The organism is Halodurantibacterium flavum (assembly GCF_042681825.1).
Lineage (GTDB): Bacteria > Pseudomonadota > Alphaproteobacteria > Rhodobacterales > Rhodobacteraceae > Halodurantibacterium > Halodurantibacterium flavum.
The window spans coordinates 169252-224041 of record NZ_JBHUGH010000006.1 but is presented as its reverse complement, the minus strand read 5'-3'; the positions used below and the strand labels follow the sequence as shown (position 1 = coordinate 224041).

Here is a 54790-nt window from a genome sequence, read left to right as displayed (position 1 = left end):
CACGCCTTCGGGATCGAGACGCTTTATGCGCATATGCGTCGCGTTCACGTGACAGTTGGTCAAAGGGTCTCGCGCGGCGAGCATATTGGTGATATGGGCAGCACTGGACGCTCTACCGGCACGCATCTCCACTATGAGGTGCATGTGGGCGGCAGCGTGGTAGATCCCATGAATTACATCAGGGCGGCGCGCAATGTTTTCTAAAAGCAGAATCCAGGAACCGGGGCCAAAGAAGGCCGAGGCCGAGGCCCCCGTCACACCCGAACCACAGCAGAGGCCGATGAACGACTATTCTTCCCCCGCCCCCAAGGCGAAACCGGCCGCATCGGTCCTTTCGTCCGACCTGACCATCGTCGGCAATCTCAAGACCACCGGCGACATTCAGGTCGAAGGCACGGTCGAGGGCGATATCCGCGCCCATCTGCTGACGGTTGGCGAGCAGGCCACGATCCGCGGCGAAATCGTCGCCGATGACGTGGTGGTCAATGGCCGCGTCGTGGGCCGCGTCCGCGGGCTCAAGGTGCGTCTGACCTCCAGCGCGCGGGTCGAGGGCGATATCATCCACAAGACCATCGCGATCGAATCCGGTGCCCATTTCGAAGGCTCGGTCCAGCGTCAGGAAGACCCGCTCAGCACCGGCGCGCAGCCGCGTCCGCAGCAGGCAGCGGCCCCGAAGCCCGCGCCGCAGCAGTCGCAGGCTGTTTCCGAGGCCGTGGCCGCCAAGGCCGGCGATCGCTGAACGCGCACCTTCTTGGCCGTCATCACGAAACCTGCCGCCCGCGGCAGGTTTTTTTGTGGGCAGGCAAAGCCTTCCGCCATCGCTGCACCCTCATCTTGGCCCCTCGTCTTGTCGCTGCGCCGCGCTAGCTTAGGCCGAGCACAAAGGGGGACAGATGCTCCAGACCGCAGAAGTGACACAGGGGAAGACCGCAGCCTCGGGGGCGGCCCTCGTCGGGCTTGCCACCGCCGTGCCCCCGCACCAACTGGACCAGGCCGATGTCATTGATCATGCGCGGCGCATCTTCGGCAGCCGCACCGGCCTTTTCGAGACGCTGGAGCCTGTCTATACCAATGCCCGGATCGAGCGGCGCTGGTCGGCCATGCCGCTTGCGTGGTTCGAAGGGCCGGCGGACATGCCAGAAAAGACCCGCCTTTACGAACGCCATGCCACCGATCTGGCCGAAGAGGCGGCGCTCGCCGGGCTGCGCGACGCGGGCCTTGCGCCAAAGGATGTCGACGTCCTGATCTTCGTCAGCTCCACCGGGATCTCAACCCCGTCGATCGAGGCGCGGCTGATGAACCGGCTGGCGTTCCGCCCCGATGTCGCCCGGCTTCCGATATTCGGCTATGGGTGCGCGGGCGGCGCGCTTGGCCTTTCGCGGGCGGCACAGATGTTAGCGGGGCGGCCGGGGGCGGTCTGCCTTTTGCTGGTGGTCGAGCTTTGCACGCTTGCCTTCCGCCATGACAGCCTGACCAAGAGCAACCTTGTCGCCACGGCACTTTTCGGCGACGGGGCTGCCGCTGCCGTCCTGCGTGGGACAGGTGCCGGGGAGAGCGGCGGCGGATCGATCGGACGGCTTGGCGCGGGGGGTGAGCATCTCTGGCCCGGGACGCTGAACGTGATGGGCTGGAAGGTCGACCCCGAGGGCTTTGATGTGATCTTTCACCGGGACATTCCGCAGATCGTCGCGGGCGACTACCGCGCCGCACTCGACGGGTTCATGACCCGCGCCGGCTTGACGCCTGCCGACATTGAGCGCCCTTGCTGCCATCCGGGTGGGGCCAAGGTGCTGGACGCGCTGGAGACCGTTTTTGACCTGCCACCGCAGGGGCTGGACGCTGAGCGTGAGGTTTTAAGCGACTATGGCAACATGTCGGCGCCGACGGTGCTTTTCGTGCTCGACAATCTGCGGCAGCGCGGGGCGCGGGGCGCGCATCTGGTCACGGCGCTCGGTCCAGGGTTCACCGCGGCGTTCCAGATGGTGGACCTTCAATGACCTTTGGCTGGGCCTATGCGCTGTTGGCGCTGATCGCGGTGCAGCGCCTTGCGGAACTTGTGCTTGCGCGGCGCAACACGGCGCGGCTGATGGCGCGGGGGGCTGTGGAACATGGGGCCGCGCATTACCCGCTTTTCATCCTGCTGCACGGAAGCTGGCTGATCGCCATGGCCCTGCTGACCGAGCCTTCGCCGCACCTCAATCCGTGGCTTGCCGCAGCGTTCGCGGTGCTGTTTCTCGCGCGGTTCTGGGTGATCGGTACGCTTGGGCCGTACTGGACGACACGCATCATCTCGCTACCGGACGCGCCCCTGGTTCGCCGGGGGCCGTTCCGCTGGCTGCGCCACCCGAACTACACCGTCGTTGCGTTGGAAATTCCTCTGGTTCCCGCGCTTCTGGGGCTCGACTGGTTGGGGTTGGTCTTTGGCGTCCTGAACATCGCGCTCTTGACCCATCGCATCCGGGTGGAAAACGCTGCCCTTGCGCCCCGTCAGAACCACAGCCAGGACAACGGTCAGAACAACGACAACTGATCGCCCGGCCGGGGCGGCACGCGGAACAGATCGGTGCGCAGCGGCGGCAGGCGCCGGTTCAGGCCATGGCGCGCCGCCGCAATGTCGAACCTCTGGCGCAGCAGCGCGGCCCAGTGCCCCTGCCCGGTCATGCGCTTGCCGAATTCCGGATCATAATCCCGCCCTCCATGGATTTCCCGAACCCGGTTGAGGATGCGCGCCGCGCGATCCGGGAAATGCTGTTCGACCCAGTCGCGAAAGAGGCCCGCCACCTCTCGCGGCAGGCGCAGCGGGATCGAGCTTGCCACCACAGCCCCCGCCCCGGCAGCGGCAGCGAGGATCGCCTCAAGCTCATGATCGGTGAGCGCGGGCACAATGGGCGAGACCATGGCGCGCACCTCGATCCCCGCATCCGCCAGCCTGCGAATGGTCTCCAGGCGCCGCGCGGGCGAAGGAACGCGCGGCTCCATCACACGCGCGACGGACGGGTCGAGCGTCGTCACCGATATTCCAACCCGCGCAAGTCCCTTCGCCGCCATCGGGGCAAGGATGTCGATGTCGCGCTCGATCAGGCTGCCCTTGGTCACGATGGCCACGGGATGGTCGTGATCGCGCAGCACCTCCAGCACGCGGCGCATTATCCGGTGCTGCTTTTCCAGCGGCTGGTAAGGGTCGGTATTCGTACCGATGGCAATGACCCTGGCCCTGTAGGACGGCGCTGCAAGCTCCTTGGCCAGCACCTCGGCGGCGGCGGGACGAGCGATCAGCTTTGTCTCGAAATCGAGCCCCGGCGAGAAGCCGAGATAGGCATGGCTGGGCCGCGCAAAACAGTAGATGCAGCCATGTTCACAGCCGCGATAGGGGTTGATCGACAGCTCGAACCCCACATCGGGCGAAGTGTTGCGCGTGATGATCCGCCGCGGACGCTCTTCGCTCACCTCGGTGCGCAGGGGCGGCAGATCCTGGTCGGGGGTCCAGCCATCGTCCACGGCCTCGACAGAATGACGCTCATACCGGCCGGCGTCGTTGCTGCGGGCGCCCCTGCCCTTGATCTGGTCCTGACGTGGAGGGATGCGGATGCTCATCCCTCGACAGTAGAACATTAAGGGAACATTGAAAAGACCTCAGGCGCGACCCGGCAACCCCGCCGGCAGGCACCAGCGCTCGATATATTCGGCGAATTCCTCATGAATTCCATTGGCCTCCGCGACCGACATTTCTTCGCGCCAGCGTTGGGGGATTCCCCTGCCCAATGTCGCGAACCGGCGTCCATGTCTGGCGAGAATCGGCTGCGTATCGACGAGGACCCCCAGATGAGCCGCGATCTTTTCCAGCGATACGTCAGGGTCTGCCACAAGTTCCTCGTAGTTGAGGATCAGGAGGTCCGGCACAGCCTGCCGCCATGCCGCGAAATTCTCCATCCGGTTACGCACCAGATCGAGCGCCTCACCCAGCGAGGCCAGCGGCTCCCTCTCTGGGTTAAGTTGTCCGCCGACGGTCTGCGCCGCATCCAGAAGCGACAGTGCGACATCCCGCGGGTCCCGCGCCACGATCTGGGCAGAGATGCGCCCCGCCCGGACCTCTTGCGGAACCGTTTCACCTGGCGACGCGTGGCTGTGAATGGCGATGGGCGCGGCACCCGCCGCAGCTTCCGCCAAGGCAGGATCAAGGCGCTTCGGGTCGAGCGCAGCTAACAGGTTAGCCTCTTTCCTGCGACCAACAGTGTCGAGACGCCGTTGTGGAATTCCCGCCGACTCCAGCACCGCAACCGCCATTTCGAACGCGAGGCGAGAGCCCGACATGGGCATCCCTGTGCAGATATGCAGAACTGAAGGCATTCTCTCTCCTTCCGGTGTGGCGCAAGTTTAACCGTCCCCCCGACCCAACAACAAGGCAAAGTTCGCCCCCAGTGCCGCAGCGCAGCAAAACTTCGCGGGGAACAACCACGGCAAGATGGCGTTAGTCGATAGCAGAGGGTCCGGCGGGGCCCATTTTCACATGCCCATTCGCAACCCACCAAAGGAGAGAGCCATGGCCGACCCGACCAAAGGCAGCGACCGCACCCTCACGAACCGGCAGGGCCACCCCATCACCAACAACCAGTCGCAGCGCACCGTCGGCCCCCGCGGGCCGGCCACGCTGGAGAATTATCAGTTCCTCGAAAAGATCACCCATTTCGACCGCGAGCGCATCCCCGAGCGGGTGGTCCATGCCCGCGGCTTCGTCTGCTATGGCGAGTTCGAGGCGACCGGCAAGATCGGCGAAGAACCGGCCTCGAAATACACCCGCGCCAAGCTCTTTCAGCAGGCCGGCAAGAAGACCCCGTTGGCAATCCGCTTTTCGACAGTGATCGGCGGGCGCGACAGTTCCGAGGTCGCCCGGGACCCGCGCGGCTTTGCCGTGAAGTTCTATACCGAGGACGGGAACTGGGACCTTGTCGGCAACAACCTCGCCGTCTTTTTCATCCGCGACGCGATCAAGTTCCCGGACGTGATCCATTCGCTCAAGCCCGATCCCGTGACCTTCCGGCAAGAGGCGAACCGCATCTTCGACTTCATGTCGCAGACGCCTGAATCGATGCACATGCTGACCCATCTTTTCAGCCCCCGTGGCATCCCGGCCAGCTATCGCCACATGGAAGGGTTCGGCGTGAACACCTACAAGATGGTGAACGCGCAGGGTGACAGCGTGCTGGTGAAATACCACTTCCACCCGCGCCAGGGCATCGCGAGCCTGACGCAGGCCGAGGCGGAAAAGGTGCAGGGCAAGGATTTCGGTTCGGCCTCAAAGGACCTCTTCACCGCGATCGAGCGCGGCGACTACCCGCAATGGGACATGTATGTGCAGATCATGGAGGATCACGACCACCCCGAGCTTGACTGGGATCCGCTGGATGACACCAAGATCTGGCCGGAAAAGGACTTTCCCCTTCGCCATGTCGGCACCATGACGCTGAACCGCAACGTCGAGGATTTCTTCAACGAGAACGAGCAGATCGCCATGGGCACCGGCGTTCTGGTGGACGGGCTCGATTTCTCGGACGACAAGATGCTGGTGGGGCGGACGTTCTCCTATTCCGACACGCAGCGATACCGGGTGGGGACCAATTATCTGCAACTGCCGGTGAACCAGGCCAAGGGCGCAAAGGTCGCGACCAACCTGTCGGGCGGGCAGATGTCCTATCAGCGCGATCTGGCGCCGGGGCAGAACCCGCATGTGAACTATGAGCCCTCGATCCACAATGGCCTCCACGAAGCCGCGCGCGAGGAACCGAACAACCCGCCGGAAATCAAGGGGCGCCTGACCCGCAGCGTACTGGAACGCCGGAACGATTATGTGCAGGCACGGGGCCGGTTCTGCACGATGATGGAATGGGAACGCGAAGATCTGATCGCCAACATGGGCGCGCTGCTGATGGAGTGCGAACGCGACGTGCAGGAACGCATGGTCTGGCACTTCCTGCTGGTGCATGACCACTATGGCAAGGGCGTTGGTGAGATCATCGGACTCTCGCCCGCCGACGTTCGCCATCTTCAGCCCCTGCCCGGCCAGGTCCTGACCGAGGAAGACCAGCGCCGCCTGCAGAACCTGGGCGAGAACGGCGACATCATCGACAGCGAGGTCTGGGGCCAGTGGACGAGTTCGGTAAAGAACTTCCGCGTCACGGCAGAGGATGTGCTGAACGGAATGACGAACTTCAATCCGCAGACGGCGCAGGCCGCCGAATAAGCTGACCCGACACGGAAACTCATGGCGCCGCCCACTATCGGGCGGCGCCAGCCGTTTCAGCCGACCCGTGCGCCGTGGACCCAGACGCCACGGACGACCGGCGTGCCCTCGATCCGGCGGACGCGGATCAGGTCCGCCCGCGCGCCTTCCTCGATCCGGCCCCGGTCGCGAAGCCCGACCGCACGGGCCGGCGCGGTGGTCACCGTCGCGATGCCCCGCGGCAGGTCGTCCCAAAGCTCGGCCAGCAGGAACGCCCCCGCCAGCAGCGCGCCCGGTACGTAGTCGGACGAAAGAATGTCCAGAAGGTCCATCTCGGCCAGAAGGCTGGCGGCGACATTGCCGGAATGGGATCCGCCCCGGATCAGGTTCGGCGCCCCCATCATCACCGCAATTCCATGGTCATGGCAGGCGCGCGCCGCCTCAACCGTGGTGGGAAATTCGGCCAGACGCGCACCATGGGCGGCGGAAACCGCGACATGCTCGTCGGTGGTGTCATCATGGCTCGCCAGCGTCGCGCCGTAGCGGTGCGCGTTCGCAACCGCGGCTTCCTCGTGCCGTTCGCCGAACCGGTCGTGCAGCGATTGCAGGTTGGCCACATGGGCCTGGAACTGGTCCTCGGTCATGCCGTGCTTGACGACGCAATAGTCGCGCAGCTTGCTGATATCGCGGAACTGCCGCTGGCCAGGTGTATGGTCCATCAGGCTCACGATGCCGATGCGGTCGCTTTCGCCGAACTCCGCCATCTCCTCGATCAGCGTTTCGGAACAGACCTCGGCACGCAGATGCAGGAAATGGCTGATCCGCAGCGCACCCCGCGCCCGCATCTGCAGGATTTCGTTGGCCATCGAACGGGCGTATTTGCCGTAATTCGATTCCTTGTTCGACACGACCGACCCCACCCGCAGCGCGTCGAATACCGTGGTGATGCCGACGCTCGCAAGCTCTCCGTCATGGGCGACGATGGCATTGGCGTGGGGCCAGTCGACCCGGGGGCGCGGCTGGATATGGCGTTCCAGATTGTCGGTGTGCAGCTCGATCAGACCGGGGGCCAGCACGTCGCCCTCGCAATCAACCGCGCCCGGCGTCACGGCCCCGCCCTGTCCGATGGCGGCGATGCGCCCGTCACGGATAACGACCGACCCCAGGAAACTCTCGCCCGGAAGGACGAGTTGGGCATTGGCAAGGATGGTTTCGGTCATGTCAGGCTCCTGTTACGGTCGGGCGGATATGGCAGGGATCTGTCACAGCGATGTGACGGACCGGGATTATGGCAAGCGGCAGCCGCGCCGCTGGGGGCTGCGGCGGGCACGTGATCGAGTACAGGGCGCAGAGATGACGGAATATGACCGCTACGCAATCTATTACCTTCCCGATCCTGGGCCGCTGGCGGATTTCGGCGCGTCCTGGCTGGGATGGGATGTGCAGCTTGGCCGCCCCGTGGACCATCCTGTGGGCCATCCCGATCTGGGCGCACTGCCGATAGCCCACCTGACCGCCACGCCGCGCAAATACGGCCTGCACGGCACGATCAAGCCGCCCTTCCGGCTGGCGGAGGGGACGGATGCGGCCGGTCTGGCGCAGGCGATGGAGCGGCTCTGTACCGGGCTTGCGCGGGTGGAACTGCCGGGGCTCGCGCTGAACCGGCTGGGCGGTTTCCTTGCCCTGCGCCCGACCGGGGACCAGACGCGACTTGCCGCGATGGCCGCGCAGGTGGTGATGGAGCTTGACGCCTTCCGCGCGCCCCCGACCGAGGCCGAGATTGCGCGCCGTCAGGCCAACGGCCTCAGCCCCCGTCAGGCCGAGCTTCTGGAGCGCTGGGGATACCCCTACGTGATGGACCAGTTCCATTTCCACATCACGCTGACCGGGCGGCTGGGCGATGAGGCAGCCGGGGTGGAAGAGGCGTTGCGCCCCGTCATCACCCCGCTTTTGCCCACACCCTTCCGCGTCGATACCCTCTGCCTTTGCGGCGAGCGTGAGGGACGGTTCCATCTGATCCACCGCTACACCCTTTCGGGCTGAAGCGCGGCAAGAAAGGCCGCCACGGCGTCCTCCAGCCGGCCGTCGTTTTCCACCACGCGGATCGGCAGGCCATAGGGAATGTCATAGCTCGCCCGGGCCAGCCGCCGGGCGATGTCGTCGCGGCTTTCGCGCCCCCGGGCAGCCAGACGGTCCGCGAGAACCGGAACCGAGGCCGTGACGTGGATCACCGAAAGGCCCGGAAAGACCTCCCATGCGGCGCCGAGCATGGCACGCGACCCGTTGAAGAGCACATTGCGCCCTTCGCCGATGGCCTGTTCGATGCTTGCAGGGATGCCGTAGCTCAGGCCATGCGCCTCCCAGTCGAGCGCGAACTGGCCCCGTGCCTTGCGGCGGGCGAATTCCTCGGGCGAGACACCTTCGAACGGTTCGCCGCCGGCGCTTTCGGGTCGGGTGATGACACGGCGGACGATGTGCAGGTCGGGACGCGCCGCATGGACCGCCGCAAGGATCGTGTCCTTTCCGGCGCCCGAGGGGCCGACGACCGCGAAAAGGCGCCCCGCCATCAAGCCGCCCGCGCCGGGGTGAACCCGGTCACATCGACCAGCCGGTCGCAGACCCGTTCCCGCGCGCCCTCGTCATGGAAAATCCCGAGGATCGCGGCGCCCCTGCCCTTGGCCTCTTCGATCAGCCGCAAGACGGTTTCCCGGTTCGCCGCATCGAGGCTCGCCGTCGGTTCATCGAGCAACAGCGCCGGGTAATCATGGGCAAAGCCGCGCGCGATGTTCACGCGCTGCTGTTCCCCGCCCGAAAATGTCGTGGGTGACAGCGGCCAGAGCCGTTGCGGGATGTTCAGCCGGGAGAGGAGCCTCGCCGCCCGGTCCCGCGCCTGTCCGGCATCGACCCCCAGCGCCAGCAGCGGTTCCGCCACGACATCGAGCGTCGGCACCCGGGGCACGACCCGCAGGAACTGGCTGACGTAACCCAGCGTATCGCGGCGGAGCGCGATGATCTCGCGCGGCTCGGCCCGGGCCACGTCCAGATCGCCCACCATGATGCGGCCCTCACCGGCAAGATAATTGCCATAGATTATCCGCATCAGCGTCGATTTCCCCGCCCCCGAGGCACCGATCAGCCCCACACATTCGCCGGGCCGCACCTGCAACACCGCCCCGGCCATGACCGGAATGACCGCACCGCCCTGATTGTGGAGCGTAAAGCTCTTGCCCACGTTTTCGACCGTAATCATCTCTCACACCTGCAGAACGGAACTGACCAGAAGCTGCGTATAGCCGTGCTGCGGATCGTCGAGCACCTGATCCGTCAGCCCCGCCTCGACCACATGGCCCGATTTCATCACCATCAGCCGGTCGGCGAGCAACCGCACCACCGCCAGATCATGGGTCACGATGATCGCCGAAAGGCCCATCTCGCGCACCAGCCCCCGCAAAAGATCCAGAAGCCGCGCCTGAACGCTCACATCCAGGCCGCCGGTGGGTTCGTCCATGAACACGAGCCGCGGCCCGGTCACGAGGTTCCGCGCGATCTGAAGCCGCTGCTGCATCCCTCCGGAAAAGGCCGAGGGACGGTCGTCGATCCGGTCGGCCGCGATCTCGACCCGGCCCAGCCAGTCGGTGGCGGTGTCGCGGATGCGGCCATAGTGGCGGTTGCCGACCGCCATCAGCCGCTCGCCCACATTACCGCCCGCGCTGACCCCCATCCGCAGCCCGTCGCGGGGGTTCTGGTGGACAAAGGCCCAGTCCGTCCGGCCCAGCATCCGGCGTTCCGGTTCCGTCATGCGCAGCACGTCGCGGGGACCGGTGGCGGTGTCATAGATCACCTGCCCGGCATCGGGCGCGACATGGCCCGCAAGACAGGACAAGAGCGTCGATTTGCCCGACCCGCTTTCGCCCACGATGCCCATCACCTCGCCGGGGTAAAGGTCAAAGGCCACGTCGGCGCAGCCGATGCGCGGGCCATAGCGTTTGGTCAGGCCCGTGACCTGCAACAGCGGGGTCATGCCGCGTCCTCCGTTTCTGGGTCCGCTACCGACCCCGTTTCTCGCGCTCCTGCCGCGCCGCTATGGCCTGCGCTGCGGCGGGTGCCGCAGTAATCGGTGTCGGAACAGACGAACATCCGCCCGCCGGCGTCATCCATGATGACCTCATCCAGATAGCTGTCGGTCGCTCCGCACAACGCGCAGGGATGATCGGCCTTGGACGCGACAAAGGGGTGATCCTCGAAGTCGAGGCTGACAACCTCGGTATACGGCGGCAGCGCGTAGATGCGCTGTTCCCGCCCCGCGCCAAACAGCTGCAGCGCCGCGTTGCCGCCCAGCTTGGGGTTGTCGAACTTGGGGATCGGCGACGGGTCCATGACATAGCGCCCCTCGACCTTGACCGGATAGTCGTAGGATGTCGCGATCTCGCCGTGCTTCGCGATGTCCTCGTACAGCTTGACATGCATCAGGCCGTAATCCTCCAGCGCGTGCATCCGGCGCGTCTCGACCTCTCGCGGTTCAAGGAAACGCAACGGTTCCGGGATCGGCACCTGATAGACGAGAATCTGGTCCTCGGTCAGGGCGGCCTCGGGGATGCGGTGGCGGGTCTGGATGATCGTCGCTTCGGCCGTGGCCTCGGTCACCGCGACGCCCGCCGTGCGCTGAAAGAACTTGCGGATCGAAACGGCGTTCGTGGTGTCGTCCGCGCCCTGGTCGATGACCTTCAGCCGGTCCTCCGGCATCAGGCAGGCCGCCGTCACCTGCACCCCGCCCGTGCCCCAGCCATAGGGCATCGGCATTTCGCGGCTGGCAAAGGGCACCTGATAGCCGGGGATCGCCACCGCCTTCATCAGCGCGCGGCGGATCATCCGCTTGGTCTGTTCGTCCAGATAGGCAAAGTTGTAGTCGTCCATCCCCATCCCCATCACAGCAGACCGCGCGCGGTCAGGTCGCGTTCCAGCGCCTCGGCCCCGGTGAAATGATGCGCCTCCATCCCGAAGGCGCGGGCGCCGGCCACGTTCTTTTCGCTGTCATCGATGAAGAGACAGTCGCCCGCATCCAGTCCCGCCCGGTCACACAAGAGCGCGAAGATCGCCGGGTCGGGTTTCAGAAGCCCGACCTCACCCGACACGATGGTGACGCCGAACACCTCGGCGATACGCGGATGAACCGCCATGCCGGTGGGCCATGTCTCGGCAGACCAGTTGGTGATCGCGTGGATCGGGTGGCGGACCGACAGCCGGTCCAGCAGGTCCCAGGTGCCCGTAACCGGGCTGGCGATCGTCAGGTGAAACCGGTCCTTGTAGGCGGCAAGCAGATCCCGATCCTGCCCCTCGAACGCATCCAGCGTCCCCGCGATGCTCCGGCCACGGTCGTTTTCCAGGTTCCAGCCATAGAAATCGACCCGCGCCATGAAACCATCCACCGCCTCGCGCGTCCCGAGCGTTTCCAGAAACGCCTGATGCGGGTCCCATTGCACCAGAACATTGCCGATGTCGAAAACGATGGCCTTCATTCCGCAGCCTCCTTTGCCGCACCCTGATCCGCCACTGCCTGTGCCGTGGCCATTTGCGCGGCAGCTTGTGCCGCATCCGCCCGCAGCCTGCGGATCAGTTCCAGTTCGGACTGGAAATCGACGTAATGCGGCAGCTTGATATGTTCGAGAAACCCGGTCGCCTGCACGTTGTCGGCATGGCTCAGCACGAATTCCTCATCCTGCGCGGGGGCACCGATGTAATCCTCGCCCAGTTCCTTCCAGCGCAGCGCCCGGTCGACCAGCGACATGGAAATCGCCTTGCGTTCCGACTGGCCAAAGACCAGCCCATAGCCCCGCGTGAACTGCGGCGGCTCGGTCTTCGAGCCCTTGAACTGGTTGACGGTCTCGCATTCCGTGACCTCGATCTCGCCCACCTCGATGGAAAACCCAAGTTCCGGGATCTCGACCTCGACCGCCACCGTGCCGATCCGCAGTTCCCCCACAAAGGCATGGGTGCGCCCGTATCCCCGCTGCGTGGAATAGGCGAGGCCGAGCACAAAGCCCTCATCCCCCCGCGTCAGGGCCTGCAGGCGCAGCGCCCGGGCCGCGGGCAATTCCAGCGGCTCGCGCGTCAGGTCCGGGGGCGTCTCGTCCGAAGGCTCCTCTCGCTCGATCAGCCCGTCGCGGTTGAGGAAGCTGGTGATATGCGGCACCGGCCCCGCCGAGGGCGCGGCCTGCGGTGCCTCCGGCACCTCTCCGTCCGCCATCAGTCTGAAATCGAGCAGACGGTGGGTGTAGTCAAAGGTCGGCCCCAGAACCTGCCCGCCCGGCGCATCCTTGAACGTGGCCGAGATGCGGCGCAGGCAAGCCATCGCGCCCGTGTCGATGGGCCGCGAGGCACCCAGCCGAGGCAGCGTCGTGCGATAGGCGCGGATCAGGAACACCGCCTCGATCAGATCGCCCCGCGCCTGCTTGATCGCCAGCGCCGCAAGGTCGGGATCGTAAAGCGAGCCCTCGGCCATCACCCGGTTCACCGCCAGCGCCAGCTGTTCGCGGATCTGCGGCACGCCGAGTTCGGAAACCGAAGGGTCGCCGCGCCGCTCCTCGGCCAGAAAGGCATGGGCATTGTCGATGGCGCGTTCGCCACCCTTTACCGCGACATACATCAGGACACCCTTGTCGTGCGGGGCAGCGCCGCCAGCCGGTCGCCGCAGGTAAACAGAAAGTCGAGGCCCAGCGGGAACAGCGCCGCGTTGCGCTGAAAGAAGGCGACCTCGGGCAGGTTCAGCGCGGCCGTGTCGCGGATGCCGGGCCCGGTCAGGCGCGCGCCCCGATCCAGCAGGTCCGGCATCTCGACAATCAGCGTGGCGGAACGGTCGGGATATTCCGGCGTGCCGAGGGCGAATGCCGCAAGGTCAAGCGCCGCCCAGTCCCCCAGCGCAAAGACCGCCTCGCCGGGCCTGACCAGCGGCGCCCCGGTGTGAAAGGTGATCCAGTCGCGCACCGCCCCGCAGTCATGCCGGCCGGCAAGATGCAGCGGCGTGGTGGCGTCGGCCAGCACCAGAACGGCCACGCCCGCAGCGACGGACATCGGCGCGGGAGGCAGCGCGCCACCCACCGCATGGATCGTGCCGGGGCGCGCCATGGCATCGAGACAGGCGCGGAACCCTTTGGCCGACTGGCGCGCGAGATCGGCAAAGCCACCTTCGAGGGCTGCCGTCTGCATTGCGGTCTCCGGTTGGGTCTGCATCAGTCCTCTCCCCTTACCATGGTAAAGAATTCGACCTTCGTCGCCGCGGCGCGCGCGGCCCGGGCATGGGCGCGGGCGGCGGCCCCTTCGGCCAGCGGGGCGATGATCCGGGCGCGAACGCCTGCGGCATCAGGCCCCTGCATCAACGCATCGACCAGCGCCGCGCGGCGGGCGTGATCCTTGTCGCGCCCCTGTACCATCGCATGACCGACCGTCCCGCCCGGCAGTCGCACCGAACAGCGCGTGACCGTCATCTCACCCAGATTGAACGGCGCGCCGGTTCCACCCTGACGGCCACGCACCATCACCGCGCCGATTTCCGGGGCGCGCAGCAGGTCATGAGGCGGAAGATCGGGCAGCAGTTCGGCCAGCCGTGCGGGATCGGCCTTGGACAGGACGCTCATCCAGTTGCGTCGGTCATCGGGCGGGGACTCTGGCGGTTGGCTGGTGCGGGCAGTCATCGGGCACTCCGTGGAAACAGACATCTTGCGAAGTTGTCTAAGTCTCTATACAACTAGACAACTACAGGTCGGATGCGAGTCGGGCAAGATGCCGGAACGTGAATTTTCGATGACGCGGACAGTTGACCGGCGCAGGTGTGGCAGATGACGCGCACGCCGCTCTGGTCCGCTATCGCCGCAACACTGCGGTCCGAGATTTCGGGCGGGCTCTATCCCCCCGGCGCGCGCCTGCCGACCGAGGGCGCGCTTGCGGCCCGGTTCGGGGTCAACCGCCACACGGTGCGTCATGCCCTTGCTGCCCTTGCCGAGGACGGGCTGGTCCATTCGCGGCGCGGCGCGGGGGTCTTTGTCGCGACCCGGCCGCTCGATTACCCGCTGGGGCGCCGCGTCCGGTTTCATCAAAGCCTGCGTGCCGCCGGTCAGACACCGCAACGCGAACTGCTCCGGCTTGAAACCCGGCCCGCCGACGATGCCGAACGGCAGGCCCTGCAACTTGCGCCGGGCGCCTCGGTCCATGTGTATGAGGGCGTCTCGCTCGCCGATGGACAGCCGATGGCGCATTTCGTCAGCGTCTTTCCCGCGGATCTGCTGCCCGGCCTGCCCGGGTTGCTGCGCGACACGGGCTCGGTGACCGAGGCGCTGCGGGCCGCTGGCGTGTCCGACTATACCCGCGCCGAAACCCGCCTGACCGCCATCGCGGCCGACCCGGTGCAGGCCCTGCATCTACGCCTGCGCGAAGGGGCGCCCTTGCTGCGCAGCCGCGCGGTGAACGTGGATGCCACAGGTCGGCCGGTGGAATTCGGCCAGACCTTCTTTGCCGGCGACCGGATCACGCTGGTCGTCACGCCCGACGGCTGACCCCCTGCCCCGCCTGCCCCTCGTATTTCGACAGGAACGTCTCGACCGAGAGGCCGCGGAAATCCTCCAGCGCGGCGCGCAGGCGGGCATGGTCCCAGTCCCACCAGGCGAGCGCCAGAAGCCGCGCCGCGATCCGTTCCGGAAACCGGTCGCGCAGCGGCTGTGCCGGCACCCCCGCCACGATCAGATAGGGCGCGACATCCCTGGTCACGACCGCGCCGGCGGCCACGATCGCACCATGACCCACCGTCACCTCGGGGCGGATGATCGCGCCATGGCCGATCCAGGTGTCATGCCCGACCCGCGCCCGGCGGCTGCGGCGATGTTCAAAGAACGCCTCGTCCCGCGTCCCGTCGTCCCAGTAATCGTCCGAGCGATAGAGAAAGTGATGCAGGCTGGCGCGTTGCATCGGATGGTCGGTCGGGCCGATGCGGGCAAAGCTTGCGATATTCGCGAACTTGCCGATCGAGGCATTGGCGATATCGGCATAGCGGTCGCAATAGCTGTAATCGTCCAGCCGGGAATTGGCGATGCGGCTGCCCCGGCCGATTTCGACATAGCGGCCAAGGCGGGCATTGGTGATCTCGCAATCCGGATGGATCAGCGGCGTGTCTTCGGAAAGTTTAGGCATGATGATGGTCGCTGGCCGGGTCAGTGCCCGCTGCCGTCCCCCGTGATGAGCCTGCGGCGCAGCCAGCCGGAGACGGTGTCCATCACCATGACCATCAGGATGATGAGCACGATGTAATAGCTGACCTGTTCCCAGTCTTTCTGCGTGTTGATCGCCTGCGTGATGAAAAGCCCGATGCCCCCGCCCACGATGGCGCCGATGATGGTCGCGCTGCGGGTGTTCGACTCGAAGAAATAGAGCATCTGGCTCAGCAGCACGGGCATCACCTGCGGGATCACCCCGAAGCGGTAGCGTTGCATCGCATTGGCCCCGGTGGACCGGATGCCCTCGACCTGCTTCTTGTCGGTGTTTTCCAGCGCCTCCGAGAACATCTTGCCGAAGGACCCGGTATCGGTGACGAGCATGGCGAGCGCCCCGGTCATCGGCCCCGGGCCAAAGGCGCGCGCAAGGATGATGGTCCAGATCAGCCCGTCCACCCCCCGCACGAAGTCAAAGAGCCGACGGATGCCGAACCGCGCCGGGGCCGACGGCGAAAAGTTCCGCGCCGCAAGGAAGGCCAGTGGCAGCGCCACAAGGGCCGCGCCGAACGTCCCGAAAAAGGCCATCAGCACCGTTTCGCCGAGCGCCCAATAGACATCGCCATGCCGCCAGACGCGGTTATACCAGAAATCATGCGCCATCGCGGCGATGTTCGACCGCTGCGGCACCACACGCTCGTCGGAAACGGCAAGCGAGGCGATCTCGGACAGGCTGCGGCCATAGAAGGGGCTGTCGATGCTGAACCAGAACATCTCCCACCCGAAGAAATAGCGGAAGAGCTCGATCTTGGTGCGCGTCACGATCAGCCGCGCGCCGTCGAGGAAGACGACAAGCCGCTGGTCCGACTGGTTCACCTGCGCGGGATTGAGGTCGGGCAGGATGGCGCGGACGCCCTCGCGCGTGGGCTCGGCCTCGATCACGCCGCCATCCGGCAGGGTGATGCGCACGATCCCGTCGGCGATGATGGCGCTCTGGCCCCGGCCAAGGTCTATTCCGGCGCCCTGCCCTTGCAGTTCCACCCAGTCGGGGGCGGTGCCGGCGGGATAGGCGCCCTTGACCTCACCCTCGATGGCGACGCTGATATTGCCGCTGCGGGCGTCCTGCACCACATGAACCTTGTGCGAATAGCTGTCGGCCACAAGGATACGCGCATTGTCGAGCCGCGCCCGCTGCGCCAGCCCGGCGACGTCGAAGGCAAAGAAGATATAGGTCAGGTAAAGCAGCACCAGCGCCGGCAGGCCGAAGCTGAAGAACCGCTTGCGCCGGAACAGGCGGTCTGCCGACTGGCGCAGGTCCGGGGCGGCGATGGCGGTCTCGGTCAGGGCCATGTCAGTGCTCCGCGCTGGCGAGTTTGTTGCGGTAGTGGCTGGAGATCTGGTCGACCACGACGATGGTGACGAACAACAGCAGGAAGATCGCCGCCGCCTGGTCGAACCGTCCCGGCCCCCAGGTCATCGCGTTGCGCAGGTCATAGCCGATCCCGCCCGCGCCCACGAAACCGAGGATCGCCGAGGCGCGGATGTTGATCTCGAACCGCATCATCGCATAGCTCAGGAAGTTGGGCGCGACCTGCGGCATCACCCCGAACCACATCCGCTGCGCCCAGTTCGCCCCGACCGAGGCGAGCCCCTCGACCGGCTTGAGGTCGGCGTTTTCCGCCACCTCGGAGAAAAGCTTGCCCAGGGCGCCGGCCGTATGCAGCGCGATGGCGACCATCGCGGGAACCGGCCCGCCGCCCAGAATGAAGATCAGGACCAGCGCGATCACGATTTCGGGGATGGCGCGCAGGATGTCCATCAGCCGACGGAAGACCGGCGTCGCCCGCGGCCAGAGCGCAAGACCCCGCGTCGCCAGCAGCGCGAAAAGCGTGCCAAGCAACGCGCCGAAAATGGTCGAGGCCGCGGCGATGTTGATCGTCTCGATCAGCGAGGGGAAATAGGTGACGAAATGCGCAGGCAGGCGGTCGGCCTTGGCCCAGGCCTCGGCGATCAGGCCGGCGGGAAACTCGAAGACGCGGCTGAGCCCGTTCAGGAACCCGCCCGCGTTGCGCGCCTCCAGCGTGTCGAAGGCGGTGATCATCATCAGCACGAAGACCAGCAGCAATAGCCCGCTGTAGATCCGTCGCCGCTGCGTCAGCGCCATGTAGTCGGCGCGGATGTCGCGCCCGTTCATCGCCAGTTCGGCCATGCACAGTTCCCCGTGTTTCGCCCGTCAGATGCCGGAAGGTCAGGTGGCAACGAAACAGGGCCGCAGGGTTTCCCCCACGGCCCGCTACTCGTTACCGGGTCACTCGCTTGCGGCGCGACGCGCCTCGACGATGGAGATGTAGGCGTCGTGCTGGATCGGCATCACGCCCAGGGCCTCGCCGGCCAGAACGCCATAGGCGCAGTCCGGATCCATGTAGGGCAGCGACGCGGTCAGGCCGGTCACCATCGCCTTGACGTAGGACGGCAGGTCCTTGCGCAGGACGATCGGACCTTCCGGGATAGGCTTGGATTTCCAGATTTCGACGATGTCGTTCATGTCGACGATGCCGGCATCCGACGCGCGGCGCAGCGCGCCCGAATTGTAGCCGTCGAGCCAGTCACCAAGACCGTCGGCCCAGGTCACGCCCGCGTCGATATCGCCGTTCGCGACCGCGACGATGGTCTGTTCATGACCACCAGTGAACACGATGTCGCTGAAATATTCGCCGGGGGTCATCGAAAAACCCTCTTCAGGGATCTCGACCAGCGGGATCAGGTAGCCCGAGGTGGAGTTCGGATCGCCGAAGCCGAAGGTGCGGCCCTGCATGTCGGCAAGGCTTTCGATGCCGCTGTCGCTGCGGGCAAAGCCGATCGAGTGATAGCCGTAGGACCCGTCGAGGTTCACCTTGACCAGCACCGGTTCGACCGCATCGGGGTTTTCGAGATAGATCGCCGCATAGGCCGAGGCACCCAGCCACGCCATGTCGAGCGTCCCGCCCAGCAGGCCCTGGATCACGCCGTTATAGTCCGCGGCCGTGAAAAGACGGGTCGGGACGCCCAGCAGTTCCTCGGTCTTGGCGCGGAAACACTCGTTCGAGTTCATCCGGTCCTGCGCGTTCTCGCCGCCCAGAAGGCCGATACGGAACTCGGTGATTTCCTGCTCTTGCGCCTGGGCCGCACCGGCCAGAAGCGCGGTCGTCGCCAGAAGGGCAGCGAACTTTTTCATGTGGGTATACTCCGGGTGTTGCAAAGAAAAACCCGCGCCGGATGACGCGGGCGGGAAAGGATTCAGGTAGTCAGCATCGCCTCGCGGTAAGCTGCGGTTTCCAGCGTCTCGAGGCTGGTCGAGGTGGAGGCCTCGCTGAAGCTTTCGTCAGCGCCATAGATGTCGCGCGCGACGCCGGTGGTCAGTTGCTCGGGCGTGCCGTCGAACACGATCCGCCCCGCGCGCATCCCGATCACCCGGTCGCAATAGCGGCGCGCCGTGTCGAGCGTGTGGAGGTTCGCGATGACCATGCGCCCGTCTTCCTCGTGGATGCGCCGCAGGGTATCCATCACGATTTGCGCATTCATCGGGTCGAGGCTGGCAATGGGTTCGTCCGCCAGGATGATCTTTGGGTCCTGCATCAGGGCGCGGGCGATGGCCACGCGCTGCTGCTGGCCGCCCGACAGCGCCTCGGCCCGTTTCGGCGCCTGTTCGGCGATGCCGAGCCGTTCGAGGATGTCGATCGCCTTGTGGATATCCGCCTGTGGAAAGAGGTTGAACATCGAGGCAAGCGTCGAGCGGCGGTTCAGCGTCCCGTGCAGAACGTTCGACACAACGTCCATCCGCGGCACCAGGTTGAACTGCTGAAAGATCATCGCGCACTGGCTTTGCCACGCCCGCTTTTCCGTCCCGTTGAGCGCGAGGATATTGCGCCCCTCGACCCGGATTTCGCCCGAGGTCGCATCTGTCAGGCGGTTCATCATCCGCAGGAAGGTCGACTTGCCCGCGCCCGAGCGACCGATGATCCCCACCATCGCAGGCCGGTCCACCACGAAACTCGCATGGTCTACGGCAATGTTCTGGCCAAAGATCTTGGTCACGTCATGGACAACGAGCATCTGGCACCCCCAAGGCTGTTCGCGGCCCCTCCTACGGGTGCTGGACAACGCATTGGTTACGGTTCGGTGAAAGTTCTGTAACGGACGGGAACCCGAACGGAATTGCCGCGTTTGATGGCCTTCGCGTTCGGGCGCGATGGCATCTGCCGGGCGGCTTGCCTAAGATGGCGGCAGGATTAGATGCAATCGGCCGGGGCCAGCCCGGGGCTGCGATGGCCGACGGAGGACGCGTTGAACGAAGACATATTCATGCCCGGCCCCGGGACCGCCCGCGATTTCCGGCGGGCCCTGGGGCGGTTCGCGACCGGCATCACCATCGTCACCACGCAATCTTCGCAAGGCCCGGTCGGGCTGACGGCGAACAGCTTTACCAGCGTCTCGCTCGACCCGCCCCTTGTGCTCTGGTGCCCGGCCCGGACATCCCGGCGTCACGACGCCTTTGTCGGGGCCGAGCATTTCGCGATCCATGTCCTTGCCGACGACCAGCACGAGCTGATGCGCAGCTTCGTCGCGCCTGATGCCGGCTTTGACCTGCCCGGCATCGCCTATAGCGATGAGGGAACGCCGCTCTTGCCCGGCTGTCTGGCCCGGTTCGAGTGTCTGCGCGCCGCAACCCACGACGGCGGCGACCACACGATCATACTTGGCCGGGTTCTGCGGGTCGCGCTGCGCAAGGGCGCGCCGCTCATCTTTTCGGGCGGTCAATACGGGGCGTTCCAGCCCATTCCGGGCTAGGCCCGCTCAGCCCCGGATCATCACCTGCACATCGGCGACATTGGTGCCCGTCTCGCCGGTCATCAGCAGATCGCCGGCCGCGGCCAGCGCCGGGTAGCTGTCGTTTTCCGCCAGCGCATGGGCCGGATCGACGCCCGCCGCCCGCATCCGCGAAAGCGTTTCATGATCCACGATGCCGCCCGCCGCATCGGTCGGCCCGTCCCTCCCGTCCGTGCCGCCGGACAGGAACACGAAGGGCCCCGCGATGCCCAGTTCCTCGGCCCGCAGCGCGACGCGCAGGGCGAGTTCCTGATTGCGCCCGCCCCGCCCCTGACCGCGCAGCTTCACGGTGGTCTCGCCCCCGAAAAACGTGACATCAGGGCCCGCCTCTTGCCAGATGCGAGCGGCGGCCTCTTCGACATCGCCGGTCAGAGGGTGGACCACCCGCGCATCCGTATCCTGCGCCATCGCCCGGACAGACAGAATGTTCGACCCGATCAACCGGTTCTCGGCAGGCGCCGGCACGGGCGGCGCCCCATCCGAGATCAGATGCGCGCGCACCGCGTCAGGCAGCCTGTCCCAAAGCCCGCGCGACTGCAGCGCCGCCCGCGCGGCTGTTCTGTCGCCCAGCGGGGCAACGGTGGGGCCCGAAGCCACGATGCGCAGGTCATCCCCCACCACATCCGACAGGATCAGCGCCCGCACGAATGCCGGCGCCGCGGCCCGCGCAAGCCCGCCGCCCTTGGTCCGTGAAAGCTGCTGACGCACCAGGTTCATCTCGGCGATATCAGCGCCAGAGGCCAACAGCAGCCGGTTGACCGTCGCCTTGTCCTCCAGCGTCAGCCCTTCGGCCGGCGCGGGCAAAAGCGCCGAACCACCGCCCGAAATCAGGAAAAGCACCTGATCCCCCGCCCGCAGGTCCGCAAGCCGGGCGAGAACCTCGTTCGCGGCGGCGGCACCCCGGGCGTCCGGAACGGGGTGCCCCGCAGCGCGTATGTCGACACCCTCCAGCGGGTCTGCATTCGCGTCGGTCGTCACGATCAGGCAACGGCCCGGCGCGACCGGCAGCGCTGCAGCAGCCATCGCGCGGGCCGCCTTGCCCAGTGCAATGACTTCGCGACGGGCACCAGGTGCAAGCGCGGGCAGAGGGTTTTCCCCGAGGTCGGCCTGAACCGCGCGGGCTGGATCGGCGGCGGCAACCGCCCGTTCAAACAGCCCTTTCGCCCGGGCGCGGGCCGCAGAAATATCCATAATCAAAGCGTAACACATCGACGCGCCGCCCGAAAAGATGGCAATCAACTGGATGTGATGCAATTTGGACGACGGATGACATAGTTCTGCGCTTATAAACAACAGTGCATTGCATTGCCGGGCCTATCCTGCATTTTCACACAGGCCACCACGCACCGCACCCGACCGCGGCAGCCAACAGCCAGGGAGCCAGTATGCCGATCTGGAAACAGATGACCCTCGCCCTTTCTCTCGTTCTGCTGGCAGTGGTCGCCTGGGCGTTGTTCGTGCCGTCAGCGGCACCGCTGCTGCAACGTGTCGGCATTCTGCAGCCCCTCCAGCAGATCGGTCTTGCGGCGACCCCGCCGGCTGATCCTCGACCTCGGGGCGGCCCGGGGCAGGCAGGCGGGACCGCCACGCGCGTGGTCGCCGCCCCCGTCACCATCGGCATCCTGAACGATGATGTGAGCGCCATAGGCACCGGTCAGGCGATCCGGTCGGTCGCCCTTGTCCCCGAGGTCGCGGGCCGCGTTACCGAGGTTCTCGTGACCTCGGGCGAGGCCGTGACAGCGGGGCAGACCCTTGTGCGGCTCGACAGCGAGGCGGAGGAAATCGCCGTGCAACGCGCGACGCTCGCGCTCGAGGATGCGCAGGCGACGGCCGAGCGGCTCGAACGGCTCCGGACCTCAGGCGCGGCATCAGAGGTACAGCGCCAGGACGCGGCACTTGCGGTACGGAACGCGGAACTCGCGCTTCGGCAGGCGGCATTCGACCTCGCCCGGCGCCGGATCGTAGCGCCGATCACCGGCTCGGTCGGCATGATTAACATCGAACCCGGCAGCCAGATCACGAGCTCAACGGAAATCACCCGGATCGATGACCGCACCAGCCTGCTGATCGACTTTCGCCTGCCGGAACGGCTCGTGGCGCAGGTCCGCGTGGGCACGCCGGTCACGGCCATACCGCTCGCACGCCCGGGACAGGAAATCGAGGGCCGGATCAGCGCCATCGACAACCGCGTAGACCAGTCCTCGCGCACGCTGCGGATACAGGCGCGGATTGAAAACACCGATGACGACCTGCGCGCCGGCATGGCCTTTTCCATCTCGCTGCGGCTGGAGGGTGAGCCCTTTCCCGCGGTCGATCCTCTCTCGATCCAGTGGGGGGCGGAAGGATCGTTCGTCTGGGCGGTACAGGACGGCCGCGCGACCCGGGTGCCCGTGCGCATCATGCAGCGCGCCTCGAACCGGGTGCTTGTCCGCGCCGCGCTGGCCGAAGGCGATCTGGTGATCCGCGAAGGCGTGACGAACCTGCGCCCCGGCACGGCCGTCCAGCCCGAAGGCGCGGAACTGGGCGAACAACAGGGCGAGGCCGCCGAGGTCCGCGCAAGCGGACCGGTAACTGAGGGCTAGGTCCGCGCAAGCGGACCGGTAACTGAGGGCTAGGCCCGCGCAAGCGGACCGGTAACTGAGGGCTAGGCCCGCGCAAGCGGACCGACCACTGAAGGCTAAAGGCCCGCGAGAGCAGGCCGACGACCGAGGGCTTGGCACCTCCACCCGACGGAAGACCTACGAAAGGAGCCGCAATGCAGGACCAAGAGGATCACATCCGCGCCGGCCGTTCGGGCACTGCCCTTTTTGTGCGTCGCCCGATTCTGGCCTTCGTCCTGTCGGCGCTGATCGTGATCGCGGGTCTGGCGGGTCTTTTCGGGGTCGAGGTGCGCGAGCTTCCGGATGTGGACCGCCCCGTCGTCACGGTCACCACCAGGCTTTCCGGCGCGGGCCCCGAGACCATCGATCGCGAAATCACCAGCACGATCGAAGGGGCGGTCGGCCGCGTCTCGGGCGTCCGCTCGATATCTTCCACGTCCACCTTCGGACGCAGCCGAGTGACGATCGAATTCGGCGACTCGGTCAACCTTGATGTGGCCGCGACGGATGTCCGCGACGCCATCGGGCGGGTCAGGAACAACCTGCCGGATTCGGTGGATGAACCGCGCATCGTCAAGGCCGATGCCAATGCCGATGCGGTCATCCGGATCGGCGTGACCTCGTCCAGCCGCTCGGTTCAGGACCTCACAAGCTATGTCGAGGACAATATCGAGGATCGCCTGATCTCGGCCCCCGGGGTGGCCGACCTGCAGATCTGGGGCAACCGGCAAGAGATCTTCCGCGTCGATATCGACATGATGCAGCTTGCGAGCCGGGGCCTGACGCTGGCGGATATCCGGCGGACACTTGCCGACGTATCCTTCGACGCCCCCGCCGGCGCGCTGTCGAGTTCCGTGCAGAGCATCCAGGTCCGCACCACCGCCGCCGTGACCAGCCCCGCGCAGTTCGAGGACCTGATCCTGCGCGACGACATCCGGCTGGGCGAGATTGCGCAGGTTACGCTTGGCCCCGCCCCGGGCGAGAGCATCCTGCGCGCGAACGGCCAGAACGGCATCGGCCTCGGCATCGTGCGCCAGGCCCAGAGCAACACGCTCGACATCTCGGACGCGGTTACGGCGGTGGTCGAGGAAATCCAGACCATCCTGCCGCCCGATATTAACGTCTTCATCACCAGCGATGAGGCGACGTTCATCCGTGGCTCGATATCGGAGGTGGTCAAGACGCTGGGCTTGGCGGTGGCCATCGTCGTGGCGATCATCTTCCTGTTTCTGCGCGATACGCGCGCGACCCTGATCCCGGCGATCACCCTGCCCGTGGCGTTGATCGGGACGCTGGCCGCGATCTATATCGTCGGCTTTTCGGTCAATATCCTCACGCTGCTTGCGCTGGTGCTGGCGACGGGGATGGTGGTCGATGACGCCATCGTCGTGCTGGAAAACATCGTCCGCCGCCGGTCCGAGGGCATGGGGCCCCGCGCCGCCGCCGTCCTTGGCACGCAGCAGGTGTTCTTCGCCGTCGTGACCACCACCGCGACACTCGCCGCCGTGTTCATCCCGCTGTCGTTTCTGCCGGGGCAGACCGGGGGTCTGTTCCGCGAATTTGGCTTTACCCTTGCCATCGCGGTTCTGCTGTCATCAGTCGTGGCGCTGTCGCTCTGCCCGGTTCTGGCCAGCCGCCTGCTGACCCACGCCGGAGAGGACGATGCCGACGGGCCGATCCTGCGATTGGGGAATCGGCTGCAGGCAGTCTATGCCCGCACGCTGCGCATGGCGATGGCGGCCCCCTTGGTCGTGGTGGTGGTCGCAGCCCTGTTTACCGCCACGGCGGTTCTGGTCGCGGGCACCATTCGCCAAGAGGTCACGCCCAGCGAGGACCGTTCGGTCGCGCTGCTGAGCTTGCGTGCGCCACAGGGCGTGTCGCTCGACTATACCAACGCCAAGATGCAGGAGATCGAGGCGATCCTGGCCCCCTACCGTGACAGCGGTGAGGTCGAAAGCGTCTTTGCCATTGCCGGTCAGGGCGGCGACAATCGCTGCTTCGTGGTCATGACGCTCGCCCCGTGGGAGGCGCGGACCCGCAGCCAGCAAGAAATCGTGTCCGAAATCACCGCCCGTCTGGGCGACGTGATCGGCGTACGGGCTTTTGCCATTGAGCCGAACTCGCTTGGCATCCGGGGCGCGGGTCAGGGGCTGCGCTTTGCGGTGGTCGGCAGCAATTACGGCGAACTTGCGGCTGCCGCGCAGGCTCTGGTCGAACGGTTGCAGGAAAACCCGGCCATGGGTCAGGTGCGCCTGTCGTATGAAACGACACAGCCGCAGCTTTTCATCGAGGTCGATCGCCGCCGCGCCTCGGACCTCGGGATCGACATCGACGGTCTGGGCGAGGCGTTGCAGGCCGTTCTGGACGGCCGCACCGTGGGCACGGTCTATATCGAAGACACCAGCCTCGACATCACCATGCTTTCGACCGCGCAGCCGGTAAACGACCCCGGCGATCTGGAACGGGTCTTCATCCAGTCCGGCAGCGGCGAGATGATCCCCATGTCCACCTTCGTCACGCTGGAGGAACGCGCCGTCGCGCCACAACTCAGCCGCGAGAGCCAGATGCGCTCGGTCGAGGTCACCGCCAGCCTGACCCCCGATATCGCCTTGGGCGAGGCGCTGGCCGTGGCGCAGGCGCTGGCCGCCGACCTGCTTCCCGCCGGCAGCCACATCGTGCCCCTGGCCGAGGCTGCGACGCTGGGCGAAACGGCCTCGGGCCTGATGCTGACCTTCGGCTTTGCGATCCTTGTGGTCTTCCTCGTGCTCTCGGCGCAGTTCGAGAGCTTTGTCTGTGCGGCGATCGTCATGGCGACAGTCCCCCTGGGGCTTGCCTGCGCGATCTTTGCCCTGGCGATGACGGGCGGGAGCCTCAACGTCTATTCCCAGATCGGGCTGGTGCTTTTGGTGGGGATCATGGCCAAGAACGGCATCCTGATCGTCGAATTCGCGAACCAGTTGCGTGATCGCGGGCAGGATGTCGCGAGCGCGATCTTCGACGCATCCACGATCCGGCTGCGCCCGGTGATGATGACCATGGCCTCGACCGTGCTCGGGGGTGTGCCGCTGATCCTCTCCTCCGGCGCGGGGGCCGAGGCGCGCGAGGCCCTGGGCTGGATCATCGTGGGCGGCCTGGGCCTTGCGACGGTATCCACGCTTTACCTGACCCCGGTCGCCTATCTGCTGCTGGCACGGCTGACCACCCCAAAGGCCGAGGAAGAGGCACGGCTGGCGCGCGAACTCGCCGAGGCGGGCCGTGCCGGCAATCCCCGCGGCACCCCGGCGGAATAGCCCTGCCGCACCCGCCACAGGTGGCGCACCGTCTCACGCCGCCAAGCGGCGCACCGGCCCAACGCCGCCACAGGTGGCACCAGAGGCGGCACCAGATACAACGCCGCCGCAGGCGGCGCCCGGCCCAACGGGATGAGATGCGCCAGCATCGAAGACGGGCGGGAGAGGCCCCGCCCTCACCCGCTCAGCGCAGCGGCTGCACCTTCTCGACCAGCCGCGCGAAAAAGCTCGCCCCTACCGGCGCGACCTCATCGTTGAAGTCGAAACCGGGGTGATGCAGCCCCGGTCCCTCGCCCTGCCCAAGGAACAGGTAGGCGCCCGGCCGCGCCTCCAGCATGTAGGAGAAATCCTCGGCCCCCATCTCGCGCGTGGCCTCGGCATCGACCGCGCCCGACACCTCTTGCGCGACCTCGGCGGCAAGCGCGACACGGGACGCATCGTTGATCGTCGCCGGATAGCCGCGCCTGTAGTCCAGTTCCGCGCTCACGCCATAGGCGGCGGCCGTACCCGCCACGATCTCGCCCATGCGGCGTTCGACCATGTCCTGCACCGCCTTGTCGAAGGTCCGCACGGTCGCGCAGAACCACGCCCCGTCGGGGATCACGTTATCCGCCGTGCCCGCATGGATCTGCGTGACCGAGATCACCAGATCGCCCGTCGCCTTGTGGTTCCGGCTGACGATGGTCTGCACCGCGTTGATCATCGCAATGGCCGCGACGATGGGATCGGCGGTTTCATGCGGCATCGCCCCGTGGCCGCCGCGCCCCGTGACGCGCACCCATGCCGTATCCACCGCGGCCATGATCGGCCCCGGCGTCGTCACGAACCGCCCCGGCGGTGCATTGGGCGAGGTATGGAGCGCATAGACCTCCTCGATCCCGAACCGGTCGAGAACGCCCTCCTCCACCATCACGCGGGCGCCGCCGCCGCCCTCTTCGGCGGGCTGGAACATCAGCACCACGCGTCCCGCAAAGCGCCGCGTCTCGGCCAGGTACTTCGCCGCACCCAACAGCATCGTGACATGCCCGTCATGGCCGCAGGCATGCATCTTGCCCGGCACGGTCGAGGCATGGGGCAGCCCCGTCACCTCGTCCATCGGCAGCGCGTCCATATCGGCGCGCAGGCCGGTCACCGGCCCCGCCCCCTGCCCGTTGATCACCGCCACGACGCCCGAGGTCGCGATACCCTCGTGGATCTCGTCCACGCCGAAGTCGCGCAGGCGCCCGGCGACAAAGGCCGCCGTCTGGTGGCAGTCAAAGCCGGTTTCCGGATGCTGGTGCAGATGGCGTCGCCAACCCTTCATCTCTTCGGAATAATCGGCGATGCGGTTGAGAACGGGCATCATGGACTCCTTGCCGCTTTCGGGGAATTGTCCTGCCAGATGACCCCAAATCAGAGGCCGCCGCAATGACCATCGACCCTGCCACCCTTCCCGAAGCGCCGATGCCGCGGCTTTTGGCGATCATGGCGGCGCTGCGCGATCCGGAGCGGGGCTGCCCCTGGGACATCGAGCAGGATTTCGCCTCAATCGCGCCCTACACGATCGAAGAGGCCTATGAGGTCGCCGACGCCATCGAGCGACAGGATTTTCCGGCGCTGGAGGGCGAACTGGGCGATCTGCTGCTGCAGGTCGTCTATCACGCGCAGATGGGGGCCGAGGCGGGGCAATTCACCTTTGACAGCATCGCCGCCGCCACGAATGCCAAGATGATCGCGCGGCATCCGCATGTCTTTGCCGATGCGCCCCGCGACAAATCGGCCCAGGATCAGGTCGCCGACTGGGAGGCGATCAAGGCCGCCGAGCGCGCGGCGGGCGCTGAAAAGGGCGTGCTGGACGGGGTGGCGCTTGGCCTGCCGGCGCTGCTGCGGGCGGTCAAGCTGCAAAAGCGCGCCGCCCGGGTGGGGTTCGACTGGCCCGAAATCGGGCAGGTGCTGGACAAGGTCGCCGAAGAGACGCGCGAACTGACCGAGGCGCGCCAGACGATGGACCCGGACGCATTGGAGGAGGAATTCGGCGACCTTCTCTTCGTCATGGCAAATGTCGCGCGGCATCTCGCCATCGACCCCGAGGCCGCGCTGCGCCGCGCCAATGCCAAGTTCACGCGCCGCTTTGCCGCGATCGAGGCCGCCCTTGCGGCCGAGGGCCGGCGCCCCGATCAGTCGACACTGGAAGAGATGGACGCGCTTTGGGATCAGGCCAAGGCGGCAGAGAAATCTGTCGGGACATCCGCCCGGAAATCCGGTTGAACTTCAAGGACGACAAAAATTATCAGGATTGACCGGGCGAGGGCTTGCCGCCATAACAACGGCATTCAAGCCGACCTTATGGAGGAAAACATGTTCATCCGGACCGCTCTCTTGGGCAGCGCCATGGCGATCACCGCCCTTCCCGCCCTCGCGCAAGAGGTCAATGTCTACACCACCCGTCAGGCCTTCCTGATCGAGCCGGTGGTCGAGGCATTCACCGAGGCAACGGGCATCACCGTCAACCTCTCCTACCTCGAATCCGGTCTGGTGGAACGTCTGACGGCCGAAGGCGACCGCTCGCCCGCGGATCTGGTGCTGACGGTCGATATCGCGAACCTTCAGCAGGTGGTGGATGCGGGCGTCCTGCAACCGGTCGAGAGCGAGGTTCTGGAAGACGCGATCCCGGAAAACCTGCGCAGTCCGGATGATCTGTGGTTCGGCCTGACCAGCCGCGCCCGCGTCGTTTACGCCCACAAGGACCGCGTGGCCGATGGCGAGGTCACGACCTATGAGGATCTGGCCGACGAGAAATGGCGCGGCCGCATCTGCACCCGTCCGGGTGTGCATAACTACAACCTCGCGCTGCTGGCTGCCGTCATCGCCCATCACGGCGAGGAAGCGGCCCGCGAATGGGCCGAGGGCGTCAAGGCGAACCTTGCCCGCGTGCCGGAAGGCAACGACCGTCAGCAGGTCCGCGCGGTCTGGGCGGGCGAATGCGACATCGCACTGGCCAATACCTATTACATGGGCGCGATGCTCGCCGATGAGGAACAGCGCCAGTGGGCCGAGAGCGCCCGCATCGTCTTCCCGACCTTCGAGGATGGCGGCACGCATCTCAACATCTCGGGGATCGGCCTGACCCGCGCCGCGCCGAACCGCGACGAGGCGATCCAGTTCATGGAATACATGGTCTCGCCCGAGGCGCAGGCGATCTATGCCGAGCTGAACCACGAATATCCGGTGCTTGAAGGCGCCGAGCGCTCGGAGCTTGTCGCAAGCTGGGGCGAGCCCGAGTTCGACACCTATGACCTGACCGAGATCGCCCGCCTGCGCGGCGCGGCGCTCCGGATCATGGAAGAGGTCAACTTCGACGGCTAAGCCGTTGTCGTCTAACGGAAAAGGGCCCCGCTGGGGCCCTTTTTCATTCGGGGCAGGTCCGGGCACTGGACAATCGCCTGCCCCTGCGGTTTGCTCGGCCCGACCCGGACCGGAGAAGCACATGACCCCGCGCAAGATCATCATCGACACCGACCCCGGCCAGGACGATGCCGTGGCCATCCTGCTGGCGCTCGGCGGCCCCGAAGAGGTGGAGCTTCTGGGCATCACCGCCGTCGCGGGCAACGTGCCCCTGCCGCTGACGCAGAAAAACGCCCGCATCGTCTGCGAACTTGCCGGGCGGCCCGACGTCAAGGTCTTTGCCGGCTGCGAGGCGCCACTGAAGCGCAAGCTGGTGACGGCCGAGCATGTGCATGGCAAGACCGGGCTCGACGGGCCCGTGATGGCGGACCCGACCATGCCGCTGCAGGACCGGCACGCGGTCGATTTCATCATCGAGACGCTGCGGCAGGAACCGGAGGGCACGGTGACGCTGGTGCCCGTGGGGCCGCTTACCAACATCGCGACCGCGTTCCAGCGCGCCCCCGACATCATCCCCCGTGTGCAGGAAATCGTGCTGATGGGCGGCGCCTATTTCGAGGTGGGCAACATCACCCCCTCGGCCGAATTCAACATCTATGTGGACCCCGAGGCGGCGCAGGTCGTCTTTGGCTCGGGCGCGCCGGTCACGGTCATGTCGCTCGATGTGACGCACAAGGCGCTGACGAACCGTGCGCGGGTCGAGGCGTTCCGCGCGCTCGGCACGGCGCCGGGGCGGATGGTCGCGGAATGGACCGATTTCTTTGAACGCTTTGACAAGGAAAAGTACGGGTCCGAAGGCGCCCCCCTGCACGACCCCTGCGCCGTTGCCTGGCTGATCCGACCAGATCTGTTCAGTGGCCGCCGCATCAATGTCGAGATCGAGACCGAAGGCCGGTTCACGACCGGCATGACCGTGGCCGACTGGTGGGGCGTGTCGGGCCGCGCGCCAAACGCGCTCTGGATCAGGGAGATCGACGCCGAAGGGTTCTTTGCGCTGCTGACGGAACGGATCGCGCGGCTCTGATCCCTGGCGCCCCTTGGGTTCCGTGGCCGGGACCCTATGTCGATGGGGAGAGGAGGTCTGATGACCCTGCACATTCCCTTTGACAACAGCTATGCCCGGCTGCCCGACCGCTTTTACGCGCGGCTCGACCCGGTGCCCGTGGCGGAGCCGGCGCTGATCGCGCTGAACGACGATCTCGCGCAGGAAATGGGGCTGAACCCCGAGGAACTGCGCGGGCCGGATGGCATCGCGATGTTCGCGGGCAATCTGGTGCCCCCCGGGGCGGCCCCGCTGGCGCAGGCCTATGCCGGCCATCAGTTCGGCGGGTTCAGCCCGCAACTGGGCGACGGACGCGCGATCCTGCTGGGCGAGGTCCTGTCGCCCGAGGGCGCGCGCTGGGATCTGCAGCTCAAGGGGTCGGGTCGCACGCCCTTTTCGCGCATGGGCGACGGACGTGCATGGGTTGGCCCCGTGCTGCGGGAATACCTGCTCTCCGAGGCGATGCACGCGCTGGGGGTTCCGACGACCCGCGCGCTTGCCGCCGTCTCGACCGGAGAACCCGTCTATCGCGAAGGCGCCCTGCCCGGCGCGATCCTGACGCGGGTTGCGCCCAGCCATCTGCGCGTCGGCACCTTTCAGTTCTTTGCCGTCCGCCAGGATGAGGAGGCGCTGCGCCTGCTGGCCGACCATGCCATTGCCCGCCATTACCCGGACGCAGCGACGCCTGCCGATCTGTTGCGCGCGGCGGTGGCAGCGCAGGCGCGGCTGGTCGCGCATTGGATGGCGCTCGGCTTCATCCATGGCGTGATGAACACCGACAACAGCCATGTGGGCGGGATCACGATCGACTATGGCCCCTGCGCCTTCATGGACGACTATCACCCCGAAAAGGTCTTTTCCTCGATCGACCAGCAGGGCCGCTATGCCTATGCGAACCAGCCGCAGATCGCCGTCTGGAACATGGCGCAGTTCGCGACCTGCCTCTTGCCCCTGATGGGCGAACGGGACGCGGCGGTGGAAGAGGCGACGGAAATCGTGCACGGTTTCGCCGATGTCTATGAGGCCGAATGGCTGTCACGGTTCCGGGCCAAGCTGGGCCTTGCGACGGCCCGGGACGGCGACCGCGAACTGATCGACCTCTTGCTGACGCGGATGGCGCTGGGTCAGGCGGATTTCACCCGCACCTTCCGGGGGCTGGCCGAGGGCACGGCGCGTGACGAATTCCTCGACCGCGGTTCTTACGACGACTGGGAAACCCGCTGGCATGACCGGCTGAGCGCCGAGGGGCGCAGCCTCTCCGAGGCGCAGGCCGCGATGGCCCGGGTCAACCCGGCGATCATCCCGCGAAATCACCGGGTCGAAGAGATCATCGCCGCCGCCGTCGCGGGCGATCTGGCGCCGTTCCGCCAGCTGCACGCGGCGCTCCGCACGCCTTATGATGCCGATGACACCTGGCGCGCGGCACCCTATCCGGAACAGGTCGTGCGGCGGACCTTCTGCGGGACCTGACCGGCCTGCCCACCGCCTGGCATACCGGCGCGGGATACCGCCGCAAGCCCGCAAAAACGCTGGCCCTTCCGGCCCGGATCGCCTAGAACCCGGGACGGAAGGATCGGGCGGGACGACGGCATGAGGGACAGCATCATCAGCCGCTGCGAAGCGAAGGGCCTTCGCCTGACGGGCCAGCGTCGGGTGATCGCGCAGGTGCTGCAGGAGGCCGAGGATCACCCCGATGTGGAGGCGCTCTATTCCCGCGCATCCGCCATCGACCCGCGGATCTCGCTCGCCACCGTCTACCGCACCGTCAAACTCTTTGAGGAAGAGGGTATCCTGGACCGGCTGGAATTCGGCGACGGGCGCGCCCGCTATGAAGACGCCCATCGCGAACATCACGACCACCTGATCGACCTGAACACCGGGGCGGTGATCGAATTCATCGACCCCGATATCGAAGCGCTGCAGGAACGCATTGCCCGCAGGCTCGGCTACCGGCTTACCGGACACCGGCTGGAGCTTTATGGCGTGCCATTGAAGAAGGACGAGACATGAGCACGATTATCGACATCATCGGCCGAGAGATCCTTGACAGCCGGGGCAACCCGACGGTCGAGGTCGACGTGATCCTGGAAGACGGCTCGATGGGCCGGGCGGCGGTGCCTTCGGGCGCATCGACCGGCGCGCATGAGGCGGTCGAAAAGCGCGACGGCGACAAGGGCCGCTATCTGGGCAAGGGCGTGCTGGCCGCGGTCGAGGCGGTGAACGGTGAACTGGCCGAGGCGCTGGTCGGCTATGACGCGACGGAGCAGGTCGCCATCGACCGTACGATGATCGAGATCGACGGCACCCCGAACAAGGGCCGGCTGGGCGCCAACGCGATCCTTGGCGTGTCCCTGGCGGTGGCCAAGGCGGCGGCGGATGCCTGTGCGCAACCGCTTTACCGCTATGTGGGCGGCACCTCGGCCCGCATGCTGCCGGTGCCGATGATGAACATCATCAATGGCGGCGAACATGCAGACAACCCGATCGACATCCAGGAATTCATGATCATGCCGGTCGCCGCGGAGAACATCCGCGAGGCGGTCCGGATGGGGTCGGAGGTGTTCCACACCCTGAAAAAGGAACTTTCGGCGGCAGGCCTTTCCACGGCCATCGGCGACGAAGGCGGCTTTGCGCCCGACCTGTCGAGCACCCGCGACGCACTGGATTTCATCCTGAAGGCCATCGAGAAGGCGGGCTACAAGCCGGGGCAGGACATCTACCTCGCGCTCGATTGTGCAGCGACCGAGTATTACAAGAACGGCAGCTATGTCCTGTCGGGCGAAGGCAAGACGCTGTCGGCGGCCGAGAACGTCGACTACCTTGCGGCACTTTGCGCCGACTATCCGATCATCTCGATCGAGGATGGCTGTTCCGAGGATGACTGGGACGGCTGGAAGATGCTGACCGAACGTCTGGGCGACAAGGTGCAGCTGGTGGGCGACGATCTTTTCGTGACGAACCCCACGCGTCTGAAGCAGGGGATCGAGAAGGGCTGCGCGAACAGCCTGCTGGTCAAGGTGAACCAGATCGGCACCCTGACCGAGACGCTGGACGCCGTGCGCATGGCGGACCGGGCGCGCTATACCAGTGTCATGAGCCACCGGTCGGGCGAGACCGAGGATGCGACGATTGCGGACCTGGCGGTGGCGACGAACTGCGGCCAGATCAAGACCGGTAGCCTCTCGCGGTCGGACCGGCTGGCGAAATACAACCAGCTGATCCGCATCGAGGAAATGCTGGGCGAGACGGCGGAATATGCCGGGCGCAGCGTCCTGAAATGAACAAGAGGCCCGGCTTTGCCCGGGCCTTTTCCCCTATGAGGTGAGGATGACGGTGCAAGACCTGATCGGACGGCTGCGGCTGGAACGCCACCCCGAGGGCGGCTGGTACCGGCAGACATGGATGGCCGGGGGCGAAGGGCGGCCCAGCGGCACCTGCATCTATTTTCTGCTGGCCGCAGGCGAACGCAGCCACTGGCACCGGGTGGACGCGACCGAGATCTGGCATTTCTATGCTGGCGCGCCGCTGGTGCTGCGGATCGCCGCCGATGCCGCTGGCCCGGCGCTGGCGCATCGGCTGGGACCGGATCTGCTGGCCGGCGAGGAGCCGCAGATCATCGTCCCGCCGCATCACTGGCAGGCGGCCGAGACCACCGGCGACTGGACTCTTGTCGGCTGCACGGTGTCACCCGGCTTTCGGTTCGAGGGATTCGAGCTTGCCCCGCCGGGTTTCGAGATCGGGGCGTAGCGCTCCCGCCGGTTTTCGATGCTGACGCATCTCGTCCCGTTGGGCCCCGCGCGGGCTTTGCCCGCGCTAAGTGGATAAATAATGCGGGCTTTGCGCGCGCTAATTGGCACAATGCGGGCTGCGCCCACGCACGCGACGGAAGCCGTGTCAGGGCAGGCTGATCCGCCCGCCGGGCAGCGGGGCCGGAACCCCGGTCGTCATCGGCGCCGAGAGTGGCAAGCCGCGCTGCACCCGCACGGCGAGATAGGCAAAGGCCTGTGCCTCCAGCATGTCGCCGTTCAGGCCGATGCTCTCGACCGGTGCGACGGGACAGGGGGCGGCGGCGGCCATACCCTCCATCATCGCGCGGTTGTGCCTGCCGCCGCCGCAGACCAGGAGGCGCCTGGGCGGCGCCGGCATATGCGCAAAGGATGCCGCGACGCAGGCGGCAGCCGCCGCCACAAGGGTCGCCGCCGCATCGGCATCCGACAACCCCGCGACCCCCTCCATCAGATCGGGAAAGTGACGGTCCAGCGATTTCGGCGGCGGGCGCAGCAGCCAGTCGTTGCGCAGAAACGCACGCACGACGCCGTCCTCCGCCCGTCCCGACAGCGCGAGCGCCCCGCCATCGTCCTGCGCCACCCCGCGCCGTGCAAGCAGCAGATCGTTGAGCGGCGCATTGGCCGGCCCGGTATCGAACGCCACCAGCGCGCCCGCCGCTTCGGGTCGCGGCAGCGAAGGGTCCACCCATGTGACATTCCCCACCCCGCCGAGATTCAGGAATGCCACCGGCTGATCGAGCCCCGCCCAACGCGCGCAGGCATGGTGGAAGAAGGGCGCGAGCGGCGCCCCCTGCCCGCCCGCCGCTACATCGGCGCTGCGGAAATCCCACGCGACCGGCAGCCCCAGCCGCCGCGCCAGTTCGGCGCCGTCCCCGGCCTGATGCGTCCCGCGCCCGCCCGGATCATGGGCCAGCGTCTGGCCGTGAAACCCCAGAAGATCGGCGCCACCGGCAAGCGGCCCCAGCACCGCGACATGCGCCGCCTCGACCAGCGCCGCCGCCTCGGCCACGCCATCCTCGCCCGGCCAGAGACCAAAGGCGCGGCGGATCACCTCTCGCTCCGGCTCGGCATAGGGACGATAGGCGGTCTCGCCGAACGCCTCGATCCGCTCGCCATCCGTCCGCAAAAGCGCCGCGTCCACCCCGTCGAGCGAGGTGCCCGACATCGCCCCCAATGCCCAGATCGCCGTCATCACGCTTTTCCTTCCCCAAGTGGAAAGCTATAGACATGCCCACGTAACCAAGGGAAGACCCCGATGACATACCATGCGAAATCAGACTTCATGCGTGTGATGATCGAGCGCGGCTATCTTGCCGACTGCACCGATTATCAGGCGCTGGACGAGGCTTTGGTCAAGGGGGTCGTTCCTGCCTATATCGGCTATGACGCGACGGCCAAGTCGCTGCATGTGGGCCATCTGCTCAACATCATGATGCTGCGCTGGCTGCAAAAGACCGGGCACAAGCCGATCACGCTGATGGGCGGCGGCACCACCAAGGTGGGCGACCCGAGCTTCCGGTCCGATGAACGCCCGCTGCTGACGCCCGACCAGATCGACGAGAACATCGCCGGCATGAAGCAGGTCTTCGCGAAATACCTCCGCTACGGCGAGGGCGCGACCGATGCGATCATGCTGAACAATGCCGAATGGCTCGACAACCTGAACTACCTCGAATTCCTGCGGGATATCGGGCGGCATTTCAGCGTGAACCGGATGCTGTCGTTTGAATCGGTCAAGTCGCGGCTGGACCGGGAGCAGTCGCTGAGCTTCCTCGAGTTCAACTACATGATCCTGCAGGCCTATGACTTCCTGGAACTGAACCGCCGCTATGGCTGCCTGTTGCAGATGGGCGGGTCGGACCAGTGGGGCAATATCGTCAACGGCGTGGACCTGACGCGCCGGGTGATCGACCATGAGGTCTGGGGGCTCACCTCGCCGCTGCTGACAACCTCGGACGGGCGAAAGATGGGGAAATCGGCAGGCGGCGCCATGTGGCTGAATGCCGACATGCTGAGCCCCTATGAGTTCTGGCAGTTCTGGCGCAACACGACCGATGCCGATGTGGGCCGGTTCCTGAAATACTATACCGAGCTTCCGGTCGAGGAATGCGAACGGCTGGGCGCGCTGGCCGGGGCCGAGATCAACGCGGCCAAGATCATCCTCGCGAATGAGGTGACGACGATGTGTCATGGCGCCGAGGCGGCAGCTGCGGCCGAGGCGACGGCGCGCGAGGTGTTCGAGAAGGGCGGCGTGGGCGATGACCTGCCGACGCTGGCGCTGACCGCGGGCGAGGTCGGCGAGGGCATCAGCCTTGCGCAGCTCTTCGTGCGGTCGGGCCTTGCGAAATCCGGCAAGGACGCCAAGCGGCTGATCACCGAGGGCGGCGCGCGGGTGAACGATGCCGATGTCTCTGACCCCGGCCGGTTCTATGCGGCGAGCGACCTGGCGGAACCACTGAAGCTGACGGCCGGCAGGAAACGCCACGCGCTGGTCGTGCTGGCGGGGTAAGGCCGGGTTCCGGCGAGGGTCTGACCGGGACAGGCTCTCGCCGTCACCGCAAGTGCAGATTTTGGGCAGGCGCGCCGACGGGTAACCCTGTGCCGGACAGTCGGCGGGGCCGCCCCGGCCGATCGTGGCTGCACCAGTGGCATGGTCCGAACTCCCGCACGAGAGCGGTCTTCCCTGCGCGATACTCCGGCGGGGCGGGTGCTCAGGTCTGCACGTCCATTTGTCCATGCCACCGCCTTAACCGGCCGCCATCTGGCGCATGTGGAGGGCGATCGCCTCTTCCAGGTCGTCGTAGAGCGTGAGGCGCCCGGCCTCCAGCACGGCGCCCATGGTGCAGAGCCCGCGTAACACAGGCATCGAATGGCTGACCACGATGGCACCGCTATGCTTCAGCCGTTCGAGCAGCAGCGCCTGGCTTTTCTCGCGAAAGGCGGCATCGCCGACGCTTGTGACCTCATCCACCAGATAGGTGTCGAAATGGATGCCCATGCTGAGCGCGAAGGCGAGCCGCGCCTTCATCCCGGCGGAATAGCTGCCGACCGGCAGGGTGTAATGCGGCCCGAGCCCCGCGAGGTCGCCCACGATATCCTGCAGCATGTCGGTGTCGACGCCCGATGTCCGGGCGACGAAGCGTGCGGTCTGCGCGCCCGTCATCTCGGGGTGGAAATGGCCGGCAAAGCCGACCGGCCATGACACGCTGCCCGTCACATGCACCCGGCCGGATGTCGGCGCCATGGTGCCGGCGATCATCCGCATGAGGCTCGACTTGCCGGCGCCGTTCCGGCCCAGCAGCGCAATGGCACGCCGTGGCGGCAGGGTCAGGTTGATCCCGTCCGCCACCACCCGCAGGACGCCCCCCGTGACGAAACGCTTGCAGAGATGTTCGAGCCGGATCATCGTCAGCGCCTGTCGCGGATGCTGTAGTAAACCAGCACCCCCATCGCCCAGAACGCCATGAGCAAGAGCCCCGCCGTTCCGAGGATCACCCAGCGGCGCGGATAAAGCGCGCGTTCCGCAAGCGTCGGCCGCACATGGACGGCGAGAAAGCGCGCCTGCCGCCGCGCCCCCGCCTGTGCCAGATCATGGGCCGCAAGGGCGGCAAGATGCGCCTCTTCCGCGAATTGCTGCGTGACCAGAAGGCGTTCGTATTCGGCCATCAGATGGGCGTAGTCCATGGCGCCCCCGTCGTCAGGTGCGGCGGGACTGCCATCCCCCGCCATGCCCGGATCCGCCATCACAGGATCGCCTGCGGCCAGCGGCGCAGGCCGATCCCCGGTGCCAGCCGGATCGGACCCGCCGAACCGCCCCCGTTCGACCGCGATACGCCGGGCGATCACCTCGGCACGCCGCTCGGCCTGCGCGATGCGCGGATCGTCCGGGCGTGTGGCCCCGCGCAGCAGGTCGAGCGTCACCATCTCCTCGGTCAGTTGCGATTCAAGCATGTGGATCAGCGCGATGCGCCCCTGAAAATCGGCCTGCGGGTCGATGATCTGGCTGCGCGCGCGAAAGAGCGTCATCGCCTCACGCGCGGCGCGCACCCGGTCCTGCGCGGCGGTCAGTTCTTCCTCGGTCGAGAGGGTCGCGCCGATCCGCGCCGCGCGCGCGAGGTCGTTGATCATGCGGCTGCCTTCCTCATGAATCGCGGTCGCGATGGCCTGCGCCTGATCCGCCGTGGGCGCGGTGACGCGCAGCGTGATGAGGCCCGCGCTGCGGTCATGGATCACGCGCACCTGCCGGTGCCAGTGGCGATGCAGGTCCTCGATCGTGCCCGAAGGATCGAAGGCGAACAGCCGGTCGCGCGGCCAGTCCCGCGCGTAGATCGCCCGCAGGTCGAGCCGCGCATCGACCGCCGCGACGATATCCTGGCTGAGCAGGAAGTCGTGCAGCACATCCATGTCCGAGGCGGTCGAACCGCCCAGCAGCGCGAGCCCGCCGAGAAGGCCCAAATTCGCCGTCCCCTCCTCCGACCTCACCGAGAAGGCGGTGGTCGAGGCATACTGATCCGCCGCCCGCAGCCAGAGATATCCCCCGAGCGTGACCAGCGGCGCCAGGACGAGCAACAGAAAGGCGAACAGCACCCCGTGATGCCGCGCCCGCATCCGCGCGGCGGGCGCCGGTGCGGGAAAGAGATGCGGCACCACCTGCGGATCTGACGCGCGGGTCTGGGGCGACGGTTTTTCTTGCGTGACGGCCCGGGCCATGGGATGACTTTACCTGTGGTTGTGCAAACCCAGATCTCGCACGCATTGGTTATGAATTTCTGAATGACGTCTACGCATCCTGCCCCGGTTGAACCCGCACACCGCCAGAGAAGGACGGCGCGCACTGTCGTCGCGCTCATGCTGCGGGAAATGGCCACCAGCTATGGCCGGTCGCCCGGCGGCTATCTCTGGGCGGTGGCAGAGCCGGTGGCGGCACTGGCGCTCTTGTCGCTCGTGTTTTCGCTCGCTTTCGCGGCGCCTCCGCTGGGCACGAACTTTCCGCTCTTTTATGCGACGGGCTACCTGCCCTTCATGCTGTTCAATGATGTCGCGAACCGGGTCGCGACCTCGATCCGGTTTTCAAAGCCCCTCTTTGCCTATCCCGGGGTCGGTTATCTGGATGCGATCCTGGCGCGGTTCACGCTGGCGGTGCTGACGCATCTCGCCGTGGGGGCGCTGGTGCTGGGCGGCATCCTGACCATCTTTATCACCCATGCGACGCCCGAGCCGGGGCCGATCGTCGCGGCCCTGGGGCTGGCTGCAGCGCTGGCGCTGGGGATCGGTACGCTCAACTGCTATCTGATGACGGCCTTTCCCGTATGGGAGCGCGCCTGGCAGATCGCGACGCGACCGCTGTTCCTGATTTCGGGCATCTTCTTTGTCTATGACGGCCTGCCGCGCGCGGCGCAGGAAATCCTGTGGTTCAACCCGCTCATGCATATCGTGGGGCTGATGCGGCAGGGGTTCTATGGCTATTATGACGGTGCCTATATCAGCCCGCTTTATGTGGGGACGGTCTCGATTGCCACGCTCGTGACTGGGTTCATGCTGCTTTACCGCCACCACCGCCGCCTGATGGAGGATTAGGCGGTCAGAGGATCAGGTCGCCCGCCTGAATCGCGCTGATCCCATCCAGCGCCAGCACGAAATCCGCGCGGCCATTGCCTGTCACATCCCCCATCAACAGACCCGTTCCGTTGACATAGGCAAAGGAAAGCTGCCCCGCCACACCGGTGAAGGCCCCGGTGCCGATATAGCTGAGGCCAAGCGCCCGCAGGTCGATCCGGTCGACACCGCTTTCGAAATCGGCGATGCGGTCGCGGGTGGCACCGATTCCGATCTCGGCGCCCGAGTTGTAGACAAAGACATCCGCCCCCGCCCCGCCATAAAGCACATCGACCCCGGCGCCGCCGTAAAGCGTGTCGTTCCCGTCGCCCCCGAAAAGCTGGTCGTTCCCCGCCCCGCCATATAGGACATCGGCCCCTTCGCCGCCATAAAGCCAGTCATCCCCGGCCGCGCCATACAGCCAGTCATTGCCGTCATCGCCGTAAAGCGTGTCGTTCCCGTCCCCACCGCCCAGCGTGTCATTGCCCGCACCGCCGAACAGGATGTCGTCCCCGTCTTCGCCCACAAGATAGTCATGGCCATCGCCGCCATAGAGGACATCGTTGCCGACACCGCCAAAGAGCCTGTCCTGGCCCGCGCCACCATAGAGCGTGTCATTCCCCTCCTCGCCATAAAGCGTGTCGTTGCCGGCATCTCCATGGAGGATGTCATCGCCCGCTCCGCCGTAAAGCAGATCCTGCCCGTCGCCGCCGAAGAGCATGTCATCGCCGATCCCGCCGTAAAGCCGGTCATTCCCCGCGCCGCCATAGAGCCAGTCATTGCCGGCGGCGCCGTAAAGGTCGTCGCTGCCGTCATCGCCGTAAAGCGTGTCGTGGCCCGCGCCGCCGCCCAGCGTGTCATTGCCCGGCCCGCCATAGATCAGGTCGTCGCCATCCTCGCCCAGGAGATAGTCGTTCCCCTCGCCGCCATAGAGAACGTCGTTACCCGCCCCGCCATAGAGCCAGTCATTGCCGGGGCCACCAAAAAGCGTGTCATTCCCGGCCTCGCCATAAAGGGTGTCGTGCCCTTCGCCGCCGTAAAGCATGTCATTGCCCGGACCGCCATAAAGCCTGTCCTGCCCCGGCCCGCCATAAAGCCAGTCTGCCCCGGCCCCGCCATAGAGCCAGTCATCCCCCGGGCCGCCGTAAAGCCAGTCCTCGCCATCGGCGCCATAGAGGCTGTCATCCCCCGCGCCGCCATAGAGCGTATCGTTGCCCGCGCCGCCACCCAGAAGGTCGTTGCCATCGCCGCCCAGAAGGACGTCATCGCCATCCTCTCCGTAAAGGCTGTCATCGCCCGCGCCACCATAGAGCCAGTCATTCCCCGCCCCGCCGTAAAGCCTGTCGCGCCCGTCACCGCCATAGAGCGTGTCGTCCCCCAGTCCGCCGTAGAGCAGGTCGTTCCCGCCATCCCCCGACAGGACATCATTGCCGGGGCCGCCATAGAGCGTGTCATGCCCCTCGCACCCAAAGAGGTTGTCGTCGCCCGCCCCGCCATAGAGCCAATCGTCGCCCGCGTCGCCGTAGAGCCAGTCATCGCCGTCGGCACCGTAAAGCGCGTCATTCCCGTCGCCGCCATAAAGCGTATCGTTGCCGTCGCCCCCGCCCAGCAGATCGTCATCAGCCCCGCCGTAAAGCAGGTCATGCCCCGCGCCCCCGTAAAGGCTGTCACGTCCCGACCCGCCGTAAAGCGTGTCATTGCCGTCGCCGCCATGGATCTCATCCGTGCCTTCGTCGCCATGAAGAAGGTCATCGCCCGCGCCGCCAAAGATACGGTCGGCGCCCGCGCCGCCATAGATCGTGTCGCCGCCCGGCCCGGCGTAAAGCCAGTCGCCACCGCCGCCGCCATAGATGTCGTTCCGGCCGCCACCGCCATAGATCGTGTCGCTGCCGCCCTCGCCCAGGATCACCTCATCCTCAGCCGTGCCGGCCAGGACATCGCGTCCCTCGCCGCCGACGATGACGTTCTGCGAGCTGTAGGGTGGATAGCGCGACAGGTTGAGCAGGACCTTTTCGTTGAAATGCGAGACCGGAATAGGGTCGCCGCTCGCGCTGCGGATTTCCAGCACCATCCCCGCATAGGTGATGCGGGCGCCCCATTGCGTCGTCTCGATCAGCAGCTGGCCCAGATTGCGCAGCATCGGAAAGGCCGAGAGATCGATCATGTCGACGCCCGGCTCATAGTCCATGATGCGGATCGTGCGTGCGCCCGGGGTCAGGACAAAGATGTCGCGGCCCGATCCGCCCCACATCGACAAGTCGCCGCTGCCCGAGACAAGAATATCGTCCCCCGCACCGCCACGCAGTTCGGTCGTGCGGGAATCGGCGGCAAGAACATCGTTGCCCGCCGTCCCGTTCAGCGTCCCCTCACCCCCCCGGACCGAGATGCCGAGCGCGCCGAGCCCGATCTCGAACTGGGTAACGCCGGGTTCGGTCAGACTGCTGACAAAGACCTGCAACCGCCCGTCATGCCAGATCGCGGCGATGGAGCCGATATTTTCCAGCGTCATCGCCTGCGTGTCGGCAATGGTCGAAAGGTGGATGAGCCGCCCGTCCGGCAACAGGGTGAACAGGCTGATCCCGTCGTCGCCCCCGCCGGCAAGCACGAAAACCCGGTCGCCGATCGTCACGGTTTCCAGCGCCGTCACGTTCTGGAACCGCGTGTCGAGCGAGTCGATGATGTGATCGACCGCGACCATCCGCCCCTCGGGCGTAAGGCGCAGCACGCTGAGCGAGGAACTGAGCGTCCCCGCCACGATCACATAGCTGGTCCCGTGCAGGGATACCGTGGCGATGGCAGTCGGCCCCTCGAAGCCGGTGCCGCTGTCGGTGCCGATCTTGCCTGCCGGGACCGTGGTGCCGTCCGGCTCGATCCGATAGCTGGCGATGGTGCCGCTGGCCGAGGAGGTGCCGATCAGAAAGGGGCGCCCCTCGATCCACACCACGGAAAGCTGATCGAGCCCCGGCCCGGGGCTGTCGAGCGTGCCGCTGACCATGCTGATCGTGCGCCCACCCGTCATTTCCAGTGTGATCGGTTCGGACTGGCCGGCGCGGGTCGCAAAGATGAAGCTGCGCCCCTCATACTCGACCAGCGCCATCGTCGTCAGGTCGTTCGGCGGGCCGCCCGTCACGGTGAAGGTATAGCGGCTGCCAATGGACCCGTCGGCGGCCAGCCGGTAGGCGGCCGACCCCTCCTGCAGCAGTCCCACGGGCATGAGAACCGGGCTGGCCGAGGTCGCGATGATCGTGATCGCGGGGTCCGAGAGATGCTGCACCCCGTTGATGAAGGTCTGCTGGTTCATCAGCTGGGCGGCGTCGCCGCTGATGTCAAAGGCGCTGACCCCGCCCCCCGTCCGCGTGGCGGCATAAAGCCGGGGCTGGCCGTCTACCACCGCGACATGCAGATCCGCGATATTGGTGAGCAATGCCAGCCCGGCCACGTCATGCGTGGCGATATGCCGGAAAACGGCCATTTCCTGTCCTTACCCTGCACCCCCGTGCTGTGTCCAAGGCTAAGGGTCCGCAACTTAAGCGCGATTTAACAGAAGGGCCGGATTTGACTCTTTCGCAGGAAAGCTGATCAGATGGTTAACGCCCTCAGGCGGGAACCACGAAATACTGGTCGGCGGGCAGATAGCCGGCCAGCCGTCCCGCGGCGCACCACTCACCCTCCCACGGGGCGTCGCCGACCAGCACGACCTCACCGGGTGAGAGGCGTCCGGGCGCTTGGGCCAGCGCCTCTTTCAGACGCTCGCGGATGGCGGGCCAGGGCGCAAAGGCGGCCGGCGCCGGTGCTGCGGCATCGAGCCCGCCCGCAGCGGCCGCCAGCATCGCCGCCGGCGCAAGCTGCCCCTGCGAAAGACCCAGCCGACCGCAATCGACCAGCGCGATCAGTTTATCCGCGCGATCCGGGGGCAAGGCAGGCGTGGCGGGCATCAGGCGCAGGGCGTTCGAGGAAAAGAGAAAGGCGATGACGTCATGTCCGCTGGCAGCGCGGATCGAGGCATAGCTGCGATAGTCGAGGCCAAGCTCGCGCGCGCGGCGCACCCGGGTACGCAGAACCTCGATCGGCAGCGTCGGCAAAAGGGACCGGCGCGCCTCGGTCCAGCAGTGGCGGCGCCAGCTGCCGCCCGCCAGCTCGGGCCCGCGATTATGGCCGATCATCGTGGATGATGTGGCGCCTGCGCTGCTGCCGATCCCCATTGTCTGTCCCTTTTCCGAACCATCATTGCATCGCAGGCTGGCGCGGGGCACGGATCTCTGCAAGGGCAAAATCGGGCCGCCTGCGCGGACTATTCGGCGGCGGGACGGACCTGCGCCGGTGCGAGGCCGTTGCGGGCGTCATAGACCGTGCGCGCCTGCGCCACCCGGTCGTGGTTCTCCATCGCCCATTCCCCCAGCGCGTGCAGCGGCACCAGAAGATCGCGCCCAAGCTCCGTGAGTTCATATTCGACCCGGGGCGGTACCTCGGCATGGACGGTGCGCAGCACATAGCCGTCGCGTTCCAGCCCGCGCAGCGTCACGGTCAGCATCTTCTGCGAAATCCCCGTGACGGTGCGCTTGATCTCGGAAAACCGGCGCCGCCCCGACCCGAGCGACATGATGATCAGCACGCTCCACTTGTCGCCGACCAGCGAGATGACATCGTTCACCAGCCGGCACTGGCCGAGAACATTGAGGTAAGTCGGTTCCATAAAGGTGCCTTTCTCTCTTTCAGGTGCCGTCTTGCCGTCCCCCGGGCACCGATTCTATACACCCGGTATCTAATGGATACGAGGTTTCTTATGAAGACTGTTGCCGTCATCGTGGGGTCGCTCCGCCGCGACTCGATCAACCGTCGTTTCGCCGAGGTTCTGGCCGGGGTCGCCCGCGACCGGCTCAGCTTCCGCTTTGTGGAGATCGGCGACCTGCCGCTTTACAACGACGACCTCTTCGCCGAGGGCGTCCCCGCCCCACTTCAGCGCTTCAAGGACGAGATCGAGGCCGCTGACGGCGTCCTCTTTGTCACGCCCGAATATAACCGCTCCTTCTCGCCGGCGATCAAGAATGCGGTCGACTGGGGGACGCGGCCCTGGGGGCAGAACAGCTGGGCCGGCAAGCCTGCGGCCATCGTCGGCGCCACGCCGGGCGGCACGGGCGGTGCGGCCGGGCAGAACGCGCTCAAGGGGCTTCTGAACGTGGTGGACACGGTGCTGATGGGCCAGCCCGAGGTCTATTTCGTCTGGAAGGACGGGCTGATCGCCGAGGATAACAGCGTCACCGACCCGGCAACCGAGGCATTCCTCAAATCCTGGGCGGCCCGTTTCGACGATTGGATCGACCGCGTGGGCACGCCGCGCCGGAACGCCGCCTGAACAAGCGGAAAGGCCCCCGGTCACGCCGGGGGCCTGCCCTGCCCGATCAGAAAGGGCTGTCGGGATAGTAGAACTGTTCCGCATTGTCCTGCGTGACCAGAACCGAGCCGATGATGAACTCACCGCTGACCGGGGCGTTCGACAGGAAGTTGAGCGCGGTCAGCTCGATCGCCGTCGAGATCATCGAGGGCGGATAGGTGACGTTGGCGCGGATCATCTCGTCGCCGTCACGGACACGCTCGATCATCTCCTTCATGCCGGCGCCGCCGAGCACCCACATCTCATCCTCGCGGCCCGCCTGCGCGATGGCCTCCAGCACGCCGACCGCCATGTCGTCATCCGAGGCCCAGACCGCGTCGATCTGCGAATGGCGCGACAGGAAGTCCTGCATGACGGTAAAGGCGTCGTCGCGGTTCCAGTTGCCGTGCTCCATCCCGATGATCTCGATGTTGCAGGCGCCGGTGACTTCCTGGAACCCCTCCACCCGTTCGTTGTCGATGGTGGTCGGGATGCCGCGCAGGACGACGATCTGGCCGCCTTCGGGCATCTGCTCGCAGAAGAACTCGCCCGAGACGCGGCCGAAACCGGGATTGTCGCCGGCGACGTAAAGATCCTCGATATTCGGCTGCGACAGGCCGCGGTCGACGACGGTGACCCAGATTCCCTGATCGGCCACGCCCGAGACCGGGCCGGTCAGCGGCTCGCTCTCGAACGGAAGGACGACCAGCGCGTCGATGTTGCGGGTCGCGACCATATCCTCGATGTCATTGGCTTGGGTCGCCGGATCGCTGGCGGTCGCGAGGACGAAGTTCAGGCCGGGATGGCGTTCGCTCAGCTCGTTGATCGTCTGCTGCGCGTGAAAGTTCAGGCCACCCGCCCAGCCATGCGTCGCGGCCGGGATCGAGACGCCGATGGTCGCCTCTTGCGCCGCGGCGATCCCGCCCGTTGCAGCAAGGCCCGCGGCCAGGATGACCGGCTTCATGATCGGTTTCAGTTGCATCACGTTTCCTCCCCTTTGTGATGGTATTCCCTAGCGCGCGGGCCGCTTCTCCCGTTGCAGCACCACGGCCAGAATGATGATGACCCCCTGGATCGCCCCGTTGAGATAGGGGCTGACCAGATCGGTCAGGTTCAGGATATTACCGATAAGGCTCAGGATCAGGACGCCGACGACGGTGCCCCAGACGCGCCCGAAGCCGCCGCGCAGCATCGTGCCGCCGATGATCACCGCCGCGATCGCCTCAAGCTCCCACAGGACGCCCGTGGCCGCCGAGGCCGAGCCGAGCCGCGGGACATAGAGGATCGTCGCAACCCCCACCAGAAGCCCGAGCAGCACATAGGTCGCCGTCCGGACCCCATCGACAGAGACCGCCGAGTAGCGCGCCACCTGTTCGTTCGACCCGATGGCCGCGCAATGCCGCCCGAAGGCCGTGTGGCGCATCACCACCTCGGCCAGGATCGCGACCAGCGCAAAGACGATGATCGGCCAGGTGATCCCGAACAGACCGTCGTAATAGACCGGGCGGTAAAGGCTCCGCAGCCCGAAATCGAGCGAAAGCGTGCCGCCATCCGCAAGCCAGGTCACGAGGCTGCGATAGATGCCCATCGTGCCCAGCGTGACGATGAACGGCTCGATCCGCGCGCGTGTCACCAGAAGGCCGTTGATGACCCCCGCGACCAGGCCCGCCCCCAGCGCCACCGCGACGCCCACGAGGATCGTCGCCACGCTGACCCCCATCGAAGGCAGGATGCTGTTCATCACAAGGATCATGAGACCGGCGATGAAGGCCGCCATCGAGCCCACGGAAAGGTCGAGCCCGCCGGACGTGATCACGAAGGTCATGCCGACCGCGATGATCCCGATGAAGGCCGACCGCGCGAGCACGTTGGTGATATTGCCGGAACTGAGGAAGTTTTCGTTGATCATCGCGCCGGTGATGATCAGAACGATAAGCGCCAGAAGCGGACCAAGAACATGAAGGTCGAGGTGGAATGATTTGCTTTGCATCGGTTTTTTCAAAACGTCGGTGTTCATGCCGCGTCCTCGGTGGCGCTAGGGACAAGGCCCATGGCAAGGCGGACGATGGCGTCCTCGGTGATCGCGGGCCCGGAAAGCTCACCCATCAGGCGGCCGCTGCGCATGACGAGGACGCGGTGCGACAGGCCGATCACCTCGGCCATTTCCGACGAGACGACGATGACGCTTTTGCCCGCGGCGGCCAGCCGGTGGATGAAGGCATAGATCTGCTGCTTGGTGCCGATGTCGATGCCCCGCGTCGGTTCGTCGATGATGACGATACCGGGCTCTGCCAGCATCGTCTTGGCAAGCAGCAGCTTCTGCTGGTTCCCGCCCGACAGGTTCCCGGCCCGGATCGCGCGCGAGGGCGTGCGGATGTCGAATTCGCCGATGGCCTGCGTCAGCGCGGCATCCTCGGCCTTGCGGTCGATCAGGCCACGGCAAAACCGGTCGAGCGACAGGAGCGTCAGGTTCTCCCGCAGGGACTTGTCGAGCAGAAGTCCCCGTTCCTTGCGATCCTCGGTCAGGTAGACGAGCCCCGCATCCCGCGCGGCACGCACCGTCCGGGGTCGCAGCGGCTGGCCGCCCACCAGAACCTCGCCGCCCGCATTGCGCAGCCCGACCAGCGCCTCCATCAACTCGGTCCGGCCCGCGCCCACGAGACCCGCAAAGCCGAGGATCTCGCCCTGGCCGAGCGTGAACGAAATTCGGTCGAGCAGCCCGGGGATATGAAGGTCACGGACCTCCAGCGCGACGGGGCCGGCCACGGGCACCTTGGGCGGGAAAAGGTCCGAAAGTTCGCGCCCCACCATCGCGGTGGCCATGCCGTCCTCGTCAAGCTCGGGTGCCGGGCAGGCGCGGACCACGCGACCGTCGCGCAGCACTGTGATGCGGTCGGCGATCCGCGCGACCTCATCGAGCTTGTGCGAGGTGTAAAGGATCGCCGTACCCGCCGCGCGCAGCCGCTCGATCTGTTCCAGCAGCACCTCGGTTTCCTGCCGCGTCAGCACCGCGGAAGGTTCATCCATGATAAGGACGCGCGCCTTTTGCCCCAGTGCGCGGGCGATTTCCACCATCTGCATCTGCGGCACCGACAGGTCGCGGATGCGCGCCCGGGGCGAGACGTCGCAGTTCAGGCGCGCAAGCAGCGCCCCCGTCTCCGCCTGCATCCCGCGATGGTCGAGGAATGGGCCACGCCGGCGTTCGCGTCCCAGAAAAACGTTCTGTTCCACAGTGAGTTGCCGGGCGAGATTGAACTCCTGATGGATCATCAGGACCCCCGCCGCCTCGGCCTCGCGCGGGTCGGAAAAGACCGTGGGCTGTCCGTCCAGCAGGACCTCGCCCGCGCTTGGCGACAGATAACCCGCAAGGATCTTCATCGTGGTCGATTTGCCCGCGCCGTTCTCGCCGATCAGCGCGTGGACCTCACCGGGATTAAGCGCGAAGTCCACGTCATGCAGCACGGTGACCGGCCCGAAGGCGCGGCTGACCCCGCGAAGGACGAGGACCGGAGCGGTCAAAGCGTCACCCAGCCGCCATTGCGGCGCGAAGACCGGACGCAGGCATCGATGAAGCCAACCCCGCGCAGCCCCTGATGCACGTCGGGATAGGTCACATCCTCGGGCGGCGCCTCGCCAGCCGCATGGGCTCGGATCGCGGCGGCGGCCTCGGAATAGATATTGGCAAAGCCTTCCAGATACCCCTCGGGGTGACCGCCCGGCGTCCGGCTGAGCCGTTGCGCCGCCGGCCCCGCGCCCGACCCGTTGCGGGTCAGCAGCCGCTTGGGCTGGCCGAACGGCGTGAACCAGAGGTAATTCGGGTCCTCCTGCGCCCATTCGAGGCCGCCCTTGTCGCCATAGATGCGCAGCCGCAGGCTGTTTTCATTCCCCGGCGCGACCTGGCTGCACCAGAGCATCCCGCGGGCGCCGCCTTCCAGCCGCATCAGCACATGGGCATTGTCATCGACCCGCCGGCCGGGAACAAAGCTTTGCAGATCAGCGGCAAGGCTCTCCACCTTCAGGCCCGACACGAACTCGGCCAGGTTGAAGGCATGGGTGCCGATATCGCCTGTGGCCCCGCCCGGACCGGAGCGCGCGGGATCGGTGCGCCAGCCCGCCTGTTTCGAGCCGGTTTCCTCGGCAGCCTCGGTCAGCCAGTCCTGCACATATTCCACCTGCACCAGCCGCAGGCTGCCCAGATCGCCGGCCTCGATCATGGATTTCGCTTGCCGCACCATAGGATAGGCGGTGTAGTTATGCGTAAGGATAAAGAGCGCCTGCGCGTCTTCGGCGGCCTTCACGAGCCGCCGCGCATCGGCCAGCGTGGCCGTCAGGGGCTTGTCGCAGATCACATGGATGCCACGCCGCAGGAATTCGCGCGCCACCGGATAATGCATGTGGTTCGGCGTGACGATCGCCACCGCCTGAATACCGTTCTTCAGCCGCGCCTCTCGCCGGGCCATTGCGGCATAGTCGTCATAGATACGCCCCTCATCGAGGCCAAGCGCCAACCCGGATTCCCGCGCCCGTTCCGGCGAGGATGAAAGCGCCCCCGCGACAAGATCATACTGCCCGTCGAGCCTCGCCGCGATCCGGTGCACCGCGCCGATAAAGGCACCCTGCCCGCCGCCCACCATTCCAAGTCTGATCCGCTCCATCGTCAGAGCCCCAGCAGCCGGCGGTTGGTCGCATCGTCAGATGCCCCGCCCGCGAAATCGTCGAACGCGCTTTCCGTCACGCGGATGATGTGGTCGCGCACGATCTGCGCGCCTTCGCGTGCCCCATCCTCGGGGTGCTTGATGCAGCATTCCCATTCGACCACGGCCCAGCCGTCGAAGCCCGCAGCCGTCAGCCGCGAAAACACCCCGGACCAGTCCACATGCCCGTCGCCGACCGAGCGGAACCGCCCCGCCCGCTTGAGCCAGGGCTGGAACCCGCCATAGACCCCCTGGCGCCCCGTCGGGTTCAGTTCGGCATCCTTGACGTGGAACATCCGGATACGTTCGGCATAGATGTCGATGTTTTCCAGATAGTCGAGCGCCTGAAGCACATAGTGCGACGGGTCGTAAAGCATGTTCGCCCGCGCGTGGTTGCCGACGCGCTCAAGGAACATCTCATATGTCACGCCGTCATGCAGGTCTTCGCCCGGGTGGATCTCATAGCAGATATCGACGCCGCACTCCTCCGCATGGTCGAGGATCGGGCGCCAGCGCCGTGCAAGTTCGTCGAAGGCGAGTTCTACCAGCCCAGCGGGCCGCTGTGGCCAGGGATAGAGAAAGGGCCATGCCAGCGCGCCGGAAAACGAGGCCATTGCGGTCAGGCCAAGGTTGCGCGATGCGGTCAGCGCCTTGCGCACCTGATCCACCGCCCATTCCTGCCGAGCGGCAGGGTTGTTATGCACAGAAGGCGCTGCAAATCCGTCAAAGGCCACGTCATAGGCCGGGTGGACCGCCACAAGCTGCCCCTGAAGATGGGTCGAAAGCTCGGTGATCTCCACCCCGTTCTCAAGCGCCACGCCCTTGAGTTCGTCGCAATAGTCCATCGAACTTGCCGCGAGGTCGAGGTCGAACAGCCTGGCGTCCCAACTGGGCACCTGCACCCCGGCATAGCCACATTCGGCCGCCCAGCGGGTGATCGAACCCCAGCTGTTGAATGGCGCGGCGTCCCCCGCAAATTGCGCAAGGAAAAGGCCGGGGCCCTTCATCGTCTTCATGCTATCCTCCTTTGGGCTCTCCCCGGGTGTCGCGCTGCGAGTCACCCGCCCTGCCTGCGATGTAAGACCAGCCTGAAATCGTTTACAAGACAATTTGCATTTGTCATGCAAAGGCGATGGCTTGCGCCTGCCGCCCCGCGCGGTAATCACCAAGGCGTCAACGCAGGAGCGCCGATGACGATCAGGATGAGGGCGACCATTCAGGACGTGGCCCGTGAGGCCGGTGTGTCCGCCGCGACCGTCAGCCGTGTCATGTCGGCGCCGGGGATCGTCGCGCCCGCGACCCGCGCCGCCGTGCTGGACGCGATCGAGCGCACCGGCTACCGCGTCCACCATTCGGCGCGGAACCTGCGCCAGCAGCGCACCGGATCTATCGTGGCGCTGGTGCCAAATATCTCGAACCCGTTCTTTTCCAACATTCTTTCGGGGATCGCGGCGACCTTGGGCCCCGAGGGCTATAACCTGCTGATCGGCGATACGCGCAGTGGCCCGGGGGCGGGGCGCGACATGCTGCGCACGCTCGGGAACGGAGTGGTGGATGGCGTGATCCTGTTTGACGGAGAGGTGGAGCCGCCGGCGCGCCGCGCGGGTGGCCTGCCGACCGTGATGGCCTGCGAATGGCGGCCGGGGCCCGACCTGCCGTCGGTCCGGGTCGACAATGCCGGCGGCGCCCGGATGGCGGTCGAACATCTGGTTGCGCTGGGGCATCGACGGATCGGTCATCTTGCGGGCCCGCCGAAAAACGTGCTGACCGTCGAGCGCCTTGCCGGGTTCCGGGATGCAATGGCCGCAGCGCATCTCTCGCCGCGCCCCGACTGGATGCTGGCGGGGGACTTCACGCTTGAATCCGGTGCCGCCGCCGGCCGTCGCTGGCTCGCGCTCCCGGACCGGCCGACCGCGCTCTTCTGTGCCAGCGATGAAATGGCCTGTGGGTTCATCGGCGCGGTGCAGGCGGCGGGGATGGGCGTGCCGCGCGATGTCTCGGTGGTGGGCTTCGACAATATCGAGCTTGTGGCGCATCTGACGCCGCCACTGACCACCATCCGCCAGCAGCGCAACCAGATCGGGATCGAGGCAGCGCGGCTGATCCTTGCGGAGCTGCTTGCGGAACCGTCGGACCGCCCGCCGCCCCGTCAGGTGCTGCTGCCGGTCGAACTGATCCTGCGGGCCAGCACGGCGCCGCCCGCCATCGCACAGGTCTGCGCCTGATGCGGACCTGTGGGGGCGGGCGACGCGTGCGGCCGGTCAGTCCCTGCGGTAAAGGATCATCCCGCCATGGTGCAGGGTGTTGTCATCGACAAAGGTGCCGTCGGCGGTAAAGCCGGTGTCGTCCCAATAGTCGATGTGGTTACCCGTCACCTCATACCGACCCTGATAGGCGCTTTCGCGGGTTCCGCGCGCCTCGTCATAACGGCCGTTCGGCAAGAGGTTGTGGCGGACGCGGTTGTCCTCGGTCACCCACATTCCGACATAGGGGTGGGGTGCGGCGCCGTCTTGCGCCGGATGTGTGGAACCGCCGTGTTCCGCAGCACCGGGATGTGCGGCAAGCGCCGCGCCAAAGGCAAGTGCAATCGGTTTCCTCATGGTGTTCTCCTTTCTTCCTTGTTGAAGGACCCTGGTCAGTAAGGTGACCTGGTGGGACGGACCGTTATTTCGGTCGTGTTCACCGTCTCCGGCGCCTCGATCACATGGCGGATCGCGCGGCCAATATCGGCGGGTTGCAGGGCGATGCTGCGATAATCGTCCATGAACGCGAGCGTTTCGTCATGCGTGATGGTCGAGGCGAGCTCGCTTTCAACGACGCCGGGATTGACGCAGGTCACGCGGATCGTTCTCGATTCCTGCCGCAAGCCGTCCGAGATTGCCCGGACCGCGAACTTGGTCGCGCAGTAGACGGCCGCAGTCGGCACGACCTGCAGGGCCCCGACCGAGGCGACGTTGATGATGTGGCCGCTTCCCTGCTTTTCCATCACCGGCAGCACCGCCCCGATCCCCCAGAGCACGCCTTTGATGTTCACATCCACCATCTGCCCCCACTCATCCTGCTTTCCGGCCGAAAGGGGCGAGAGCGGCATGATACCGGCATTGTTCACCAGCACGTCGATGCGACCCCAAAGGTCAAGCGCCGCCTGCGCAAAGCCTGCCATCTGGTCGCGGTCGGTCACATCGAGTTGCCGGACCTCGGCCGTGCCGCCCGCCGCGCGGATCTCGCGCGCGATGGTTTCCAGCCGGTCCGTGCGGCGCGCACCAAGCAAGAGCTTCGCGCCGGCTTCGCCCAGCGTGCGGGCGATCCCCTCGCCGATGCCGCTGGAGGCGCCCGTGATCAGAATAACCTTTTCCATAACGGTTCTCCTCTGTTTCCGTGTGGGAAACAGATGGCAGGGCAAGCTGTATCGCAGTAGCCCCGGTATGCTGAACAGGCTGTCCAGCGGTGCTGGACAATCGGGTGTCCGAGATTGAGGGGTACTGATGGCAGATGGGGTGGGATTCGAACCCACGGTAGGCTCTCACCTACGCCGGTTTTCAAGACCGGTGCCTTAAACCACTCGGCCACCCATCCGCACGGCCCGGGCGTGCCGGGCCAGCGCGGGATAGCGGGGCGCGGATGATTCTGAAAGCCTTGCCGCCACGGTTTTGTGACAGGCGGGGGAAATCGGCCGCCGATCCAAGCCTTTCCTCGACGCGGCAGAGCGGCTATGCTCACCCTGCCGTTGCGCTGGTGGCGGCGCCGACGCGAAAGGGCCGCGTGCCAAAGGCGACGGCAGACGGAAACACGGATAAAGAACGACCGGACAGATGATCAGCCCCATTCTTCGCCTGTGCGCCGTCATGGTCGCAGCCCTTGTTGGCATGGCGCCCGCCTCGGCCTTCGAGACGCGCGCGACGGCCGCCTATGTGATCGACTATGCGACCGGAACGGTCCTGCTGGAAAAGAACGCCGACCAGCCCCTGCCCCCGGCGTCGATGTCCAAGCTTATGACGCTGAACATGCTGTTCGAGGCGATCGATGACGGGCGGGTGACGATGGACACGCCCTTCAGCGTGTCGTCCCGGGCGCGGGCGATGGGCGGTTCGACCATGTTCCTCAACGAAATGGACCGCCCGACGGTGCGGGAACTGATTTTGGGGATCGTCGTCAATTCCGGCAATGACGCCTGCGTCGTCGTGGCCGAGGGGCTGGCGGGCAGCGAAGAGGCCTTTGCCCGCCTGATGACCGAACGCGCGCAGGCGCTGGGAATGGTGAACACCTCGCTGCGCAACGCCTCGGGCTGGCCGGCGGACGGGCATGTGATGTCGATGCGCGACCTCGCGCTGCTGACCATGCACATGATCAACGATTTCCCTGAACTTTACGCGTTTTTCAACGAGCGTGAATACGACTACAAGGAACGCTCGCCCGCGAACCGGTTCAACCGCAACCCGCTGTTCCGCGTGTTTCCGGAATCGAACACCAGCCCCGATGCGATCCATGCGGACGGGCTCAAGACCGGGCACACGATGGAGGCCGGCTATGGCCTCGTCGGATCGGCGGTGCAGGGCGACCGGCGGGTGATCTTCGTCATCACCGGGCTGCAAAGCGAACAGGAACGCTCCGAAGAGGCCGAGCGCATCGTCAACTGGGCGTTCCGACAGTTCGTCCAGCGCACCGTCGCCCGGCAGGGCGAACGCATCGCCGAGGCCGACGTCTGGCTGGGCGAGGAAACGCGCGTCGGCCTCACGGTCGAGAGCGACC

53 protein-coding genes and 1 tRNA gene (2 of these 54 running past the window's edge) are annotated in these 54790 nt (G+C 66.3%); 22 read left to right on the top strand and 32 right to left on the bottom strand.

Annotated features, from left to right (window positions below):
* From ACFSGJ_RS09600 to ACFSGJ_RS09585, 4 genes are all read left to right on the top strand, one after another.
* Positions 1–204: the final stretch of a DUF5930 domain-containing protein gene (locus ACFSGJ_RS09600; RefSeq protein WP_390261099.1), read on the top strand. 1146 nt of this gene lie to the left of the window's left edge; only the last 204 of its 1350 coding nucleotides appear in the window; the start codon falls outside the window, past its left edge; the stop codon is at positions 202–204.
* Positions 194–739 carry a bactofilin family protein gene (locus ACFSGJ_RS09595; protein WP_390261097.1) on the top strand — a complete coding sequence of 182 codons (546 nt, stop codon included), beginning with the start codon at positions 194–196 and terminating at the stop codon, positions 737–739. Before ACFSGJ_RS09600 ends, ACFSGJ_RS09595 begins: the two co-directional genes overlap by 11 nt.
* Positions 740–893: 154 nt before the next feature.
* Positions 894–1997 carry a type III polyketide synthase gene (locus ACFSGJ_RS09590; protein WP_390261095.1) on the top strand — a complete coding sequence of 368 codons (1104 nt, stop codon included), beginning with the start codon at positions 894–896 and terminating at the stop codon, positions 1995–1997.
* Positions 1994–2530: an isoprenylcysteine carboxyl methyltransferase family protein gene (locus ACFSGJ_RS09585; RefSeq protein WP_390261094.1), complete on the top strand. Its 537-nt coding sequence runs from the start codon at positions 1994–1996 to the stop codon at positions 2528–2530. The genes ACFSGJ_RS09590 and ACFSGJ_RS09585 overlap by 4 nt, the downstream gene beginning before the upstream one ends.
* On the opposite strand, the gene ACFSGJ_RS09580 is transcribed toward ACFSGJ_RS09585, so the two are convergent.
* Positions 2512–3594 carry a PA0069 family radical SAM protein gene (locus ACFSGJ_RS09580; RefSeq protein ID WP_390261093.1) on the bottom strand — a complete coding sequence of 361 codons (1083 nt, stop codon included), beginning with the start codon at positions 3592–3594 and terminating at the stop codon, positions 2512–2514. The genes ACFSGJ_RS09585 and ACFSGJ_RS09580 overlap by 19 nt on opposite strands.
* Positions 3595–3633: 39 nt before the next feature.
* Positions 3634–4347, bottom strand: a complete 714-nt coding sequence (locus tag ACFSGJ_RS09575; protein WP_390261091.1) for a sulfotransferase — start codon at positions 4345–4347, stop codon at positions 3634–3636.
* Positions 4348–4540: 193 nt separating this feature from the next.
* Here ACFSGJ_RS09575 and ACFSGJ_RS09570 point away from each other — a divergent pair, with 193 nt between their 5' ends.
* The gene (locus tag ACFSGJ_RS09570) at positions 4541–6238 is read left to right on the top strand and encodes a catalase (RefSeq protein WP_390261089.1); all 1698 of its coding nucleotides are present in this window, start codon (positions 4541–4543) and stop codon (positions 6236–6238) included.
* Between the two features lie 56 nt (positions 6239–6294).
* On the opposite strand, the gene ACFSGJ_RS09565 is transcribed toward ACFSGJ_RS09570, so the two are convergent.
* On the bottom strand, positions 6295–7437 hold the full coding sequence (locus tag ACFSGJ_RS09565) for an alpha-D-ribose 1-methylphosphonate 5-triphosphate diphosphatase (RefSeq protein ID WP_390261088.1): 1143 nt from the start codon (positions 7435–7437) through the stop codon (positions 6295–6297).
* Here ACFSGJ_RS09565 and ACFSGJ_RS09560 point away from each other — a divergent pair.
* A complete protein-coding gene (locus tag ACFSGJ_RS09560; protein ID WP_390261086.1) occupies positions 7436–8260 on the top strand; it encodes a DUF1045 domain-containing protein in 825 nt (274 codons plus the stop codon). The two genes, ACFSGJ_RS09565 and ACFSGJ_RS09560, sit on opposite strands and share 2 nt — an antisense overlap.
* On the opposite strand, the gene phnN is transcribed toward ACFSGJ_RS09560, so the two are convergent.
* Genes phnN through phnG form a run of 8 tightly spaced genes read right to left on the bottom strand, consistent with a single transcriptional unit; the run spans position 8242 to position 13905 of the window.
* A complete protein-coding gene (gene phnN, locus ACFSGJ_RS09555) occupies positions 8242–8784 on the bottom strand; it encodes a phosphonate metabolism protein/1,5-bisphosphokinase (PRPP-forming) PhnN (protein ID WP_390261085.1) in 543 nt (180 codons plus the stop codon). The genes ACFSGJ_RS09560 and phnN overlap by 19 nt on opposite strands.
* Complete coding sequence (gene phnL / locus ACFSGJ_RS09550) at positions 8784–9467, bottom strand: phosphonate C-P lyase system protein PhnL (protein ID WP_390261083.1); 684 nt, start codon at positions 9465–9467, stop codon at positions 8784–8786. Before phnL ends, phnN begins: the two co-directional genes overlap by 1 nt.
* 3 nt (positions 9468–9470) lie before the next feature.
* Positions 9471–10238: a phosphonate C-P lyase system protein PhnK gene (gene phnK, locus ACFSGJ_RS09545; protein WP_390261081.1), complete on the bottom strand. Its 768-nt coding sequence runs from the start codon at positions 10236–10238 to the stop codon at positions 9471–9473.
* Positions 10235–11131, bottom strand: a complete 897-nt coding sequence (locus ACFSGJ_RS09540; RefSeq protein ID WP_390261079.1) for an alpha-D-ribose 1-methylphosphonate 5-phosphate C-P-lyase PhnJ — start codon at positions 11129–11131, stop codon at positions 10235–10237. The genes phnK and ACFSGJ_RS09540 overlap by 4 nt, the downstream gene beginning before the upstream one ends.
* Positions 11132–11142: 11 nt before the next feature.
* The gene (locus tag ACFSGJ_RS09535) at positions 11143–11733 is read right to left on the bottom strand and encodes an HAD family hydrolase (protein ID WP_390261077.1); all 591 of its coding nucleotides are present in this window, start codon (positions 11731–11733) and stop codon (positions 11143–11145) included.
* Complete coding sequence (locus ACFSGJ_RS09530) at positions 11730–12860, bottom strand: carbon-phosphorus lyase complex subunit (protein ID WP_390261075.1); 1131 nt, start codon at positions 12858–12860, stop codon at positions 11730–11732. Before ACFSGJ_RS09530 ends, ACFSGJ_RS09535 begins: the two co-directional genes overlap by 4 nt.
* A complete protein-coding gene (gene phnH, locus ACFSGJ_RS09525) occupies positions 12860–13420 on the bottom strand; it encodes a phosphonate C-P lyase system protein PhnH (RefSeq protein WP_390261200.1) in 561 nt (186 codons plus the stop codon). The genes ACFSGJ_RS09530 and phnH overlap by 1 nt, the downstream gene beginning before the upstream one ends.
* Before the next feature lie 23 nt (positions 13421–13443).
* Positions 13444–13905, bottom strand: coding sequence for a phosphonate C-P lyase system protein PhnG (gene phnG / locus ACFSGJ_RS09520; protein WP_390261074.1), 462 nt, complete (start codon positions 13903–13905; stop codon positions 13444–13446).
* Between the two features lie 144 nt (positions 13906–14049).
* On the opposite strand from phnG, the gene phnF reads away from it, so the two are divergent.
* A complete protein-coding gene (gene phnF / locus ACFSGJ_RS09515; protein WP_390261073.1) occupies positions 14050–14763 on the top strand; it encodes a phosphonate metabolism transcriptional regulator PhnF in 714 nt (237 codons plus the stop codon).
* Here phnF and ACFSGJ_RS09510 read toward each other — a convergent pair.
* The 5 genes from ACFSGJ_RS09510 to phnC all read right to left on the bottom strand — a co-directional run bounded on the left by ACFSGJ_RS09510 (position 14747) and on the right by phnC (position 19503).
* The gene (locus ACFSGJ_RS09510) at positions 14747–15394 is read right to left on the bottom strand and encodes an LbetaH domain-containing protein (protein ID WP_390261071.1); all 648 of its coding nucleotides are present in this window, start codon (positions 15392–15394) and stop codon (positions 14747–14749) included. The two genes, phnF and ACFSGJ_RS09510, sit on opposite strands and share 17 nt — an antisense overlap.
* A gap of 20 nt (positions 15395–15414) precedes the next feature.
* Complete coding sequence (gene phnE, locus ACFSGJ_RS09505; RefSeq protein ID WP_390261069.1) at positions 15415–16761, bottom strand: phosphonate ABC transporter, permease protein PhnE; 1347 nt, start codon at positions 16759–16761, stop codon at positions 15415–15417.
* A gap of 1 nt (position 16762) precedes the next feature.
* On the bottom strand, positions 16763–17620 hold the full coding sequence (gene phnE, locus ACFSGJ_RS09500; RefSeq protein WP_390261067.1) for a phosphonate ABC transporter, permease protein PhnE: 858 nt from the start codon (positions 17618–17620) through the stop codon (positions 16763–16765).
* Between the two features lie 99 nt (positions 17621–17719).
* Positions 17720–18625, bottom strand: coding sequence for a phosphonate ABC transporter substrate-binding protein (gene phnD / locus ACFSGJ_RS09495; protein ID WP_390261065.1), 906 nt, complete (start codon positions 18623–18625; stop codon positions 17720–17722).
* A gap of 62 nt (positions 18626–18687) precedes the next feature.
* Positions 18688–19503 carry a phosphonate ABC transporter ATP-binding protein gene (gene phnC, locus ACFSGJ_RS09490; RefSeq protein WP_390261063.1) on the bottom strand — a complete coding sequence of 272 codons (816 nt, stop codon included), beginning with the start codon at positions 19501–19503 and terminating at the stop codon, positions 18688–18690.
* Positions 19504–19734: 231 nt separating this feature from the next.
* On the opposite strand from phnC, the gene ACFSGJ_RS09485 reads away from it, so the two are divergent.
* Positions 19735–20238, top strand: a complete 504-nt coding sequence (locus ACFSGJ_RS09485) for a flavin reductase family protein (RefSeq protein ID WP_390261061.1) — start codon at positions 19735–19737, stop codon at positions 20236–20238.
* 6 nt (positions 20239–20244) lie between these two features.
* On the opposite strand, the gene ACFSGJ_RS09480 is transcribed toward ACFSGJ_RS09485, so the two are convergent.
* Complete coding sequence (locus ACFSGJ_RS09480; protein ID WP_390261059.1) at positions 20245–21468, bottom strand: glycerate kinase type-2 family protein; 1224 nt, start codon at positions 21466–21468, stop codon at positions 20245–20247.
* A 194-nt stretch (positions 21469–21662) separates the two neighbouring features.
* Here ACFSGJ_RS09480 and ACFSGJ_RS09475 point away from each other — a divergent pair, with 194 nt between their 5' ends.
* Together ACFSGJ_RS09475 and ACFSGJ_RS09470 are read left to right on the top strand one after the other, a co-directional pair.
* Complete coding sequence (locus tag ACFSGJ_RS09475) at positions 21663–22859, top strand: efflux RND transporter periplasmic adaptor subunit (protein ID WP_390261057.1); 1197 nt, start codon at positions 21663–21665, stop codon at positions 22857–22859.
* 173 nt (positions 22860–23032) lie between these two features.
* The gene (locus ACFSGJ_RS09470) at positions 23033–26167 is read left to right on the top strand and encodes an efflux RND transporter permease subunit (RefSeq protein WP_390261056.1); all 3135 of its coding nucleotides are present in this window, start codon (positions 23033–23035) and stop codon (positions 26165–26167) included.
* Positions 26168–26351: 184 nt separating this feature from the next.
* Here the strand turns inward: ACFSGJ_RS09470 and ACFSGJ_RS09465 are convergent, their stop codons facing one another.
* A complete protein-coding gene (locus ACFSGJ_RS09465; protein WP_390261054.1) occupies positions 26352–27509 on the bottom strand; it encodes a M20 aminoacylase family protein in 1158 nt (385 codons plus the stop codon).
* 65 nt (positions 27510–27574) lie between these two features.
* Between ACFSGJ_RS09465 and mazG the strand changes: the two genes are divergently transcribed.
* From mazG to ACFSGJ_RS09430, 7 genes are all read left to right on the top strand, one after another.
* Positions 27575–28414, top strand: a complete 840-nt coding sequence (gene mazG / locus ACFSGJ_RS09460; protein ID WP_390261052.1) for a nucleoside triphosphate pyrophosphohydrolase — start codon at positions 27575–27577, stop codon at positions 28412–28414.
* A gap of 90 nt (positions 28415–28504) precedes the next feature.
* A complete protein-coding gene (locus tag ACFSGJ_RS09455; RefSeq protein WP_390261051.1) occupies positions 28505–29512 on the top strand; it encodes a Fe(3+) ABC transporter substrate-binding protein in 1008 nt (335 codons plus the stop codon).
* Between the two features lie 121 nt (positions 29513–29633).
* On the top strand, positions 29634–30575 hold the full coding sequence (locus ACFSGJ_RS09450; RefSeq protein WP_390261049.1) for a nucleoside hydrolase: 942 nt from the start codon (positions 29634–29636) through the stop codon (positions 30573–30575).
* 60 nt (positions 30576–30635) lie between these two features.
* Positions 30636–32063, top strand: coding sequence for a protein adenylyltransferase SelO (locus ACFSGJ_RS09445; RefSeq protein WP_390261048.1), 1428 nt, complete (start codon positions 30636–30638; stop codon positions 32061–32063).
* Positions 32064–32183: 120 nt separating this feature from the next.
* The gene (locus tag ACFSGJ_RS09440) at positions 32184–32603 is read left to right on the top strand and encodes a Fur family transcriptional regulator (RefSeq protein ID WP_390261046.1); all 420 of its coding nucleotides are present in this window, start codon (positions 32184–32186) and stop codon (positions 32601–32603) included.
* On the top strand, positions 32600–33874 hold the full coding sequence (eno, locus tag ACFSGJ_RS09435; protein ID WP_390261045.1) for a phosphopyruvate hydratase: 1275 nt from the start codon (positions 32600–32602) through the stop codon (positions 33872–33874). Before ACFSGJ_RS09440 ends, eno begins: the two co-directional genes overlap by 4 nt.
* A gap of 46 nt (positions 33875–33920) precedes the next feature.
* Positions 33921–34340, top strand: a complete 420-nt coding sequence (locus ACFSGJ_RS09430; RefSeq protein ID WP_390261043.1) for a cupin domain-containing protein — start codon at positions 33921–33923, stop codon at positions 34338–34340.
* 147 nt (positions 34341–34487) lie between these two features.
* Here the strand turns inward: ACFSGJ_RS09430 and ACFSGJ_RS09425 are convergent, their stop codons facing one another.
* Positions 34488–35573 (bottom strand): anhydro-N-acetylmuramic acid kinase, encoded by a 1086-nt coding sequence (locus tag ACFSGJ_RS09425; protein WP_390261041.1) that lies wholly within the window; start codon positions 35571–35573, stop codon positions 34488–34490.
* 63 nt (positions 35574–35636) lie between these two features.
* On the opposite strand from ACFSGJ_RS09425, the gene tyrS reads away from it, so the two are divergent.
* On the top strand, positions 35637–36890 hold the full coding sequence (tyrS, locus tag ACFSGJ_RS09420) for a tyrosine--tRNA ligase (protein WP_390261040.1): 1254 nt from the start codon (positions 35637–35639) through the stop codon (positions 36888–36890).
* Between the two features lie 237 nt (positions 36891–37127).
* Here tyrS and ACFSGJ_RS09415 read toward each other — a convergent pair whose 3' ends face one another.
* Both ACFSGJ_RS09415 and ACFSGJ_RS09410 read right to left on the bottom strand, forming a co-directional pair.
* On the bottom strand, positions 37128–37787 hold the full coding sequence (locus ACFSGJ_RS09415) for an ABC transporter ATP-binding protein (protein ID WP_390261038.1): 660 nt from the start codon (positions 37785–37787) through the stop codon (positions 37128–37130).
* A 2-nt stretch (positions 37788–37789) separates the two neighbouring features.
* Positions 37790–39091 carry a KpsE/RkpR family capsule polysaccharide export protein gene (locus ACFSGJ_RS09410; RefSeq protein WP_390261036.1) on the bottom strand — a complete coding sequence of 434 codons (1302 nt, stop codon included), beginning with the start codon at positions 39089–39091 and terminating at the stop codon, positions 37790–37792.
* Between the two features lie 63 nt (positions 39092–39154).
* On the opposite strand from ACFSGJ_RS09410, the gene ACFSGJ_RS09405 reads away from it, so the two are divergent.
* Positions 39155–39958 carry an ABC transporter permease gene (locus ACFSGJ_RS09405; protein ID WP_390261034.1) on the top strand — a complete coding sequence of 268 codons (804 nt, stop codon included), beginning with the start codon at positions 39155–39157 and terminating at the stop codon, positions 39956–39958.
* A 4-nt stretch (positions 39959–39962) separates the two neighbouring features.
* Here the strand turns inward: ACFSGJ_RS09405 and ACFSGJ_RS09400 are convergent, their stop codons facing one another.
* The 3 genes from ACFSGJ_RS09400 to ACFSGJ_RS09390 all read right to left on the bottom strand — a co-directional run bounded on the left by ACFSGJ_RS09400 (position 39963) and on the right by ACFSGJ_RS09390 (position 44669).
* On the bottom strand, positions 39963–43448 hold the full coding sequence (locus tag ACFSGJ_RS09400; RefSeq protein ID WP_390261032.1) for a calcium-binding protein: 3486 nt from the start codon (positions 43446–43448) through the stop codon (positions 39963–39965).
* A 124-nt stretch (positions 43449–43572) separates the two neighbouring features.
* On the bottom strand, positions 43573–44178 hold the full coding sequence (locus tag ACFSGJ_RS09395; protein ID WP_390261030.1) for a hypothetical protein: 606 nt from the start codon (positions 44176–44178) through the stop codon (positions 43573–43575).
* Positions 44179–44267: 89 nt separating this feature from the next.
* Complete coding sequence (locus ACFSGJ_RS09390) at positions 44268–44669, bottom strand: winged helix-turn-helix transcriptional regulator (protein WP_390261029.1); 402 nt, start codon at positions 44667–44669, stop codon at positions 44268–44270.
* Between the two features lie 90 nt (positions 44670–44759).
* Between ACFSGJ_RS09390 and ACFSGJ_RS09385 the strand changes: the two genes are divergently transcribed.
* Positions 44760–45329 carry an NADPH-dependent FMN reductase gene (locus ACFSGJ_RS09385; RefSeq protein WP_390261027.1) on the top strand — a complete coding sequence of 190 codons (570 nt, stop codon included), beginning with the start codon at positions 44760–44762 and terminating at the stop codon, positions 45327–45329.
* A 46-nt stretch (positions 45330–45375) separates the two neighbouring features.
* Here the strand turns inward: ACFSGJ_RS09385 and ACFSGJ_RS09380 are convergent, their stop codons facing one another.
* The 5 genes from ACFSGJ_RS09380 to ACFSGJ_RS09360 are packed head-to-tail and all read right to left on the bottom strand — an operon-like array spanning position 45376 to position 51057.
* The gene (locus ACFSGJ_RS09380) at positions 45376–46329 is read right to left on the bottom strand and encodes an ABC transporter substrate-binding protein (protein WP_390261025.1); all 954 of its coding nucleotides are present in this window, start codon (positions 46327–46329) and stop codon (positions 45376–45378) included.
* A gap of 30 nt (positions 46330–46359) precedes the next feature.
* On the bottom strand, positions 46360–47364 hold the full coding sequence (locus ACFSGJ_RS09375) for an ABC transporter permease (RefSeq protein WP_390261023.1): 1005 nt from the start codon (positions 47362–47364) through the stop codon (positions 46360–46362).
* On the bottom strand, positions 47361–48866 hold the full coding sequence (locus ACFSGJ_RS09370) for a sugar ABC transporter ATP-binding protein (protein WP_390261022.1): 1506 nt from the start codon (positions 48864–48866) through the stop codon (positions 47361–47363). The genes ACFSGJ_RS09375 and ACFSGJ_RS09370 overlap by 4 nt, the downstream gene beginning before the upstream one ends.
* Complete coding sequence (locus tag ACFSGJ_RS09365) at positions 48863–50002, bottom strand: Gfo/Idh/MocA family protein (RefSeq protein WP_390261020.1); 1140 nt, start codon at positions 50000–50002, stop codon at positions 48863–48865. Before ACFSGJ_RS09365 ends, ACFSGJ_RS09370 begins: the two co-directional genes overlap by 4 nt.
* Positions 50003–50004: 2 nt before the next feature.
* A complete protein-coding gene (locus ACFSGJ_RS09360) occupies positions 50005–51057 on the bottom strand; it encodes a sugar phosphate isomerase/epimerase family protein (RefSeq protein ID WP_390261018.1) in 1053 nt (350 codons plus the stop codon).
* 174 nt (positions 51058–51231) lie between these two features.
* Here ACFSGJ_RS09360 and ACFSGJ_RS09355 point away from each other — a divergent pair, with 174 nt between their 5' ends.
* On the top strand, positions 51232–52266 hold the full coding sequence (locus ACFSGJ_RS09355; RefSeq protein ID WP_390261017.1) for a LacI family DNA-binding transcriptional regulator: 1035 nt from the start codon (positions 51232–51234) through the stop codon (positions 52264–52266).
* 36 nt (positions 52267–52302) lie between these two features.
* Here ACFSGJ_RS09355 and ACFSGJ_RS09350 read toward each other — a convergent pair whose 3' ends face one another.
* The 3 genes from ACFSGJ_RS09350 to ACFSGJ_RS09340 all read right to left on the bottom strand — a co-directional run bounded on the left by ACFSGJ_RS09350 (position 52303) and on the right by ACFSGJ_RS09340 (position 53617).
* Positions 52303–52641 carry an Atu4866 domain-containing protein gene (locus ACFSGJ_RS09350; protein WP_390261015.1) on the bottom strand — a complete coding sequence of 113 codons (339 nt, stop codon included), beginning with the start codon at positions 52639–52641 and terminating at the stop codon, positions 52303–52305.
* Between the two features lie 35 nt (positions 52642–52676).
* Positions 52677–53399: an SDR family oxidoreductase gene (locus tag ACFSGJ_RS09345; RefSeq protein WP_390261014.1), complete on the bottom strand. Its 723-nt coding sequence runs from the start codon at positions 53397–53399 to the stop codon at positions 52677–52679.
* Between the two features lie 128 nt (positions 53400–53527).
* Positions 53528–53617 (bottom strand) — tRNA-Ser (locus ACFSGJ_RS09340).
* A 236-nt stretch (positions 53618–53853) separates the two neighbouring features.
* Between ACFSGJ_RS09340 and ACFSGJ_RS09335 the strand changes: the two genes are divergently transcribed.
* On the top strand, positions 53854–54790 hold the 5' portion of the coding sequence (locus ACFSGJ_RS09335) for a D-alanyl-D-alanine carboxypeptidase family protein (protein ID WP_390261012.1). The gene runs 266 nt beyond the window's last position; 937 of the gene's 1203 nt are visible here — the first part of the coding sequence; the start codon lies at positions 53854–53856; the stop codon falls past the right edge of the window.

What these genes read in the sequence shown, in the direction of transcription:
- ACFSGJ_RS09595 (WP_390261097.1), top strand. Translation starts at nt 194, where the DNA reads ATGTTTTCTAAAAGCAGAATCCAGGAACCGGGGCCAAAGAAGGCCGAG.
- ACFSGJ_RS09590 (WP_390261095.1), top strand. Translation starts at nt 894, where the DNA reads ATGCTCCAGACCGCAGAAGTGACACAGGGGAAGACCGCAGCCTCGGGG.
- ACFSGJ_RS09585 (WP_390261094.1), top strand. Translation starts at nt 1,994, where the DNA reads ATGACCTTTGGCTGGGCCTATGCGCTGTTGGCGCTGATCGCGGTGCAG.
- ACFSGJ_RS09580 (WP_390261093.1), bottom strand. Translation starts at nt 3,594, where the DNA reads ATGAGCATCCGCATCCCTCCACGTCAGGACCAGATCAAGGGCAGGGGC.
- ACFSGJ_RS09575 (WP_390261091.1), bottom strand. Translation starts at nt 4,347, where the DNA reads ATGCCTTCAGTTCTGCATATCTGCACAGGGATGCCCATGTCGGGCTCT.
- ACFSGJ_RS09570 (WP_390261089.1), top strand. Translation starts at nt 4,541, where the DNA reads ATGGCCGACCCGACCAAAGGCAGCGACCGCACCCTCACGAACCGGCAG.
- ACFSGJ_RS09560 (WP_390261086.1), top strand. Translation starts at nt 7,436, where the DNA reads ATGTCAGGCTCCTGTTACGGTCGGGCGGATATGGCAGGGATCTGTCAC.
- ACFSGJ_RS09565 (WP_390261088.1), bottom strand. Translation starts at nt 7,437, where the DNA reads ATGACCGAAACCATCCTTGCCAATGCCCAACTCGTCCTTCCGGGCGAG.
- phnN (WP_390261085.1), bottom strand. Translation starts at nt 8,784, where the DNA reads ATGGCGGGGCGCCTTTTCGCGGTCGTCGGCCCCTCGGGCGCCGGAAAG.
- phnL (WP_390261083.1), bottom strand. Translation starts at nt 9,467, where the DNA reads ATGATTACGGTCGAAAACGTGGGCAAGAGCTTTACGCTCCACAATCAG.
- phnK (WP_390261081.1), bottom strand. Translation starts at nt 10,238, where the DNA reads ATGACCCCGCTGTTGCAGGTCACGGGCCTGACCAAACGCTATGGCCCG.
- ACFSGJ_RS09540 (WP_390261079.1), bottom strand. Translation starts at nt 11,131, where the DNA reads ATGGACGACTACAACTTTGCCTATCTGGACGAACAGACCAAGCGGATG.
- ACFSGJ_RS09535 (WP_390261077.1), bottom strand. Translation starts at nt 11,733, where the DNA reads ATGAAGGCCATCGTTTTCGACATCGGCAATGTTCTGGTGCAATGGGAC.
- ACFSGJ_RS09530 (WP_390261075.1), bottom strand. Translation starts at nt 12,860, where the DNA reads ATGTATGTCGCGGTAAAGGGTGGCGAACGCGCCATCGACAATGCCCAT.
- phnH (WP_390261200.1), bottom strand. Translation starts at nt 13,420, where the DNA reads ATGCAGACGGCAGCCCTCGAAGGTGGCTTTGCCGATCTCGCGCGCCAG.
- phnG (WP_390261074.1), bottom strand. Translation starts at nt 13,905, where the DNA reads ATGACTGCCCGCACCAGCCAACCGCCAGAGTCCCCGCCCGATGACCGA.
- phnF (WP_390261073.1), top strand. Translation starts at nt 14,050, where the DNA reads ATGACGCGCACGCCGCTCTGGTCCGCTATCGCCGCAACACTGCGGTCC.
- ACFSGJ_RS09510 (WP_390261071.1), bottom strand. Translation starts at nt 15,394, where the DNA reads ATGCCTAAACTTTCCGAAGACACGCCGCTGATCCATCCGGATTGCGAG.
- phnE (WP_390261069.1), bottom strand. Translation starts at nt 16,761, where the DNA reads ATGGCCCTGACCGAGACCGCCATCGCCGCCCCGGACCTGCGCCAGTCG.
- phnE (WP_390261067.1), bottom strand. Translation starts at nt 17,620, where the DNA reads ATGGCCGAACTGGCGATGAACGGGCGCGACATCCGCGCCGACTACATG.
- phnD (WP_390261065.1), bottom strand. Translation starts at nt 18,625, where the DNA reads ATGAAAAAGTTCGCTGCCCTTCTGGCGACGACCGCGCTTCTGGCCGGT.
- phnC (WP_390261063.1), bottom strand. Translation starts at nt 19,503, where the DNA reads ATGCTCGTTGTCCATGACGTGACCAAGATCTTTGGCCAGAACATTGCC.
- ACFSGJ_RS09480 (WP_390261059.1), bottom strand. Translation starts at nt 21,468, where the DNA reads ATGGATATTTCTGCGGCCCGCGCCCGGGCGAAAGGGCTGTTTGAACGG.
- ACFSGJ_RS09475 (WP_390261057.1), top strand. Translation starts at nt 21,663, where the DNA reads ATGCCGATCTGGAAACAGATGACCCTCGCCCTTTCTCTCGTTCTGCTG.
- ACFSGJ_RS09470 (WP_390261056.1), top strand. Translation starts at nt 23,033, where the DNA reads ATGCAGGACCAAGAGGATCACATCCGCGCCGGCCGTTCGGGCACTGCC.
- ACFSGJ_RS09465 (WP_390261054.1), bottom strand. Translation starts at nt 27,509, where the DNA reads ATGCCCGTTCTCAACCGCATCGCCGATTATTCCGAAGAGATGAAGGGT.
- mazG (WP_390261052.1), top strand. Translation starts at nt 27,575, where the DNA reads ATGACCATCGACCCTGCCACCCTTCCCGAAGCGCCGATGCCGCGGCTT.
- ACFSGJ_RS09455 (WP_390261051.1), top strand. Translation starts at nt 28,505, where the DNA reads ATGTTCATCCGGACCGCTCTCTTGGGCAGCGCCATGGCGATCACCGCC.
- ACFSGJ_RS09450 (WP_390261049.1), top strand. Translation starts at nt 29,634, where the DNA reads ATGACCCCGCGCAAGATCATCATCGACACCGACCCCGGCCAGGACGAT.
- ACFSGJ_RS09445 (WP_390261048.1), top strand. Translation starts at nt 30,636, where the DNA reads ATGACCCTGCACATTCCCTTTGACAACAGCTATGCCCGGCTGCCCGAC.
- ACFSGJ_RS09440 (WP_390261046.1), top strand. Translation starts at nt 32,184, where the DNA reads ATGAGGGACAGCATCATCAGCCGCTGCGAAGCGAAGGGCCTTCGCCTG.
- eno (WP_390261045.1), top strand. Translation starts at nt 32,600, where the DNA reads ATGAGCACGATTATCGACATCATCGGCCGAGAGATCCTTGACAGCCGG.
- ACFSGJ_RS09430 (WP_390261043.1), top strand. Translation starts at nt 33,921, where the DNA reads ATGACGGTGCAAGACCTGATCGGACGGCTGCGGCTGGAACGCCACCCC.
- ACFSGJ_RS09425 (WP_390261041.1), bottom strand. Translation starts at nt 35,573, where the DNA reads ATGACGGCGATCTGGGCATTGGGGGCGATGTCGGGCACCTCGCTCGAC.
- tyrS (WP_390261040.1), top strand. Translation starts at nt 35,637, where the DNA reads ATGACATACCATGCGAAATCAGACTTCATGCGTGTGATGATCGAGCGC.
- ACFSGJ_RS09415 (WP_390261038.1), bottom strand. Translation starts at nt 37,787, where the DNA reads ATGATCCGGCTCGAACATCTCTGCAAGCGTTTCGTCACGGGGGGCGTC.
- ACFSGJ_RS09410 (WP_390261036.1), bottom strand. Translation starts at nt 39,091, where the DNA reads ATGGCCCGGGCCGTCACGCAAGAAAAACCGTCGCCCCAGACCCGCGCG.
- ACFSGJ_RS09405 (WP_390261034.1), top strand. Translation starts at nt 39,155, where the DNA reads ATGACGTCTACGCATCCTGCCCCGGTTGAACCCGCACACCGCCAGAGA.
- ACFSGJ_RS09400 (WP_390261032.1), bottom strand. Translation starts at nt 43,448, where the DNA reads ATGGCCGTTTTCCGGCATATCGCCACGCATGACGTGGCCGGGCTGGCA.
- ACFSGJ_RS09395 (WP_390261030.1), bottom strand. Translation starts at nt 44,178, where the DNA reads ATGGGGATCGGCAGCAGCGCAGGCGCCACATCATCCACGATGATCGGC.
- ACFSGJ_RS09390 (WP_390261029.1), bottom strand. Translation starts at nt 44,669, where the DNA reads ATGGAACCGACTTACCTCAATGTTCTCGGCCAGTGCCGGCTGGTGAAC.
- ACFSGJ_RS09385 (WP_390261027.1), top strand. Translation starts at nt 44,760, where the DNA reads ATGAAGACTGTTGCCGTCATCGTGGGGTCGCTCCGCCGCGACTCGATC.
- ACFSGJ_RS09380 (WP_390261025.1), bottom strand. Translation starts at nt 46,329, where the DNA reads ATGCAACTGAAACCGATCATGAAGCCGGTCATCCTGGCCGCGGGCCTT.
- ACFSGJ_RS09375 (WP_390261023.1), bottom strand. Translation starts at nt 47,364, where the DNA reads ATGAACACCGACGTTTTGAAAAAACCGATGCAAAGCAAATCATTCCAC.
- ACFSGJ_RS09365 (WP_390261020.1), bottom strand. Translation starts at nt 50,002, where the DNA reads ATGGAGCGGATCAGACTTGGAATGGTGGGCGGCGGGCAGGGTGCCTTT.
- ACFSGJ_RS09360 (WP_390261018.1), bottom strand. Translation starts at nt 51,057, where the DNA reads ATGAAGACGATGAAGGGCCCCGGCCTTTTCCTTGCGCAATTTGCGGGG.
- ACFSGJ_RS09355 (WP_390261017.1), top strand. Translation starts at nt 51,232, where the DNA reads ATGACGATCAGGATGAGGGCGACCATTCAGGACGTGGCCCGTGAGGCC.
- ACFSGJ_RS09350 (WP_390261015.1), bottom strand. Translation starts at nt 52,641, where the DNA reads ATGAGGAAACCGATTGCACTTGCCTTTGGCGCGGCGCTTGCCGCACAT.
- ACFSGJ_RS09345 (WP_390261014.1), bottom strand. Translation starts at nt 53,399, where the DNA reads ATGGAAAAGGTTATTCTGATCACGGGCGCCTCCAGCGGCATCGGCGAG.